This window comes from Streptococcus sp. Marseille-P7376 (genome assembly GCF_902460385.1).
Lineage (GTDB): Bacteria > Bacillota > Bacilli > Lactobacillales > Streptococcaceae > Streptococcus > Streptococcus sinensis.
Genome location: NZ_CABPTS010000001.1, coordinates 288358 through 342188, shown reverse-complemented (window position 1 = coordinate 342188; position 53831 = coordinate 288358). Strand labels below are relative to the sequence as shown.

Here is a 53831-nt window from a genome sequence, read left to right as displayed (position 1 = left end):
TAGCGCGTACTGAAAAATCCTCCTTGACTTTACGCAGGACTTTCTTGAGTTTACGACGTTGAGTTTTACGTTCATCCTTTCCTTTAACGGGTGTCTCCTCAATGTCTTGGCTCAGTTTTGCCAATTCTTCTTCAAGGACTTGAGCAAACTCGGTCAACTGTTCTGAGGTAATCGATTCTTTTTCATCCAGCGCAATCGCCTGATAGATAAGGGGAGTGATTTCTTCTTGGAAATAGACCTGTATCTGTTCTTGAAGTTTGACGGAAAATTTGTCTGTGGCCTTTTTCCATACGAAACTATACTTGTTGGCATTGGCTTCAATCTTAGTCCCGTCAATAAACAAACAATCTAAGGTCACTAACTCTTCCATTTTTAAACGAAGATTGAGGTCAATGAAAAGATCACGAATGAGCTCTTCCATTCCTTCAGCGACTCGAAAGCGATTGATGGTGCGGTAGCTGACAACCAACTGTCCTGTTAAGTACTGCATGGCGATATTTTCAATCATCATTTTTTCGATTTTTCGTCCAGAGAAAATCCCTTGTGAGTAGGCAAATAGTAGAGCGGCTAAAAGCATTTTAGGGTGATAAGACGGCCGACCAAAGTTATGATAGAAAGCGTGGAAGTGACGTTCCTCCAAGGTATTCACCACTTTTTCAATGGTAAAGACAATGTGGTCTTGTGGTAAAATGCAAGCAAGTTCTAGTGGTAAAGTCGTTTGATTTGTGTTATAGTGAATGTGCATGGGATAGCCTTTCTAAATGTTTTTTTGAGCAATTCTATTTTAGCAAGACTATCGCAACCATGCAAAAAGCAACGGCAAATCCGTTGCTTTTTTTGTAGCAAAGGGACTATTGTCCCAGACTCTTTTTGATTTTAAAAAATCTCGTTTTAATGGTATAATAATGATAATATCTTAAAGAAAAGAGTTCATCTATGACAAATTATGCCGTTATTTTGGCTGCGGGTAAAGGTACTCGCATGAAATCAGATTTACCAAAAGTATTGCACAAGGTGGCAGGAATTTCCATGCTGGAGCACGTTTTCCGCAGTGTCAGTGCGATTGAGCCAGAGAAAACTGTTACCGTTATCGGACACAAGGCAGAGCTGGTCGAGCAAGTCTTGGCAGGTCAGACAGAGTTTGTCCGTCAGACTGAGCAGCTGGGAACTGGCCATGCGGTCATGATGGCCGAGCCTGTTTTAGAAGGCCTTGCTGGACAAACGCTGGTCATTGCTGGTGATACGCCCCTGATTACGGGAGAAAGCCTGGAAAATCTGATTGATTTTCATATCAACCACAAGAATGTTGCGACCATCTTGACTGCAGAGGCTGACAATCCCTTTGGTTACGGTCGAATTATCCGCAATCAGCATGGAGAAGTTGTCAAAATCGTTGAGCAAAAAGACGCTTCTGACTTTGAGCAGCAAATCAAGGAAATCAATACTGGGACTTACGTCTTCGACAATGCCCGCCTCTTTGAAGCTCTCAAAAATATCAATACCAATAATGCCCAAGGTGAATACTATATCACAGATGTGATCGGTATTTTCCGTGAAAATGGCGAAAAGGTCGGCGCTTATACGCTGAAAGACTTTGATGAGAGTCTAGGGGTTAATGACCGAGTGGCTCTGGCTACAGCTGAAGGTGTGATGCGCCGCCGGATTAATCAGCAACACATGGTCAATGGGGTCAGCTTTGTCAATCCAGATGCGACCTACATCGATGTGGATGTAGAAATTGCGCCTGAGGTTCAGGTTGAAGCAAATGTGACCCTGAAAGGTCAGACCAAGATTGGAGCAGAGACTATCCTGACCAATGGCACTTATATTGTAGATTCAGAAATTGGTGAGCGAGCGGTCATTACAAACTCTATGATTGAAGAGTCTAGCGTGGCAGATGGGGTAACAGTCGGTCCTTACGCCCATATCCGTCCAGGCTCAAGTCTGGCTAAGGATGTTCATGTTGGCAACTTTGTCGAAGTCAAGGGCTCTAGTATTGGTGAAAATACCAAGGCTGGTCATTTGACTTATATCGGTAATTCTCAGGTCGGTGCCCATGTTAACTTTGGCGCAGGTACGATTACGGTTAATTACGATGGTCAGAAGAAGTACAAGACAATCATTGGAGATAATGTCTTTGTCGGTTCCAACTCGACCATTATTGCCCCAGTTGAGCTGGGTGACAATTCATTAGTCGGTGCGGGTTCTACCATAACGAAGGACGTACCAGCAGATGCCATCGCTCTGGGACGCGGTCGTCAGATAAACAAAGAAGACTATGCTAAGCGTCTCCCTCATCACCCTCAAAATAAGTAGGTTTAGTCATGGAATTTGAAGAAAAGACCGTCCAACGGACGGAAATTTATCAGGGACCGATTTTTAAAGTGGTTCAGGATCAGGTAGAGTTGCCAGAAGGCAAAGGCCAAGCTCAACGGGATTTGATTTTTCATAATGGTGCGGTGGCTGTGATTGCTATCACTCCGGAAGACAAGATGATTTTAGTCAAGCAGTACCGCAAGGCGATTGAAGCGACTTCTTATGAGATTCCGGCTGGAAAACTGGAAGTGGGAGAAAATGCAGATCCTCAGGCGGCCGCTCTGCGTGAGCTGGAGGAAGAAACAGGCTATACTGGTGACTTGGAATTGCTTTATGATTTTTATTCTGCTATTGGTTTTTGCAATGAAAAAATCAAGCTCTACAGCGCCAGCCATTTGACAAAAGTGGAAAATCCCCGTCCTCAGGATGAAGATGAAACCTTGGAAATCTTTGAAGTCAGTCTGGAAGAGGCTCAGCAGCTTCTTGCTAGTGGGGACATCTGTGATGCCAAGACTATCATGGCCCTTCAATATTGGCAGCAAGAAAAAAACTTGAAGAAATAGGAATGTAGAACAATGGGAAAACCCTTATTAACTGATGAAATGATTGAGCGTGCCAATCGAGGTGAAGACATTTCGGGGCAGCCTATGATGGATGATGAGGAAACAAAGGTGATTTCCACCGCTGGGAGAGGTGGTTTTGGTTACTCTGCCCCGCGCAGAAATGTAACTCAAGACACCCTGAAGATTGAGGTGGAACCGACAGTAACAAAAAGCCGCCGGATTGAAAATCAAAAGCGCAGCATTTTCCAAGCTAAATTAAATAGAATTCTCTTTTGGATTGTGATTCTTTTGGTTGTATTAATCGCAGCAATTATTTGGCTATAATAAAGCGAGAAGCTGGGCTTCTTCGCTTTTTAATGTGAATGGAGGAAATGAGTAATCATGAAAATTGGAATTATCGCAGCCATGCCCGAAGAGCTGAAGATTCTGCTGGAGCATTTGGAGAATCCAGAGAAACACCTGCGTTTGGGTCATGTCTATCATACGGGCTCCATCGGCCGTCATGAGGTGGTCCTGGTCGAAAGCGGAATTGGCAAGGTCATGTCCGCTATGAGTGTGGCAGTTTTGGTCAATGACTTCAAGGTCACAGCTGTGATTAATACAGGCTCAGCAGGAGCAGTGGCAGAAGGGCTGGCTATCGGCGACGTGGTAGTCGCAGATCGTCTGGTCTATCATGATGTGGACGTGACGGCCTTTGGCTATGACTACGGTCAGATGGCACGGCAGCCGCTCTATTTTGAAGCTAGCCGCTATCTAGTTTCTGAAATGAAAAAAATTTTGGGAAAGACCCATCAGACTGCAAGAGTAGGATTGATTGCGACAGGAGATAGTTTTGTTGCTGGTCAGGATAAGATTGACCGTATCAAGGAGCATTTCCCAGATGTCTTGGCTGTTGAGATGGAAGGCGCAGCCATTGCGCAAGCGACGCATTCAATTGGCCTGCCTTTTATGGTTATTCGCGCCATGAGCGATACAGCAAGTCATGATGCCAATGTCACTTTTGATGAATTCATTCTTGAAGCTGGTAAACGCTCTGCAGAAACCCTGATTCAGTTTCTGAAAGAGTTAGTTTAAGGGAGAGATAGTATGTACAAAGAGTCTTATTTTGATGGTGGTCTCTTTTCTTACATCGGTCATGTGATTTTAGCTACCTTGATTACCGTTTTTACACTAGGAATCTGTGCACCTTGGGGCATGTGTATCTTATATAGTTGGAAGATAAAACATACGGTCATTGATGGGCGCCGTCTCTATTTTGACGGTACCGCCATGCAGCTTTTTGGAAATTGGATCAAGTGGTGGCTTCTAACCATTGTTACCTTTGGTATTTATGGCTTTTGGCTTAAAATCAAACTGATTTGATGGTATAATCAAGGAACTGCAATCAATGATAGAGGAGAAAAAATGAGTATCTTAGAAGTAAAAAATCTCAGCCACGGTTTTGGGGACCGGGCTATTTTTGAGGATGTATCCTTCCGCCTGCTTAAGGGAGAGCATATCGGCCTGGTCGGTGCCAATGGTGAGGGGAAGTCAACCTTCATGAGCATTGTGACAGGCAAAATGCTGCCAGACGAAGGTAAGGTCGAGTGGTCCAAGTATGTGACAGCTGGCTATCTGGACCAGCATGCTGTGCTGGAGCAAGGTCAGTCTGTCCGTGATGTACTGCGGACGGCCTTTGACGAGCTTTTCAAGACAGAGGCTCGCATCAATGAAATCTATATGAGCATGGCTGAGGATGGAGCGGACGTTGATGTCCTGATGGAAGAAGTGGGCGAGCTGCAGGATCGCTTGGAGAGCCGGGATTTCTATACTTTAGATGCCAAAATTGACGAAGTCGCGCGTGCTCTGGGTGTTATGGACTACGGTATGGAGAGCGATGTGACAGAGCTATCTGGTGGACAGCGGACCAAGGTTCTCTTGGCTAAGTTGCTTCTGGAAAAACCAGATATCCTGCTCTTGGACGAGCCAACCAACTATCTGGATGCGGAGCATATTGACTGGCTCAAGCGTTACCTACAGAACTATGAAAATGCCTTTGTTCTAATCTCGCATGATATTCCTTTCTTAAATGACGTGATTAATATCGTCTACCATGTGGAAAATCAGCAGTTGACCCGCTATTCTGGGGATTATTATCAATTCTTAGAAGTCTACGAGATGAAAAAATCTCAGCTGGAAGCGGCCTATGAGCGCCAGCAGAAGGAAATTGCGGACCTCAAGGATTTTGTGGCCCGCAACAAAGCTCGTGTGGCGACCCGTAATATGGCCATGTCCCGCCAGAAAAAGCTGGATAAGATGGACATTATTGAGCTGCAAAGTGAGAAACCAAAGCCATCTTTTGATTTCAAACCTGCCCGCACACCAGGGCGCTTTATTTTCCAAGCCAAGGACTTGCAGATTGGGTATGACCGTCCACTGACCCAGCCTCTTAATCTGACCTTTGAGCGCAATCAGAAAGTGGCCATCATCGGGGCAAATGGGATTGGGAAAACAACTCTTTTGAAGAGTCTCTTGGGGATTATCCCACCAATCGCTGGGGAAGTTGAGCGTGGGGACTATCTGGAGCTGGGTTATTTCGAGCAGGAAGTCGAAGGTGGTAATCGTCAGACACCGCTAGAAGCAGTCTGGAATGCCTTTCCGGCCCTCAATCAGGCCGAAGTCCGAGCAGCTCTAGCTAGATGTGGTTTGACTTCCAAGCATATCGAAAGCCAGATTCAGGTTCTCTCAGGTGGGGAGCAGGCCAAGGTTCGCCTTTGTCTCCTCATGAACCGAGAAAATAATGTTCTGGTGCTGGACGAGCCGACCAACCACCTGGATGTAGATGCCAAGGAAGAGCTCAAGCGCGCTCTGAAAGAGTACAAGGGCAGCATTCTCATGGTCTGTCACGAGCCTGATTTCTATGAAGGCTGGATGGACCAAATCTGGGATTTCAATCAGCTGACTTGACGAATGAAGTAAAAAAGAAAAGAGACGATTCACTACGAATCATCTCTTTTTGTTGTTAATAATTCAAAAACTGTTGATTTCCTGCTTTTCGATTTGTTTACCATATTGGCAGACCGAGCAGGCGAGGTAGATTTTTTTGCCATAAGGAAAGATTGGAATCCAGTAAAGTGTAAACTTTCAGCTAGTTTCAACAATGTCGCAAGGTGCAGCATTGTTACAGTTTGTGCACTCAATTTTGCTTTGAGTCTAGCCCAAGTTTTTCTGATAGCCTTTACATCCCCAGATAATCATCTTGAGTTCCCTTCTTTATTCGTTGGGTAGCAAGCTTATTTGCTAAAGTCATAGTCCTTGATAATCTCGATTTTTTCAATCTTGATGTCGTCTTTGGGTTTGTCGTTGCTGTCAGTTTCTGCAGCAGCAATTTTATCTACCACATCCATGCCTTCAATCACTTGCCCAAAGACAGTATATCCACCATCAAGACTTGGATTTCCACCATTTTTGTAAGCTTCAATGATTTTAGCTGGGAAGGTATCGGTCGGTAATTGGCTGGATAAATCTTTCTTACTTTGGTTGATGAAAAATTGGCTGCCGTTCGTGTCTTTTCCAGCATTGGCCATGGCTAATGCACCACGCAAGTTGTAGAGATAAGGGGAGTATTCGTTTTTGAAGCCGTTTCCTGAGTCAATGGCAGTATCTTTTCCTTTCCAAATGGATTCGCCGCCTGTGCCATTTCCTTTTGGATCACCTGCCTGAATCATGAAATCATTGATAACGCGGTGAAAAATGATGCCATTATAATAACCTTCCTTAGCATGTGTCAGAAAATTTTCGACAGCTAAAGGAGCGTATGTTGGAAAAAGCTTGAGACGAATGTCTCCTTGAGTAGTAGTGATTTTGACCTCGGCTTCGTCTTCGGCAACTTCTGTAGATAGCTGTGGGAAGTTGGCATTTTCGTTGGTCATAGCATCCTTGTATTGCTCGCGGAGCTTCTGCGTCTCAGCATCTTCAGAGCTGGTATTGGTAGCAGAAGACTGATTAGTAGCGCTGGAAGACTGGGTATTGGATTCTTGTTTGGCAGAACAGCCTGCCAGAGCAAGAGCGGATAAAAGACTGAAAAGAATAATTTTTTTCATAAGAAACCTTTCTGATCATAAGTTTATAAACTATTGATATTTTACTATAAGTGGTTTAGTTTTTCAAACTTTCCTGTGTCAGAAATTCCAAGAGCAGGGATTTGAGACTTTCTGGACGCAGATTGTGGCTGTAAATATCTCGCAAACTGACCCATTCGGGCTGGTAAATGTTTTGACGACTACTACGCTGGACTTCCTCGCCCTGCATGAGAGGAGTCACAGCTGTGCTTAGGTCGGTATAAAAATAATGCTCCTCTTTACCCTGATTATTAAGGGAAAAAGCTGTGCGTAGTTGGCCAGCAGAAAAGGTAAGATTGACTTCTTCTTTTATTTCCCGCAGAGCGGCTTGTAATGGACTTTCTTCAAACTCGATAGTTCCCCCAGGAATCACGAAATACTCTTGTCCATCCTTCCAACGGTGAATCAGTAAAATCTTGTCCAACAAAGGATTGTAAATAATGACACCTGCTCGCATCCTTTTCTCCTTTTCAATGGTTTTCTTCTACTTAGTCTAGCAAAAATAGCCGAAGATTGCCAATCTGAACCTATGAAAACATTTTCTTGAAATTCTGCTTACGAGAAAAAAATATTTATGTTAGAATGATTTTTCTTAAACAAGAAATGGAGTGCTTATGCCTAGAGATTTTAAGGATACCATGTTTTTCACGCTGTTCATGTGTAGTCTGATGGTCCTGGGGATGTCTGTTTGGAACCTCTATTTGCTGGAACATTTCTTTTTGGGAAATTTAGCCGCTGCCTTTTTACCAGGTTTTATAACTGATTTTTTATTAGATGTTCTTTTAAGTAGGACCTTTGGTCAAAGGACTAGCATTTCGCTTTTTGAAAGATTATCACAAGCGCTGGCAAAAGATTGCGGTCATATCTGGGGGTATGGTGCTAGCAATGGTATCATTGATGTCTATTTATGGTCTGCTTTTTAATGGTGAAGTCTTGTCAATGGAAAGCTATTTGGGAGCTTGGGGAACAAATTTTGTAATGGCTTTTCCGCTCAACTTTCTGCTGGTTGGTCCCTTCTCTCGTTTTATAATAGGGCGTATCCAGAAACCTTTCCCATGCGAGGAAAAGCTCGAAGACTTTGAAGACGACGATGAACTTCCGACGATTATTTAAGGAAAAATTGTGGTAAAATAATGTGAGAATCATTCGTTTAGTTTGATAAAAATTTGTAGTCCGTCTGAAGGAGGCTTGATTATGGCAAGACGATTAACAAGAAATGCCAATGATAAAATCATTGCAGGGGTGTGCTCCGGCTTAGCTCGGTATTTTAATATAGATCCAGTTATCATCCGTGTTATCTGGGGAGTTTCTTTTTTCGCTTATGGGATTGGACTTCTTCCCTACCTCATTTTCTGGCTGATTCTGCCAGAAGAATAAGTCCAAAGCTAGTTGCAAAATGCAGCTGCTTTTCTTTTTAAATAAATATATTTCCAAAAATGAAATTAAGGGTACTTAACTGTTGACAGTCCTTCTAAATAGGAGTATAGTAAGAGTGTAAATCGGTAGGTGAGGCTACCATAAGGATACGGATGACTACCGCAAAGCAGTGGAGACACTACTCGTTGGTCAACAGTCCTGATCGCCAAGGTCAAGACTAAGTTCATTACATCGCCTTATGGAGTTAAAGCTTGAACGGTCAATGCTTGCTTTATGTGTGTTTAAAACAATGAAGCGAATAACCTGACATGCAAACACCCCTGCCGATATTGGCAGGGTCTTCTTTTTTGCTGAAAGTAGTTTAAGTAAGTAAATAGTTGATTCCCTACAAATCAAGAATAAAAGAAAGGAGAAGCACGATGCAAATTGACGATCATCCGGAACCGCACATACACAGCCAATCGCTGATTTGTGTCGTTCTGTCCTCATAAAGTGATTGGTCTCTGTGTATGAAAATGATTATTCATACATAAAGGAGAAACCAATGAAAACAGTAAAAGAAAGATTAGTTGCAGCTTTGCAGCTTCCTGTAAAAGAGACTTTAGCATTCTACAATAGTGCCTTTCGAGGCCTGACAGAAGAGCAGGTCGAAGAAAATCGGGACCTCTATGGGGAAAATGTCATCACGAAGGGGCAGGAAGACTCCATTTTCAAGAAGATTTACGAGTCTATTATTAACCCCTTTACGGTTATTTTGCTAGTGATTGCTCTGGTGTCCTTAGTGACAAATGTCTGGCTGGCCAAGCCTGGAGAGGAAGACCCAACGACTTCTATCATTATTGTTGTTCTGGTGCTGATTTCCGGAGGCATTCGTTTTGTTCAGGAATTGCGGAGCGACCGCGCTGCTAGCAATCTGTCTCGACTGATTGTCAACACAGCTACGGTTATCCGAGAAGGAGCAGAGCAGGAACTTCCGATTGATGAGCTTGTTGTAGGAGACATCATCAAGCTTAGTGCCGGAGATATGATTCCTGCGGATGTGCTGTTGCTGGACTCGCGTGATTTCTTTGTTCAGCAGTCCAGTCTGACAGGGGAAAGTGATGCAGTAGAAAAGCTCTGTTTGAACAAGGCGGATGGGCAAAACTTTGATAGCCTTTTAGAAACAGAGTCGCTGGCCTTTATGGGAACCAACGTTATTTCCGGGAGAGCTACAGCTCTGGTGCTGGTGGTTGGTGACGAGACTATGATGGGAGCCATTGAGCAGACGCTGAATACCTACGATGAGCCGACCTCTTTTGAGCGCGAGATGAATAGCATTTCTTGGCTCTTGATTCGTTTGATGCTGGTCATGGTGCCAGTTGTCTTCTTCATCAACGGTCTGACAGATGGCGACTGGTTGGAAGCAGGTGTCTTTGCCCTCAGCGTTGGAGTTGGACTGACGCCAGAAATGCTGCCGATGATTATCACGGCGAGCTTAGCTAAAGGATCCATTATCATGGCTCAGGAAAAGGTCGTGATAAAAAAACTGAATGCTATTCAAGACCTAGGAGCTATTGATATCCTCTGTACGGATAAGACGGGGACACTGACTCAAGACGAGATTGTCTTGGAATACCCACTAGATATTCATGGTGATTTAGACTTGGCAGTGCTCCGTCGTGCCTTTCTCAATTCCTATTATCAAACGGGCCTTAAAAATCTCATGGATCGGGCTATTATCAACCGAACGGAGAAAGAAGCGGAGAAGCATGAGCTTGTTCGTGATTTAGACCAAACCTTTAAGAAAATTGATGAACTGCCCTTTGACTTTGAGCGTCGTCGCATGAGTGTCATTGTCAAGGATGATGAAAATATCATCAGCATGGTGACCAAAGGCGCCTTGGAGGAAATGCTGGCCATCTCTAGCTATGTAGAATACAAGAATCGCATTACGGAACTGACTGAAGAGATTCGTCAGGAAATCCTTGCAGAAGTGGCTCAACTCAATGAGCAAGGCCTGCGCGTGCTTGGTGTTAGCTACAAGTCAGACTTAGAAGAAGATTACGCCTTTAAAGTTGAGGATGAGTCTGATATGATTTTGACGGGCTATCTGGCTTTTCTGGATCCGCCTAAGCCATCTGCAGCGCCAGCTATTGAAACCTTGGCTGAGTACGGCGTTGCCACTAAGATTTTGACGGGTGATAATGAGAAGGTTACCCAGGCGGTCTGTGAAAAGGTTGGCCTAGATGTAGAAAATATCTTGCTAGGTGTAGAGGTAGATGCTTTATCTGATGAGGAATTGAGCCAGGCAGTGGAGAACACGACAGTCTTTGCCAAGCTCTCTCCAGACCAAAAGGCTCGGATCATCCTCCAACTCAAGGCCAATGGCCACAAGGTTGGCTACATGGGCGATGGCATCAATGATGCGCCTTCTATGAAGGTAGCAGATGTTGGTATTTCTGTTGATACGGCTGTGGATATAGCCAAGGAAACGGCAGATGTCATTTTGCTGGACAAGGATCTCATGGTTCTGGAGAAGGGACTGGTAGAGGGACGCAAGGTCTATGCCAATATGACTAAGTATATCAAGATGACGGTCAGTTCCAACTTTGGGAATATCTTTTCCCTCCTCTTTGCCAGTATCTTTTTGCCATTTCTACCTATGGCACCAGTTCATTTGATTGTCCTCAATCTGGTTTATGATTTGTCTTGTATCGCTCTGCCATTTGATAATGTAGATAGTGAATTTCTCAAGAAACCTCATATTTGGTCAGCTAGCTCTATTACCCGTTTTATGGCTTGGATTGGGCCTATCTCATCTGTTTTTGATGTTATGACCTATCTGGTGCTTTACTTTATCATCGTGCCTATGATCACAGGAGGCAGCTATCAAGCTGGTACTGAACAGGCAGTGACCTTTATCACTCTTTTCCAAACAGGCTGGTTTATTGAGTCTATGTGGACCCAGACTATGGTCATCTACATGCTACGCTCGCCTAAACTGCCTTTTGTGCAAAGCCGTCCTGCTCTTTCCGTCATTGTGACGACCATGGCGGCTGCGCTCTTTGTTACTTCCTTGCCATATAGCCTCTTTGCGTCAGTTCTGAAGACAGCTCCGCTGAATGGCACCTATTTCCTTTGCCTTTTCTTGATTATCGTGCTTTATATGGTTAGCGTAACCCTTGTGAAAGGCCTTTATATCAAGCGTTATAAGGAATGGCTGTAAAGCAAATAAAATCTTTAAGAAGGTTTGCTTATGGCAAGCCTTTTCAATATTTTTTTGATATAATAAGACGAATAAATTGAAAGAAGGAAATCCAATCATGGGAAAACTTGAAGTTATCGCTCATCCACTTATTCAGCATAAATTGTCTATTTTGCGTCGTACAGATACCTCTACTAAAGCATTTCGTGAATTAGTAGATGAAATCGCAATGCTGATGGGATACGAAGTGTTGCGCGATTTACCACTTGAAGATGTAGAAATTGAAACACCAATTACGAAAACCGTTCAAAAGCAGATTGCAGGGAAAAAATTGGCCATCGTACCAATCTTGCGCGCAGGTATTGGCATGGTGGATGGCCTTCTGAGTTTGGTTCCAGCAGCTAAAGTTGGTCACATTGGAATGTACCGTGATGAAGAAACCTTGAAGCCGGTTGAATATCTGGTGAAGCTGCCAGAAGATATTGACCGACGTCAGATTTTCGTTGTAGATCCAATGCTAGCTACTGGTGGTTCTGCGATCTTGGCTGTGGACTCTCTGAAGAAACGTGGTGCTAGCAATATTACATTTGTTTGCTTGGTGTCTGCTCCAGAAGGTGTCAAAGCTTTGCAGGAAGCTCATCCAGATGTGGATATTTTCACGGCTGCCCTCGATGATCACCTCAATGAACACGGCTACATCGTTCCAGGTCTGGGAGATGCGGGAGATCGTCTTTTTGGTACAAAATAGAAATTCTAGTCTGTAATAGGAAAGTCCAGCCAATCCAGTGGATTTGTGCTTTCCAAACCAAAGATAATCACAGCTTTGTTCTCTGTCATCCGACAGATAAAGCAAATATTTGACCTTTTTTGACCAAAAAGCTATAATAATGAATATATCGAAATAAGGAGAAAATATTCATGATTCCTGTAGTTATTGAACAAACAAGCCGTGGTGAACGTTCTTATGATATTTACTCACGACTTTTAAAAGACCGTATTATTATGCTGACGGGTCCCGTTGAGGACAATATGGCTAATTCTATCATTGCTCAGTTGCTTTTTTTGGATGCTCAGGACAATACCAAAGACATTTACCTTTACGTTAATACGCCGGGTGGATCCGTTTCTGCCGGTTTAGCTATTGTCGATACGATGAACTTCATCAAATCAGACGTGCAAACTATTGTTATGGGAATGGCAGCTAGCATGGGAACCATTATTGCTTCTAGCGGTACCAAGGGGAAACGCTTCATGCTTCCGAATGCAGAATATATGATTCACCAGCCAATGGGTGGCACTGGCGGTGGTACCCAGCAAACAGATATGGCGATTGCAGCTGAGCATTTGCTTAAGACTCGGAAGACCTTAGAGCAAATCCTAGCTGACAACTCTGGAAAATCTGTTGAGCAAGTTCATAAAGATGCTGAGCGGGATTATTGGATGAGTGCCCAAGAAACTCTAGAATACGGTTTTATTGACGAAATTATGGCAAATAACAACTTAAGTTAGTCAATCTACTTAATCTGTTTTGAAAAAATGCTCCGTAAGGGCATTTTTTTTGATATAATCAATAGAGCAAGTAGAACGAAAAATAAAAGAGAGGAGTTTTATGTTTACAAAAGAGGAAAGAATAGGCTTAATTATCTACCTTTATTATAATCGCGATGTTAAAAAATTAGAAGATGTTGGCGATATTGTGTATCATTCTAAAAAGCACCGTTATCTTCAATTGTATGTTAATAAAGAGCATGCTGATGAACTAAAAAAACGTTTGTCAAAGGAAAGATATATTAAAAGAATCCGATTTTGTCATATTAAAGATCTAGATACCGATTTTGTTGGTAGCCTCCATAGGAGTCAAGAAAACGCTATTATTTAAAAAATAGTTTATTTGGGTTGACAATTGTCAGATAATTCGGTATATTCTTACTATATCATTTGCAAATAACAAAATAGAGGAGAATTATTATGAAGAAAAAATTTGCACTTTCTCTTGTAGCTTTTGCTAGTGCTGCACTTTTAGCAGCCTGTGGTGAGGTTTCGACAAACAACTCATCCGCTACTGGAACAGAAATCGGTAATACACTTAAGTTCGGTTTCAACTTTGAAGAAACTGGAGCTGTAGCAGCTTACGGTACTGCAGAACAACACGGTGCTCAGCTTGCTGTTGATGAAATCAACGCAGCTGGCGGTGTAGATGGCAAGAAGATCGAAGTCACTGATAAAGATAATAAATCAGAAACAGCAGAAGCAGCTACTATTTCTACAAGCTTGGCGACTCAAGATAAGGTGAATACAATCATCGGTCCTGCGACTTCAGGTGGGGTTGCGGCTGCAATTGCAAATGCTGGTAAAGCTGGTGTGCCTTTGGTAACACCAAGTGCTACACAGGATGATTTGACTAAAAACCAAGACTATCTGTTTCGTGCAACTTTTATAGATGGTTATCAAGGTAAAATCATTTCTAAGTATGTAACTGAAAACTTGAAAGCTAAGAAAGTTGTTCTCTATTATGACAACTCAAGCGACTACGCTAAAGGAATGGCTGAAGCCTTCAAGAAAGAATACAAGGGTGAAATCGTTGCGACAGAAACTTTCGCTTCTGGTGATTCAGATTTCCAAGCTGCTTTGACAAAAATCAAAGGCAAAGAATTTGATGCACTGGTTGTGCCAGGTTACTACACAGAAGCTGGTAAATTGGTGAACCAAGCGCGTGGTTTGGGTATCACTCAAACAATCGTTGGACCAGACGGATTTAGCGATGCTAAGTTTGTAGAGCAAGCAACTCCAGCAGCAGCAACCAATGTTTATTATGTATCTGGTTTCTCAACTTCAGGTGACATGACAGATAAAGCGAAGAAATTCGTTGAAGCCTACAAGGCTAAGTATAATGAAGAACCTTCTATGTTTGCAGCGCTCTCATATGACGCAGTTTACATGGCAGCAGAAGCATCTAAGGGTGCAAAAACATCTGTAGATATTAAAGATAACCTTGCTAAGTTAAAAGACTTTGAAGGAGTTACTGGATCCATTACCATTGATAAAGATCACAACCCTGTTAAGACAGCCTTGATGATCGGTTTGAAAGATGGTAAAGTAGATACTGTTGAGACAGTTAAACCTGAATAAAGGGTCTGAGGCTGGGAGCATTCCCAGTCTTTGGCTTGTTTATTACTTGCTTATGATGTTTGAGTAGGGACGGCAAGACAAGGCTTCGTCTGAGATTGTTGTTTCTGCTCTTATTTTATATTAGAAAGAGTGGTGTGGAATGCTCGAACAATTTCTTCAGCAGCTAGCCAATGGATTGATTTTGGGGAGTGTTTATGCGCTTCTAGCCTTGGGTTATACCATGGTTTACGGGATTATCAAATTGATCAATTTCGCGCATGGTGACATTTATATGATCGGTGCTTTCATGGGATATTACCTGATTAACACCCTTCACCTGAATTTCTTTGTGGCCCTTATTTTATCTATGGTTGGAACAGCTATCCTCGGTGTAGTGATTGAGTTTTTAGCCTATCGACCGCTACGCAATTCGACACGGATTGCAGCCTTGATTACGGCGATTGGGGTTTCTTTCCTTTTGGAATACGGCATGGTCTTCTTTGTAGGTGCCAATACTCGTTCGTTCCCTCAGGTAATTGAAACGGTACGTTATACGATTGGACCGGTTTCTATTTCCAATATCCAACTTATGATTTTGGGTATTTCGATTTTACTCATGGTTGGTTTGCAGTTTATCGTGCAAAAAACCAAAATGGGGAAAGCCATGCGGGCTGTTTCCGTGGATAGCGACGCTGCCCAACTGATGGGAATCAATGTCAATCGTACGATTAGCTTTACTTTTGCCTTAGGTTCAGCCTTGGCAGGAGCTGCTGGCGTCCTGATTGCCCTTTACTACAATTCACTTGAGCCACTAATGGGAATGACACCGGGTATCAAGTCCTTCGTTGCGGCAGTTTTGGGCGGAATCGGTATCATCCCAGGGGCAGCTTTAGGTGGTTTTGTAATCGGTCTGTTGGAAACTTTTGCAACAGCAGTTGGACTGTCAGATTTCCGGGATGCGATTGTGTATGCTATCTTGATTGTTATCCTATTGGTTCGTCCTGCTGGTATTCTAGGTAAAAACGTGAAAGAGAAGGTGTAATGTATGAAAAAGAATTTAAAAGTAAATGCGTTATGGCTTGCTCTAATCGTCGCTGGATACGGTTTGATGACAGTGCTTGCCAGTGCAGGTATCTTGAATCCTTTTTATCTTCAAATTTTTGAGCAGATTGGGATTAATATTATTTTGGCTGTCGGGCTCAATCTCATCGTTGGTTTCTCTGGGCAATTCTCGCTCGGTCATGCTGGTTTTATGGCGATTGGTGCCTATGCAGTAGCTATTATGGGTTCCAAATCACCGACCTACGGAGCTTTCTTTATTGCCATGCTGGTTGGAGCTGTGATTGCTGGAGCTGTGGCACTACTTGTCGGTGTTCCTACTCTTCGATTAAAGGGAGATTACTTGGCGATTGCGACGTTGGGTGTTTCTGAAATTATTCGGATTTTGATTGTCAATGGAGGCGAATTGACCAATGGTGCAGCAGGTATCCTGTCTATTCCTCCATTTACATCTTGGCAGATGGTTTATGTCTTTGTAGTGATTACGACTATTTTAACCCTCAACTTTCTCCGCAGTCCTATCGGGCGCAGCACCTTGTCTGTTCGTGAGGACGAGATTGCGGCAGAATCTGTCGGTGTCAATACAACAAAAATTAAAGTGCTTGCTTTTGTTTTCGGAGCTATCACAGCCTCCATTGCAGGCTCTCTGCAGGCAGGGTTCGTTGGTTCTGTTGTACCAAAAGATTATTCTTTCATCAATACGATTAACGTTTTGATTATCGTCGTTTTTGGTGGTCTTGGGTCAATGACTGGAGCAATCGTAGCTGCGGTGGTACTGGGTATCCTCAATATGCTTTTGCAAGATATTTCTAGCGTCCGGATGATTGTTTACTCACTGGCCTTGATTTTGGTCATGATTTTCCGTCCAGGAGGCTTGCTGGGTACTTGGGAACTGAGTCTGTCTAAGCTCTTTAAAAAGAATAAGGAGGTCAAAGAATAATGGCGCTTCTTGATGTACAAAAATTAACCAAAAATTTCGGAGGACTGACGGCTGTTAGCGATGTAAGTCTGGAATTGAACGAGGGAGAATTGGTCGGTCTTATCGGTCCTAACGGTGCTGGGAAAACAACTCTTTTCAACCTTTTGACAGGCGTCTACGAGCCGAGTGAGGGAACGGTCACTTTGGATGGTCACTTGCTGAATGGCAAGGCACCTTACAAAATTGCGACTCTGGGCCTCAGCCGAACCTTCCAAAATATTCGCCTTTTCAAAGACCTGACTGTTCTGGATAATGTGTTGATTGCTTTTGGTAATCACCATAAACCTCATGTGCTGGCTTCTTTCTTCCGCCTTCCGGCATTTTATAAAAATGAAGAAGAATTGAAAGCGAAAGCTTTGGAGTTGCTGGCCATCTTTGACTTGGATAAGGAAGCAGAAACCTTGGCTAAAAATTTGGCCTACGGTCAGCAACGTCGTCTGGAGATTGTTCGGGCGCTTGCCACAGAGCCTAAGATTCTCTTCTTGGATGAGCCAGCTGCTGGGATGAACCCTCAGGAAACAGCTGAGCTGACTGCCCTGATCCGTCGGATTAAAAATGAATTTAACATTACCATCATGCTAATTGAGCATGATATGAGTCTGGTTATGGAAGTGACCGAGCGCATTTATGTGCTGGAATACGGCCGCTTGATTGCCCACGGCACACCAGATGAGATTAAGAATGACAAGCGCGTTATTGAAGCTTATCTAGGAGGTGAAGCCTAATGTCCATGCTCAAAGTTGAAAATCTATCCGTCCACTACGGTATGATTCAGGCTGTCCGTGATGTCAGCTTTGAAGTCAACGAAGGAGAAGTCGTTTCGCTTATTGGTGCCAATGGTGCTGGGAAAACGACCATCCTCCGCACGATTTCTGGCTTGGTTCGCCCAAGTGCGGGAAAGATTGAATTTTTAGGCAATGAAATTCAAAAAGTGCCTGCTCAAAAGATTGTAGCTGCGGGGCTTTCACAGGTTCCAGAAGGGCGCCATGTTTTTCCAGGCCTGACCGTTTTGGAAAATCTTGAAATGGGAGCTTTTCTTAAGAAAAATCGTGAAGAAAATCAAGCCAATCTCAAAAAAGTCTTTTCTCGTTTTCCACGTTTGGAAGAGCGAAAAAATCAAGATGCAGCGACTCTTTCTGGTGGTGAGCAGCAAATGCTGGCTATGGGCCGAGCGCTCATGTCTACACCTAAGCTCTTGCTTCTAGATGAGCCGTCAATGGGGCTGGCTCCAATCTTCATTCAAGAAATCTTTGACATCATTCAAGATATCCAAAAGCAGGGAACAACTGTACTTTTGATCGAGCAAAATGCCAATAAAGCCTTATCTATTGCTGACAGAGGCTATGTCCTTGAAACTGGGGAAGTCGTTCTTTCAGGCACAGGACAAGAACTCCTGACTTCCGATGAAGTCCGCAAAGCATATTTAGGTGGCTGAAACAATCTGGGAGATTGTTTCAGGTTGCAGATAGGAACTCGTGATAGCGAGTTTTCGCTTATTAAGGTCCAGTGGACCTTTTTAAGTTGCGTATAAAGAAAACAAAGTTTTCGTCAAAATTTCCGGGTGATTGTTTCAGGTTACAGGTGGGAACTCGCGATAGCGAGTTTTCGTTAATTAAGATCCAGTGGACCTTTTTTAGTTGTCGTCAGAATGAATCTACTTATTTATATAATCTGAGAGACATTTTTAGGTTGCAGATAAGAAGTTTTGCTAACAACTTTACGTTTTTAAAGGCCAACTGGGCCTTTTTAAGTTGCAGATAGAAACTCGCAATAGCGAGTTTTCTTTGTTTGAAACTTCCATGAATTGTTAAAGTGTTGGTTAGGAAACAGATGCAGCAGTTCCTCATTAGTCTTTTCCTAAATCTATTTTTTCATTTTAAGTATTGGGTGAAAATATGATAAAATATGGGAGAAGGAAAACTACTCTGGTTTAAATGCAAACTCTAACTCTCTTCAGAAAGATTTGGAAAGAAAATTCAAGGAATACGATGCACTTCTTGGTGGTGATTGGCGAGATACAGAGCAATTTTAGTTTCTGAAATGAAAAAGGGTGATATTTTCAGGTTGGCTTGACGAATTTATCTTGCGGAATCCAAATTCAGATGCAGAAGTTATGAGTGGAAAAAGCCTCTTAGTATCCAGATTTAGGTACTTTATTATTGAACTATCTTGAAAACTGGGGACGGCAATATGGAATGGGGAGTCTTTTCGTGGCGACCGTATCTATATATGCACCGATTTTTTATGTTAAGAGGGATATGAGGAGATAGATTGAGTTTCTTTGACTGATATGATAGAGTAGGGAATATTTGTTTTCGAAAATATTTAAAATAAGTTGTAGAGGATTGAAAATGAAAATAGTCAGTGACAATCTTTTGAAAAAGGTTATTGTAAATCGGCCGCCAGAGAGCCATAAAGGAGACTATGGTCGCCTGCTCTTGATTGGCGGAACCTATCCCTATGGCGGAGCTATTATCATGGCAGCCTTAGCCGCAGTAAGCAGTGGGGCTGGTCTGGTGACAGTTGCGACTGAACGGGAGAATATTTCCGCCCTCCATGCTCATCTGCCAGAGGCCATGGCCTTTGATTTGCGGGAGCAAGAGCGGCTGATGGAGCAGATTCGTAAGGCGAGTGTTATTTTAATCGGTCCGGGTTTGGCTGAGACCCCTTTAGAGAAGTCAGTATTGCAGCTGGTTTTGAATCTTGTGGACAAACGACAAATATTGATTATGGATGGTGGTGCCATCTCGCTTTTTGCCAAGCAAGCTCTGCCCTTTCCAAGCTCCCAGATAATCTTTACTCCTCATCAAAAAGAGTGGGAAAGCTTGTCTGGCTTGCCTATCGAGTCACAAGATGAGACATCCAGTCAAAAAGCTGTTGACCAATTTCCTGAAGGTACTCTAGTCGTACAGAAGGGCAGTGGAACGCGAGTTTTTCAGAGTGGAGAGAAAGATGTTTATCAGCTGCAGGTTGGCGGACCCTATCAGGCGACTGGTGGTATGGGAGATACCTTGGCAGGGATGATCACCGGCTTTGCAGGACAATTTCAGCAGGTTTCACTTTTTGAACGGGTGACGGCTGCAACCTACTTGCATTCAGCTATTGCGGATGAATTAGCCGAGGAGGCCTATGTCGTTTTACCGACGGAGATTAGTCGAGCAATCCCAAGGTGGATGAAGAAAATTTGTCCCTAGTTTTCCTTATCAGTGACTTTTTCTCTTAGTTCTTGCTTAAGCTGGGTTCTATTTAGAAAGTCCCAGCTTTTTAGCTTTTTCAGGACATTTTTTTAGGTTTGAAATCGGTTTTTTATACAGTTTTTTGTTATAATAAAAGTTACGAAAACATGAGGAAATAGAAAGGAGGAGGCATGCCAGATTATTTATCGGTTTCGACTTTGACCCGTTATCTGAAGATGAAGTTTGACCGGGACCCTTATCTAGAACGGGTCTATCTGACTGGTCAGGTCTCCAATTTTCGTAAGCGCCCCACCCACCAGTATTTTTCGCTTAAGGATGAGAAGGCAGTCATTCAGGCGACTATCTGGTCTGGTGTGTATAAAAAGCTGGGCTTTGAGTTGGAAGAAGGGATGAAGGTCAATGTCATTGGCCGTGTTCAGCTCTATGAGCCCAGCGGTTCTTATTCGATTGTTATTGAAAAGGTTGAACCAGATGGCATTGGTGCCCTGGCTGTTCAGTTCGAGCAACTCAAAAAAAAGCTGGGAGAAGAAGGACTCTTTCAAGATAAATTTAAACAAGCTTTACCCCAGTTTCCTAAGAAAATTGGGGTGGTGACCAGTCCTAGCGGAGCTGTCATCCGAGACATCATCACTACGGTCAGCCGCCGTTTTCCTGGTGTGGACATCTTGCTTTATCCGACCAAGGTCCAGGGAGAGGGAGCTGCTGCTGAGGTGGTAGCCAATATTCGTCGAGCCAATGAACGAGAGGACTTGGATGTTTTGATTATTGGTCGGGGCGGCGGGTCCATCGAGGATCTTTGGGCTTTTAATGAGGAAATCGTCGTACGGGCTATATTTGAATCTCAGCTTCCCATTATTTCCAGCGTGGGGCATGAGACAGATACAACTCTGGCTGACTTTGTGGCAGACCGACGTGCGGCAACACCCACAGCAGCAGCTGAATTGGCGACACCAGTCACCAAGCTGGATCTTTTGGGGCATTTAAGCCAGCAGCAGAATCGCCTGTCCAATGCAGCTTCTAATCGTCTGGCCTACCAGCGGGAACGGTTGCACAAGCTGGCTTCGTCTGTTGTTTTTCGGCAGCCGGAGCGGCTTTATGATGGCTATCTGCAAAAGTTAGACCAACTTATTCTGCGTTTAAAGCAAAAAATTCGCGAATATTATAGTGAAGAAGTCCAGCATGTCAAGATTCTCTGGCACCGCTTAGAGTCTCTGTCACCTCTGCGGCAGGTGCAGCGCTATCAGGAGCAAGTTTACCAGCAGGAACGCTTGTTGCGTAGTAATATGGCGGTGATTTATGACCACAAGGTGGCTGAAGCCAAGCGGCTGTCAGATGCATTGCTCATGCTGGATACCAGTCGCATTGTAGCGCGGGGCTACGCTATTATCCAAAAAAATGAAACAGTAATCGAGTCCAGTCAGGATATCAAGGAGAAGGACCAGCTGACTCTGCTCATGCGAGATGGCCAGGTCAAAGTTGAGGTGAAAGATGTCAAAAGACAAAAAATTTGAAGAAAATTTAGCTGATTTGGAAACCATTGTACAGAAGTTGGAAAATGGAGATGTGGCCTTGGAAGAGGCAATCGCTGAATTCCAGAAGGGCATGCAGCTGTCTAAAGAGCTGCAAAAGACGCTAGATCAGGCAGAAAAGACCTTGGTCAAGGTCATGCAGGCTGATGGCACAGAAACGGATATGGAATGACAAGAGAGTTTAAAATCAGGCAAATTGGCCTGACGATTCAAGATTTTTATCAGAGCAAGGAAGTGTCATCGGATTTGACAGAGACCATTCTCTATTCTGTCGAGGCCGGTGGCAAGCGGATTCGTCCTCTCTTGCTTTTGGAATTGTTAGAGGGCTTTGGTCTGGAATTGACTCCCGCTCACTTTCAGGTGGCGGCAGCCTTAGAGATGATTCATACTGGTAGTTTGATTCATGATGATTTGCCAGCTATGGATAATGATGACTACCGCCGTGGCCGTCTAACCAGCCACAAGAAATTCGGGGAGGATATGGCCATTTTGGCGGGGGATTCTCTCTTTTTGGATCCTTATGGTTTGGTGGCAATGGCAGAGCTACCTAGTCAGGTCAAGGTGGATCTGATAACTGAGCTGTCTCTAGCGGCTGGATCCTTTGGTATGGTGGCCGGACAAGTCTTGGATATGCAGGGAGAAGGTCACAAGTTGACCATAGACCAGCTCCAGACCATCCATGACAATAAGACAGGCAAGCTCTTGGCTTATCCTTTTGTAGCGGCGGGCATTATTGCTCAGGCCAGTCAGTCTGTCCTAGGGAAGCTCCGTCAAGCGGGAGAACTCTTGGGTTTGGCTTTTCAGGTGCGGGATGATATTTTAGATGTGACAGCCAGTTTTGAGCAGATTGGTAAGACACCGCAGAAGGATTTGGCGGTTGAGAAATCGACCTATCCAGCCTTGCTGGGCTTAGATGGAGCCAGAGCCTTTTTCGATGAAACGCTGGAACAAGCAAAAAGCCTGCTGGAGCAATTAGAAAAAGAAAGTGATTTTTCAGCTGGGGAAATTCAAAAAATAATAGAAAGTTTGAGACTGGATGGCTAAGGAAAGAGTGGATGTACTGGCCTATCGGCAAGGCCTCTTTGAGACCCGAGAACAGGCCAAGCGCGGAGTGATGGCCGGCCTAGTCGTGGCGCTTGTGAATGGAGAACGCTTTGATAAACCAGGTGAAAAAATCGATGATGCAACAGAGCTCAAGCTCAAGGGAGAAAAACTCAAGTATGTCAGTCGTGGCGGCCTGAAATTAGAAAAGGCTTTGCAAGTGTTTGGCCTTTCGGTGGCAGACCGAGTGGCCTTGGATATTGGAGCTTCGACCGGCGGATTTACTGATGTCATGTTGCAGGCGGGAGCACGATTGGTCTACGCTGTTGATGTCGGCACCAACCAGTTAGCCTGGAAACTACGCCAAGATGAACGGGTCGTCAGCATGGAGCAGTTCAATTTTCGCTATGCGGAACCAGCTGATTTCGACTTTCAGCCCAGCTTTGCCAGCATTGACGTCAGCTTTATCTCGCTCAGCTTGATTCTGCCGGCCCTCTATCAGATTTTAGAAGAGGGAGGTCAGGTCGTGGCCTTGATTAAGCCTCAGTTCGAGGCTGGCCGCGAGCAGATTGGTAAGAAGGGGATTATCAAGGACAAGAAAGTTCATTTGGCGGTGCTGGAGACCGTGACAGTCTTTATGCTGGAAGCAGGTTTTTCAGTCAAAGGTTTGGACTTTTCTCCGATTCAGGGTGGGCATGGCAATGTTGAATTTTTAGCCTTTCTGGAGAAAAGCGAGCAGCCGAAAAATGACTTGGAGCAAGACTTAGTCGCTGTCGTAGAGGCAGCCCACAAGGAATTTAAAGATGAAGAAGAAAAATAGATTAGAGAAAATCAGACGATTTGTCAGCGAATTTGAGATTGGCACCCAAGAGGAAATTGTGGAACATCTCAGGGAGTCTGGTATTACAGCGACACAGGCAACGGTTTCACGAGACATCAAGGAGCTAGGGATTGTAAAAATCCCTTTTAAAGATAATACCTATATCTATGAGCTTCCCAAAACAGCGACCAATAGTCTGAAGTTGGCAGAAAATAATATTTTAGCCTGTCAAAATCTGGGAAATATGATTAATCTAACCTTGGTGCCAGGGAGTACTGCTGTAGTCAAACGCCATCTTAGTAAAGAATTTACTGAGGAAATTTTCAGCATCATTGCGGATAATGACAGTATTTTAGTCGTTGCAGTAAGTGAAAGTGCAGCCAAAAAAGTAACGGCTGAAATTGATAATTGGTAGGAAAGCCTATGTTACTAGAAACTTCGATTAAAAATTTTGCCATCATTGAAGAGATTTCTCTTAATTTTGAGCAGGGGATGACGGTTTTGACCGGGGAAACCGGAGCCGGCAAGTCTATTATTATTGACGCGATGAACATGATGCTGGGCAGCCGTGCGACGACGGATGTTATTCGTCATGGAGCGCCCAAGGCTGAGATAGAGGGGCTTTTTTCGCTGGAAAATAGCAGAGCTTTGCGAGAGATTTTTGAGGAGCAGGGCTGGGAGCTGACCGATGAGCTGATTATCCGTCGGGAAATTCTGCAAAACGGCCGCAGTGTCAGCCGTATCAATGGTCAGATGGTGAATCTGTCTGTTCTAAAGGCTGTCGGTCAACACTTGGTGGATATTCATGGTCAGCACGATCAGGAAGAGTTGATGCGACCTCAGCTTCATATTGCTATGTTAGACGAGTTTGGCTCGGCAGATTTTGTAAATCTTAAAGGGCGCTATCAGGAAACCTTTAACCGCTATCGAAGCCTGCGCAAGCAAGTCCTGACTTTGCAGAAAAATCAGCAGGAGCATAAGGCGAGAATTGAGATGCTGGAGTTTCAGATGGCGGAGATTGAAAGCGCAGCCCTCAAAAGTGGTGAAGACACTGCCCTGCATCAGGAGCGAGATCGTTTGCTCAACCACAAGCTCATTGCGGATACGCTGACGAACGCCTATACCATGCTGGATAATGAAGATTTTTCCAGTCTGACCAATGTCCGCTCAGCGATGAATGACCTTGAGTCTATCGAGGATTACGATCCAGCCTACAAGGAGCTTTCAGGCAGCTTGTCAGAGACTTATTATGTCTTAGAGGATGTCAGCAAGCGCCTAGAGGACATTTTAGATGGACTGGACTTTGACGGAGATCGGCTGCTGCAGGTGGAGAGTCGTCTGGATTTGATTAACAGCATCACCCGTAAATACGGTGGCCAAGTAGATGATGTGCTGGAATACTTTGCTCAGATTTCTAAAGAATACAGCCTTTTAACTGGAAGTAACTTGTCCTCAGAAGATATGGACCGAGAGCTGAAGGTATTGGAGAGAGAGCTGGTAGAGCTGGCCCAGGAGCTGAGTCAGGCTCGTCACGGCCTAGCAGCCCAGCTGGAAGCGGAAATCAAGCAAGAGCTGCAAGACCTCTACATGGAAAAGGCGCGCTTTAAAGTGCAGTTCAATAAGGGCAAGTTCAACCGTGAAGGCAATGAACAAGTAGAGTTTTACATCTCAGCCAATCCGGGCGAGGATTTCAAACCTTTGGTGAAGGTTGCGTCTGGCGGGGAACTCTCCCGTCTCATGTTGGCGATCAAGTCTGCCTTTTCTCGTAAGGAAGGCAAGACCAGTATTGTCTTTGACGAAGTCGATACGGGTGTTTCTGGACGAGTGGCCCAGGCTATTGCTCAGAAGATTCACAAGATTGGCTCCAACGGCCAAGTCTTGGCTATTTCCCATCTGCCGCAAGTCATTGCGATTGCCGATTATCAGTTCTTTATTGAGAAGATTTCGGATGAGAATTCGACCGTCTCAACGGTTCGCCTGCTAACGGCTGACGAGCGTGTTCAGGAAGTCGCTAAGATGCTGGCTGGCGAAGATGTGACGGAGGCTGCTTTGACTCAAGCCAGAGAATTATTGAAAAAATAAACAAGCGAGACTGAGACACTAGTGTTTCGGTCTCCTTTAGGAGGTGGCGCGTATGACAGAATATTTTGCAATAGGTGATGTCCATGGCAAGGCTGGTATGCTAGATGAGTTGCTCCAGCACTGGGACGGTCGCAGCCAACTAGTCTTTCTAGGGGACTTGATAGATCGTGGCGAGGACAGCCGAGCAGTTTTGGAGCGGGTCAAGGCTCTAGTGGACCAAGAAGGAGCTGTCTGTCTTTCTGGCAATCATGAGTATATGTTTCTGACTTGGCTGGACAATCCTGAAAAGTCTTATGACCACTACCGACGTAATGGTGGAGATACGACGATTAATTCGCTTTTAGGCCGACCTCTCAATGCTCCTGTAGATGGAGTAGCGGACGCGGAACGTGTCAAGACGGAGGCGGCAGATTTAGTAGATTTTATTCGTCAGATGCCTTTCCTATTGGAGACGGAGCATTACATTTTTGTCCATGCTGGTCTTGATTTGGAACTGAAAGACTGGCGAGAGACCAGTGATTATCAAAAAGTTTGGATTCGCGCGCCTTTTCATCAGAGCCATAATCATACTGGAAAGACAATTGTTTTTGGTCATACACCGACTTTTTATCTCTTTTCTCAAGCACCGGGAACGAAGCGTCTCTGGATGACGGGTGACGGAAAAATTGGTATGGATGGCGGTGCTGTTTATGGAGGTGTTCTTCATGGTGTTCTCTTTGGGGATAGCGGAATACTGAAGCACTATTTTGTTGAAAATGATGACTTGGCAGCAAGAAATTAAAAGAGAGTGTCTAGGGGAAGCTGCGAAGCTGTAAACATTTGATTTGCTGCAGATTGCCAAATCATCAAAACGACCAATTGAAATCTGTTCCCTATAGTTTTAGATTGAAGAAATTATCCATTGAGGTGAGTTTTCTTTAATCTTTTTTTATATTCCTAACTAGATACAGGATTTTAGCTTGTTTTTACTTTTTTAGAACTTGGATATACAATATAAGTGCATAATAAAAAAGCAAACTTTTAAGAAAGGATAATTGCCTTCTTAAAAGCTTGCAAGGTTAGTTATTTTTTTGATTGAAGAATGAGAAATAAAAGTCTTTTTCTTCAGTCGTTACTCATCTGAGCGGACAAAGATTTGAAATCATTGGGAATTGTCAAACAGTTTTTTATAGGTCTGCATTTTATCTTTTAAAGGAGATAATTGATTCAAATCCAAATAGTGAGGAAAGCCATTTAATTTTCCTTGGGAAGTATACTGGTGCAGATCGTATTCTTGCTCCGTATTAGGGGCGGCATTATAATAACCATCATCAGCCCCGTAGGTAGGAATCCAAACCGCAGAAAATTTATCCGTTGAGATGCTATGTTCTTCCATAAAGAAAGTTCCAACATAAATCCCAATATTTTTAGCACCTAGTTCTTCGAGTTTTGAGCGAAAAACTTCAACTCCCGCATTCATGTCAGGCATGGTCTTTTCTTCGACATCGAGCCAGTAATAGGTCGGTTCGTACTTTGAAGCAGCCTTATAAAAATGTTCTGCTTCTTTTGCCATTTCTTTTTCGCTGTCGGCGGCTATATATGCATACACTGCGACGGGGATATTTCGCTTTTGAAACTCAGTGATATGAGTCTTATAAGCTTTATCCAGTCCGTTTAAGTGGGTTGCAGCATTCTCTTTTTTAGCCTGATTGCCGCTATGAACTCGAACAATGACGCCGGATATATTTTTTGATAAAATATCATAGTCAATCTCACTTGGTAACTGCCAGCCAGATATATCAATGACAGGTTTATTGATGAATTCTTCAGCTAAAATCGAAGTTTGCTCTTCATCTGATGAATTGGCTGTTGTTTGTGCAGATTGTGAATTTGTTGCTTTTGCTTGCTTAGCTGCCGAATCAGAGATTTGTTTATTTATTAAAAGAAATACAATGAAACAAATAAAAAACAGGAAGAATGCAAGCGATTTAATTCTCTTTCTCATACATTTTTATTCTAACCCAAAGTGCAATAAAAAGCAAAAAATATCTCTAAATTTGCAAAATAATGAATAAAATGTCATACAATTGAAATATAAAGAGTTTTAGTTGTTCCATTGCTGTGCTAATTTGAAAAAGTTGGCTCTGAACTTTCCGTAATACTTTTTTTTCAATTGGAAAGGTGATATAATGAAGATTGAATTTTTAGAAATTTTATGGTGAAATATGAAAATTGATAAGAGACACCTGTTGAATTATTCAATTTTAATTCCTTACATGATTCTGTCTGTTATAGGATTGATTATTGTTTATTCAACGACAAGTCCATCCTTGATTCAAGCCGGCGCAAGCGGATTTAGTATGGCTATAAATCAAGGACTATTTTGGATTGCTAGCTTGGTCGCCATTACTATTTTGTATAGGATGAAAATGTCCTTCTTAAAAAATGGTAGTTTCATTACGCTGATTATTTTTGTGGAAATAATCCTTTTGCTTCTTTCGCGCTTTGTAAGTGAAACGGTCAACGGAGCTCACGGATGGCTGATTATTGGCCAATTCAGTGTTCAGCCGGCGGAATATTTGAAGATTATTCTGATTTGGTTTCTGGCCTATCGTTTTTCCAAAAAGCAGAAAGAAATCGAAATTTATGACTACCAAGCCCTGACTTTAAATCAATGGCTTCCAAAAGCTTTTAATGATTGGCGGATAATCGTAGCCCTGCTGATTGGGATTGTTGCAATGATGCCTGACTTAGGGAATGCGACCATTTTGTTTTTAACAGTCATCATTATGGTGGCGGTCAGCGGCATTGGCTATCGATGGTTTTCCACTATGCTGGGAGTCATTCTTGGAAGTTCAGGGCTGGTCTTGGCTAGCATTTGGCTTATTGGGGTTGAACGGGTTGCAAGGATGCCGCTCTTTGGCTATGTTGCGAAGCGGTTCAGCGCTTTCTTTAACCCTTTTAATGACTTGTCTGGTTCAGGCCACCAGTTAGCTAATTCATATTATGCTATGAGTAACGGTGGCTGGTTTGGTTTAGGTTTAGGCAATTCGATTGAAAAACGGGGGTATCTTCCCGAAGCTCATACCGACTTTGTGTTTTCTATTGTGATTGAGGAATTAGGTTTTTTTGGAGCTAGTCTGATTCTAGCATTGCTATTTTTCCTTATCCTAAGAATTATTCTAGTGGGTATCCGAGCTAAAGACCCTTTTAATTCGATGATGGCCTTAGGAATTGGCGGCATGTTTTTAACACAGACCTTCATAAACATTGGCGGAATTTCTGGTTTGATTCCATCAACCGGAGTGACCTTCCCTTTCTTGTCTCAAGGGGGGAATAGTCTGCTCGTCCTATCGGTAGCCATTGCCTTTGTGTTAAATATTGATGCCAATGAGCGCAGAGAAGATATCTATCAGCAAATGCAAACTTCTGGCCAATAGGAATTTGGCCATTTCTGAAGCATATTTCTAAAGTAGAAAAATCCTTGAAAAAATGAGAGGTATAGATTATGTCATTTAACAAATTGGAAAGCTATAGCAATAAAGAAGTCATTCGTGAAGAGGTTTCAATTCTAACAGATCTGCTTGCAGATATTACGCAAAATATCTTAGGTCCTGAGACTTTTGAAAAGATTTCTACTATGAAAGATTTGGCAATTGATTCGAGATATCAAGAATTGAAAGCAATCGTAGAAAAATTGACGACAGACGAGATGGTCTATATTTCTCGCTATTTCTCAATCTTGCCGCTATTAATCAATATTTCTGAAGATGTTGATTTGGCCTATGAAATCAACCATCAAAACAATGTCAATCGCGATTATTTAGGAAAGCTTTCTACAACAATAGACTTGATTTCAACTCGGGAAAATGCTCAGGAAATTCTGGAAAACCTGAATGTTGTGCCAGTACTGACAGCTCACCCTACTCAAGTTCAGCGCAAGACCATGTTGGATTTGACCAATCATATTCACACATTGTTGCGTCAGCACCGTGATGTAAAGGCTGGTTTGGTAAATGAGAAGAAATGGTTGGCGAATTTACGCCGCTATATTGAGCTCATGATGCAGACCGACATGATTCGCGAGAAAAAACTGAAGGTAACTAATGAAATTACCAATGTCATGGAATACTATAATAGTTCTTTTCTTCAGGCTATTACCAACTTTATGCTGGAATACAAGCGCTTAGCAGAAGAAAAAGGGATTCATTTAGAAAATTCAAAACCAATTACTATGGGAATGTGGATTGGTGGTGACCGTGATGGTAATCCATTTGTAACAGCAGAAACGCTAAAACTGTCAGCAACTGTTCAAAGTGAAGTTATTTTGAACTACTATATCGATAAGGTCTATACTCTTTATCGAAATTTTTCGCTTTCATCTAAGTTTTCGGAAACCAGTGAAGCAGTAATGAAAATGGCTGCTTTGTCCAGTGATAAATCAGTTTATCGTGAAAATGAACCTTACCGCCGAGCTTTTCACTATATTCAGTCCAAGCTGATTCAGACCTTGCTTTATTTAAAAGAAGGGAATTTTTCTAGTGAAGGACATCAGCTGGCAGATAAGGTTGGTGAGGTTTTGAATGCTAATGCTAGTGTGTCTGTTACCAACAACGGTAAAGAAATCATTCCGAATTATATCCAGTCCCGTATTACAGATACCATAGATGGCTTGAGCAAGGAGCAGGTGTTATCTTACAAGACTGCTCAGGAATTTAAAGAAGACTTGCTAGTTATCCGTGATTCTTTGCTAGAGCACAATGGACAAGCTTTAGTTACAGGTGAGTTGACTGAATTATTGCAGGCAGTCGATGTCTTTGGTTTCTTCTTAGCAAGTATTGATATGCGGCAGGATTCCAGTGTTCATGAAGCCTGTGTGGCTGAGCTCCTAGCATCAGCAAATATTGTAAAGGACTACAGCTCTCTCTCAGAGGATGAAAAATGTCAGGTTCTGCTTAAACAACTTTTGGAAGACCCGAGGATTTTGTCGGCTACTCATGTCCAAAAATCAGAGCTTTTACAAAAAGAACTGGCTATTTTCAAAACTGCTCGTGAGCTTAAAGATGTGCTGGGAGAAGAAGTTATTAAGCAAAATATCATTTCTCACTCAACTAGTGTATCGGACCTGCTTGAATTAGCCATTATGCTCAAAGAAGTAGGATTGATTGATGAGAATGGGACACGTGTTCAGATTGTTCCTCTCTTTGAGACCATTGAAGACTTGGATAATTCTTGCGATACTATGGAGAAATACCTGTCCCTGCCGATTGCTCAGAAGTGGATTGCTTCCAAGGATAACTATCAGGAAATCATGCTGGGCTACTCAGACAGTAATAAGGATGGTGGTTATCTTTCTTCTTGCTGGACCCTCTACAAGGCTCAGCAGCAGCTGACAGCCATCGGTGATAAATTTGGCGTAAAAATCACCTTTTTCCATGGTCGGGGAGGTACAGTAGGACGCGGTGGTGGTCCAACTTATGAAGCCATTACTTCTCAGCCACTACGCAGTATCAATGACCGAATCCGTCTGACCGAGCAGGGAGAAGTCATTGGCAGCAAATATGGAAATAAAGACGCAGCCTACTATAACTTAGAAATGCTAGTCTCAGCAGCTATCAACCGCATGGTAACCCGTAAGAAAAGTGATACTCATACTTCCAATGAGTATGAGCGGATTATGGATCAAGTGGTTGAGCGCAGCTATCAGATTTATCGTGATTTAGTCTTTGGCGATGAGCGCTTTTACGATTATTTCTTTGAGTCCAGTCCGATTAAGGCTATCTCCAGCTTTAATATCGGTTCTCGTCCAGCAGCCCGTAAAACGATTACCGAGATAGGTGGTCTCAGAGCGATTCCTTGGGTCTTCTCTTGGTCTCAAAGCCGGGTTATGTTCCCAGGCTGGTATGGTGTTGGGTCTAGCTTCAAGGAATTTATTGATGAAGATCCTGAAAAGAATCTGGCCTTCCTGCAATTTATGTATAAGAGATGGCCATTCTTCCAGTCTCTCTTGTCAAATGTAGATATGGTGCTGTCTAAGTCTAATATGAACATTGCCTTTGAGTATGCACAACTCTGCGAAGACAAGGATGTGCAGGATATTTTCAATATTATCTTGGACGAGTGGCAGCTGACTAAGAAGGTCATCTTGGCTATCGAAGGGCACGATGAGCTCTTGGCGGAAAATGCTTACCTCAAGGACAGTTTGGATTACCGTATGCCTTACTTTAATGTGTTGAACTATATTCAGTTGGAGTTGATTAAGCGTCAGCGACGCGGTGAACTTTCACCAGAGCAAGAACGCTTGATCCACATCACTATCAACGGAATTGCCACAGGACTTCGGAATTCTGGCTGATACATGAGAATAAAATGAACACTTTACCATTTACCATTATAAATAACGAAAAATCGGCTTTTTGTCCGATTTTTCTGTTTTTGTAACCAAAAGACTTTTCCATTCGTTATACTAGTGAAGGAGGGGGGTGAGCTTATCAAACTAGATGAATACGAAACAATCTTGATAGGCTTTGCTCGCGAGATTGTCTCCTATTTGCAGAAGTCAGGGGCTTCTAAAGTGGAAGCAGAAGATGTAGTGCAGGACGTTTTTGTCAAGATGTTGGAAACAGAAGTTATTATTCCGGCGGAAAAGATGCGAGCTTGGATGTATCGAGTTTCCATTCGGCGCTATATCGACAGATATAGGAGAGATAAACGTTATTTGGAGATTTTGCGAAAAGAATTTTTTGGAAAGGATCTGGTCAATCCTTTTGAAAATGAAGATTATGAGCTGCTAAGAAGTATGATAGAAGATCTGCCACTCAAGGAAGCCACGCTTTTAGAACTCTATTATTTTCAAGATTTCACGGTCAAGGAGATTGCCCAAATTATGTCTTACTCAGTGAGCAAGGTCAAGATTCAGCTGATGCGCAGTCGTGCTAAACTCCGAAAGGAGCTGGAAAAGAAAGGATATCGAAATGGAAACATTTGAAAATGTTGCAAAGAAAAGCAGAAGAAAAAGACTCTGGAAGACAGTCGTCATTAGTTCCTTTGTATCTTTAGTTCTCTTAGGTCTTCTAGGAAAGGGGCTGGTAGAATTAGCCTCTAGTAACGGACGAGACTTACAAAAACAGTACGAAGTTATGTCCGAAATCGCCTATCCTAATGTTGACTATGATAGTCTTTACCACACTCAAACTTCCTTTTTTTCAGGGACCTTACGTTCCGATCGTTTCAAGGATTTAGATGGAGTGAAGGTGGCTTATCCTTCCTATGAGGGAAACTATTCACTCATAGGTGCTTTTAGAGATCCGACTGCGGAAGGGACTTATTTGTCTCTCTCAGGAACCTATACGCGAACCCTGCGTCAAAAATATCCGGTCTTCTATAATATCAATGCCAAAGGGACAAAGGATAGTAATTCTATGCCTAAAGAGTTGGCTTCTGTCAAAGAAATGCCGAATCAATTGGTGGAAGTAGCTTTGACTTTTGATAAGCCTTATACCTATAAGGAAATCCAGCAGATGATACCGAACAATCTCAAAATCAACTGGTACTGGATTGGCAGTCAGTCAGAAGATAGTGAAAATGGTATTGAACTGTATTCTGATCCCAAGCTGACCTATGGAGCTAACGCTAGTCTTCTCTTTACTTATGATTCAGATGTTAGGAAGAAGACAAAAGAGGCTAAGAAAGAGCAGCAGACTTTCTTGGATTATCTGAAAAAGGCAGATAAAAATCTTTTCCCAAGTGTTAGTGGGTACAACATGTACAATGAGGTTGAGTCCTATCTCAAGAAATTTGGTCAGCTAGATATTCGTGAAGCAGAAAATCGGGATCAATTGACCTTTTCTGGTATTATTCTGACTGGGAAAGCTGAGAATTTCAGCCAATTAGAAGGGAAAGAATGGATTGCTGCTTCGAGTATTGGTGCTTCCGTTTCCAATCAGCCTTACTATCAGTTAGATAAGGAATAATTCACAAAAAAAGACTAAAAGGCTTGCATTTTCAGTGAAATTTGATAAAATAGTAAGGAAAGTTAGACTGTATTGCCTACTGTCTATCTATAAAATATATTTTATTGGAGGCTTTTACTCAAATGGCAAAAGAAAAATACGATCGTAGTAAACCACACGTTAACATTGGTACTATCGGACACGTTGACCACGGTAAAACTACCCTGACTGCAGCAATCACAACTGTTTTGGCACGTCGCTTGCCTTCAGCAGTTAACCAACCAAAAGACTATGCGTCTATCGATGCTGCTCCAGAAGAACGCGAACGCGGAATCACCATCAACACTGCGCACGTTGAGTATGAAACTGCTAAGCGCCACTACGCTCACATCGACGCTCCAGGACACGCGGACTACGTTAAAAACATGATCACTGGTGCTGCTCAAATGGACGGAGCTATCCTTGTAGTAGCTTCAACTGACGGACCAATGCCACAAACTCGTGAGCACATCTTGCTTTCACGTCAGGTTGGTGTTAAGCACTTGATCGTCTTCATGAATAAAGTTGACTTGGTTGACGACGAAGAGTTGCTTGAATTGGTTGAAATGGAAATCCGTGACCTCTTGTCAGAATATGACTTCCCAGGTGACGATCTTCCAGTTATCCAAGGTTCAGCTCTTAAGGCTCTTGAAGGTGATACTAAGTACGAAGACATCATCATGGAATTGATGGACACTGTAGATGAGTACATCCCAGAACCAGAACGTGATACTGACAAGCCACTCCTTCTTCCAGTCGAAGACGTATTCTCAATCACTGGACGTGGTACTGTTGCTTCAGGACGTATCGACCGTGGTACTGTTAAAGTCAACGATGAAGTTGAAATCGTTGGTATTAAGGAAGAAATCCGCAAAGCAGTTGTTACTGGTGTTGAAATGTTCCGTAAACAGCTTGACGAAGGTCTTGCAGGGGACAACGTTGGTGTGCTTCTTCGTGGTATCCAACGTGATGAAATCGAACGTGGACAAGTTCTTGCGAAACCAGGTTCAATCCACCCACACACTAAATTCAAAGGTGAAGTTTACATCCTTACTAAAGAAGAAGGTGGACGTCATACTCCATTCTTCAACAACTATCGTCCACAATTCTACTTCCGTACAACTGACGTAACTGGTTCTATCGAGCTTCCTGCTGGTACTGAAATGGTTATGCCTGGTGATAACGTGACTATCGACGTTGAGTTGATCCACCCAATCGCCGTTGAACAAGGTACTACTTTCTCTATCCGTGAAGGTGGACGTACTGTTGGTTCAGGTATGGTTACAGAAATCGAAGCTTAATTTGATTAAGTTCCCAGAATAATAATTATAAAGTCAGACACTAAAAGCCCCGCTGAGCGGGGCTTTTTTGTGAAGATGAAAGGAGAACATCACATTTTACAAATCGAATTTAAGATTGAAAATTCGCTGATGAATCTCTAAATTACTTGTTTTCCTATTTAATGTCAAAAGCTAGATGAGGGTATTTTATTTTTATGAAAATTTTTGGCTAACCTTTATTAATTGGTAAATTTATGGTACAATATAACGTGAAAATAAAAAAAGAAGAGGTATGTGAAATGTCACGTAAACCATTTATTGCCGGTAACTGGAAAATGAACAAAAATCCAGAAGAAGCAAAAGCTTTTGTGGAAGCAGTAGCTGCTAAACTTCCGTCTTCTGATCTTGTAGAAGCTGGGATTGCTGCCCCTGCACTTGACTTGACAACTGTTCTTGCTGCTGCAAAAGGTTCAAACCTTAAAGTTGCTGCTCAAAACTGCTACTTCGAAAATGCAGGTGCTTTCACTGGTGAAACTAGCCCACAAGTTTTGAAAGAAATCGGTACTGACTACGTTGTTATCGGTCACTCAGAACGTCGTGACTACTTCCATGAAACTGATGAAGATATCAACAAAAAAGCAAAAGCAATTTTTGCAAACGGTATGCTTCCTATTATCTGCTGTGGTGAATCACTTGAAACTTACGAAGCTGGTAAAGCTGCTGAATTTGTAGGTGCTCAAGTATCCGCTGCTCTTGCTGGATTGACAGCTGAACAAGTTGCTGTATCCGTTATCGCTTATGAGCCAATCTGGGCTATCGGTACTGGTAAATCAGCTTCACAAGACGATGCGCAAAAAATGTGTAAAGTTGTTCGTGATGTTGTAGCTGCTGACTTTGGTCAAGAAGTTGCTGACAAGGTTCGTGTTCAATACGGTGGTTCAGTTAAACCTGAAAACGTAGCATCATACATGGCTTGTCCAGATGTGGATGGAGCTCTTGTTGGTGGAGCATCACTTGAAGCTGAAAGCTTCCTTGCTCTTCTTGATTTTGTGAAATAAAAAAGATTTTAAGTTTTAAATAAAATTGCTTGTTGCCTTAAGGTGGCAAGCTTTTTAAAATTCGGAGAGAAAAGTTGAAATCAAAAGAAATAGTTTATTTAGCGAGTACAGCTGTCTTATTGGCTGCAACGGCTAATATTGCTCGTGCTGAAGAGAATACAAGTCCGGCAGGAGATTTAGAGGTTCCTAAAACGGAACTTCAGGTAAAGAATGCTAGCCAAACTCAAGAAGCTCCAGCAGCATTGAAAACGATTGCTGATGAGAATACAAAAGGGCAGGAAAATACAAATCCGACAGCAAATGGCTCTGTGATTGATCAAAGCCAAAATAGGGCTTCTGATTTGATAAAGGGTGAATTTTCTGGCAGTGAAAGTGAGACGGGGAGTGACACTCATGCTGAATCCACAGGAAATCAGATAGGGTCAGATCAATCTTCGCCGGCTGTGAGTAGTACAGAAGTAACTTCTGAGAAGAGAAAAGCAGTGTTTTATAGCGCTCCTCCGTCAGGACAAACAGCTCGCAGCAATCCTCAAGCGGACATTAAAGGTTCTTCCTTTGTGGATGTGAGTAGTCACAACGGCTATATCAGTGTGGAAGACTATCGTCAATTGGCAGCAAAAGGTGTCGGCGGTGTTGTTGTCAAACTGACAGAAGGAACGACTTATACAAATCCTTTTGCTGAATCACAAGTGAAAAATGCGCAAGAAGCCGGTCTGCAAGTCTCGACCTATGCCTTCTCGCATTACACTAGCGATTCAGAAGCGAGAGCGGAAGCCCGTTATTATGCTGCATTCGCCAATAGGCTGGGCTTGCCCAAAAATACGGTCATGGTCAATGACATGGAAGATCCGAAAATGCAAAACGGAATCAACCAGCATACTCAAGCTTGGGCTGATGAAATGCGCAAACACGGATATAAGAACTTAATGTACTATACTAGTGCTAGTTGGGTCGACCAAAACAACCTGCGCCAAAAAGGACCAGTAAATACAGCTTTGTTTGGCCTTGATAATTTTTGGATTGCCCAATATCCAGCACCAAAACTAAGTGCAAAAGATGCTAGAAGCCTGAAATACAATAGCAGATCAGGGGCTTGGCAATTCACCTCTCAGGCGGAGTTATTAGCAGGCAAGCATGTTTTCGACCAGAGTATTGACTATTCTGGTAGATTTACAGCCAAGTCTGCTTTAGCTAAGCAACCACTGACGGGTACGATTAGTATTCAAAATAATAACCCCAAAACCGGTACTTTTGATGTCATCGTTTCCAAAGTTTCAGCACCACATGGAATTCAGGAAATTAAGCTTCCAACTTGGTCTACTGAGAATGGTCAAGATGATATTGTTTGGTATACTGCAGCAAAACAAGCCAATGGAACCTATAAATTGACTGTCAATGCGGCGAATCATAAAGGTTCGACTGGTGAATACAACATTCATTTGTATTACATACAAGGGGACGGTCAGATGGTCGGTGTCGGCGGAACCACCACCAAGGTTTCGATCGGAAAGCCAGAGGGTAAGCTGACGATTGCCAATAACAATCCGAAGACGGGTACCTTTGATGTGATTGTTTCCCAGGTTTCCAGCCCGCAGGGGATTCGTGAGGTCTTGCTTCCGACTTGGTCGCATGAGCACGGTCAGGATGATCTGATTTGGCATAAGGCTCAGAAACAGTCTGACGGTACCTATAAGTTTCCCGTTCGTGCCAGCGAGCACAAGAATTCTGTCGGTGACTACAGTGTTCATCTGTACTATGTCCAAGATAATGGTCAGCTGGTCGGTGTCGGCGGAACCACCACCAAGGTTTCGATCGGAAAACCAGAGGGTAAGCTGACAATTGCCAATAACAATCCGAAGACGGGCACCTTCGATGTGATTGTTTCTCAGGTTTCCAGCCCGCAGGGGATTCGTGAAGTTTTGCTTCCGACTTGGTCGCATGAGCATGGTTCGGATGATCTGATTTGGCACAAGGCTCAGAAACAGTCTGACGGCACCTATAAGTTTACCGTTCGTGCCAGCGAGCACAAGAATTCTGTCGGTGACTACAGTGTTCATCTGTACTATGTCCAAGATAATGGTCAGCTGGTCGGTGTCGGCGGAACCACCACCAAGGTTTCGATCGGAAAACCAGAGGGTAAGCTGACAATTGCCAATAACAATCCGAAGACGGGCACCTTCGATGTGATTGTTTCTCAGGTTTCCAGCCCGCAGGGGATTCGTGAAGTTTTGCTTCCGACTTGGTCGCATGAGCATGGTTCGGATGATCTGATTTGGCACAAGGCTCAGAAACAGTCTGACGGCACCTATAAGTTTACCGTTCGTGCCAGCGAGCACAAGAATTCTGTCGGTGACTACAGTGTTCATCTGTACTATGTCCAAGATAATGGTCAGCTGGTCGGTGTCGGCGGAACCACCACCAAGGTTTCGATCGGAAAACCAGAGGGTAAGCTGACGATTGCCAATAACAATCCTAAGACGGGTACCTTTGATGTGATTGTTTCTCAGGTTTCCAGCCCGCAGGGGATTCGTGAGGTCTTGCTTCCGACTTGGTCGCATGAGCACGGTCAGGATGATCTGATTTGGCACAAGGCTCAGAAACAGTCTGACGGTACCTATAAGTTCACCGTTCGTGCCAGCGAGCACAAGAATTCTGACGGTGCCTACAGTGTGCACCTGTACTATGTCCAAGATGATGGTCAGCTGGTCGGTGTCGGCGGAACCACCACCAAGGTTTCGATCGGAAAACCAGAGGGTAAGCTGACGATTGCCAATAACAATCCTAAGACGGGTACCTTTGATGTGATTGTTTCTCAGGTTTCCAGCCCGCAGGGGATTCGTGAGGTCTTGCTTCCGACTTGGTCGCATGAGCACGGTCAGGATGATCTGATTTGGCACAAGGCTCAGAAACAGTCTGACGGTACCTATAAGTTCACCGTTCGTGCCAGCGAGCACAAGAATTCTGACGGTGCCTACAGTGTGCACCTGTACTATGTCCAAGATGATGGTCAGCTGGTCGGTGTCGGCGGAACCACCACCAAGGTTTCGATCGGAAAGCCAGAGGGTAAGCTGACGATTGCCAATAACAATCCTAAGACGGGTACCTTTGATGTGATTGTTTCTCAGGTTTCCAGCCCGCAGGGGATTCGTGAGGTCTTGCTTCCGACTTGGTCGCATGAACACGGTCAGGATGATCTGATTTGGCACAAGGCTCAGAAACAGTCTGACGGTACCTATAAGTTTACCGTTCGTGCCAGCGAGCACAAGAATTCTGTCGGTGACTACAGTGTGCACCTGTACTATGTCCAAGATGATGGTCAGATGGTCGGTGTCGGCGGAACAAAATTGACCGTTACTCGCACGGATTCTATTCCAAGTGTAAAAGTTGAAATAAAAGATGTAAGACAGACAGAGGGAGTTTACCGAGTTGTTGTAAATCGTCCTCCTGGTGCTAAAGAGATTAAAAATATACGGGTTGCTGCTTGGTCTGAAAAAAATCAAGGTAATCTTCATTGGTATAAGACAGCTCCGACTGGTGATAGTACAGAAGTTGTCGTTAATTCGGCTAACCATTATTTTCTTAAAGGAGATTACATCACTCATGCTTATATTGACTACACTGACGGAACTACCGATGGTTTCAATGTAGGAAATCATGAATTAGATCCTCAGATAAAGGGGCAGAGAGATCGAGTCGTACAGTCAGCAGCAGCACTTGTTGGTGTTCAGGGGGGCAGCGAGCAGCACCGTCTGTTAGTGGCGGATTATAATCGCATTCGTCCATTGCCAGTGGGATATGCTGTCAAGGAAACGGATGACTGGTGTGATATTTTTGTCACTGTGGTTTTCCAAAGACAGGGTTTGAGTGAACTTATCGGTCGCGAGTGCGGAGTAGAACGTCATATTCAAATTTTCAAACGCTTGGGTATTTGGAATGAAGATGGGAATTCAACACCTAAAGCAGGCGATATCATCACTTTTAACTGGGATCAAAACAGCCAGCAAAATGACGGCTGGGCGGATCATATTGGTATTGTAGAGAAAGTGGAGAATGGCATTATTCATACTATCGAAGGAAACAGTACCAATAATCAGGTGCAACGCAAAACCTATCGTATTGGTCACGGGAATATCCGCGGATTTGCTAGTCCTCTATATAAATAAAGAAAGAAATTCTTTGCACACAGGAAGCAAGTGCCGATAAATTTCAATTGTAATAAGCATCTCATTTGAGCACTGCAAACTTTTTCTAAACTCTTTAATTTCAATCTTGAGAGAAGACGGACTAAACCGTAGCGGAAGTAGGTAACTCATCAGAGGAATTTTAAAAAGGGAAATTTAGAAGAGATTACCAAAAACAACAGTACAAAATTAGTACTGTTGTTTTTGGTAATTCAAATGCATTTTTAAATATTAGTATATTTTGCAAAGATTCTAGGACTAACCTTTTTGAGTTGTGGAATGAAGACCAGACTGACTCCGATAACGAGAAGTCGGTCTGCATAGTCAGTCAGTGCTTGGACGATGATAGTACTGGTGACCAAATCTAAGCCTAAGCCATGCAAGCCCTGAACGATGAGGCTGGAACCGCTTGGAGTAATCCCTTTGAAGACAATGACGGTAATCAGAGAGGCCAAGGCAGTGGCTGGCAGGGAAACCATAAAAGATTTCCAGAAGAGGTTTAGTCTGGGTTTTGAATCAGAAGTGAAAAAGATTGAGACGAGCAGAGCCAAAAGAATGGCTACTGGAGAGAAATATATAGCAGAAATGTCCGTTGTAAAAGCACTAATCAGAGCACTGGCAACCGCAGTTCCTACTCCGAAAATAGGTCCTAAAACAAGGCTGGCTAATATCGTTCCAAACGTATCCAAATAAATAGGAAGTTTTAGAAAAAGGGCGATGTTGGCACCGACATAGTTTAGAGCGATGCAGATAGCTGTAAATGTGATGATAAAGGGTGATGTTTTTTTCATAATCTTATCCTAAGTTTAAAGTTTCTAGATCTTGGTAGATGATTCCCTTTGACGTGTTGAGTATCACGGAGAGAAAATCCTGAAAGAAGAGTTGGATGTCTACTTGGGTCAGCACCTTAGCATTGGCTTCCCTACTATAAAAATGATAGGCATCAACTAGCGTTTGTCCTATGGCAATACCTTCCGTTGCAAGATCGACGAAGGAGTCAAATCCTTGGCAAAGGTCTTCATGCAGGAAATGGGCAACGGCCAATGGGTCGTTGATGACACAGCCGATGATATGTTCATACTCCCAATGAAAATCCCAGTAAAAACGAGTGATTTTCCCGATGAAGTCAGCGACTTCAGGGTTGATAAAACGCATATACTCCAAGAGATTGGGAGTCAAAATAATTTTTCGAGTGACATCTAGACCGACCATTTCAATCTTTTTTCCAAGTTTTTCATAGGTTTCTTGCGCTGCATGCGGATCGCACCAGTAGTTGTATTCGGCCACAGGTGAACAGTTGCCGTGCGATTTGTAGCTGCCTCCCATGCTGACAAACCGGTCTAGTTGCTGACCAAGTTTAGGATTTTTCCTAAGAGCCAAGGCAATATTGGTCAAAGGCCCCAGCGCGATGATAGAAGTATCATTATTGGTCTGAAAATAGTCTGCCAGAAAGTCATAGGCTGTTTGTGGTTGGGCTTTGATAGAGCTACTTCTCGCTATCCCGCTTTCCCCCAACCCATCCATGCCGTGGGTATCCTGAGCGGAGACGAATTTACGAACCAAGGGCTTGTCGGCTCCTGCATAAACTGGAATATCTAGTCGATTCAGTTTCTCCAATATTTTGAAAGCATTTTCTAAGCCCAGTTCCACTGGGACATTTCCAGCGACTATGGTCAAAGCTACGACCTCTAAGTCAGGGTGTTGCAGGGCATAGAGCAAAGCTAGGCTGTCGTCTATGCCAGGATCGCAGTCAATAATAACTTTTCTTTTCATAGGTCCCCCATTTGAGAAATAAAATAAGGCTGAAACCTCCGTCTCAACCTCTCAGTTAGTTCTGCCAAAGCGGCAGGACACCAGAAAAAACTATGTGCAATTACATTACTTTAGAATATAAGGGTACTTAGTTTTTTATACTGGGAAGTTTGCGAACCAGTCCAAAACAAGTGTTTTGAATTATGCATTTACTATCATAATGAAAAATTGCCTAAAAGTCAATGGGAAGGAGGACAAGAATAGTCAGTCTTTTGACTTTATGATATAATAAGATGAAAGAAATGAGGAGATTATGATGGCAAAAATAGTACAAACAGATAAAGCACCAGCGGCAATCGGGCCTTATGTCCAAGGAAAAATCGTCGGTAACCTTTTATTTGCCAGCGGTCAGATTCCTTTGTCACCAGAGACAGGAGAAATTGTAGGAACAACGATTGAGGAGCAGACCCAGCAGGTTCTGAAAAATGTAGGAGCCATTTTAGAAGCAGCTGGAACAGATTTTGACCATGTGGTCAAGGCGACCTGTTTCTTGAGTGACATCAATGATTTTGTGCCATTTAATGAAGTCTACAAGACAGCCTTTAAGAGCGAGTTTCCAGCTCGTTCGGCAGTAGAGGTTGCTCGCTTGCCTCGTGATGTTAAAATCGAAATCGAAGTCATTGCTGAAATTGTGGAATAAATGATTGGGGCTGGGAAAAGTTTTCTGTCCCTTTTTAGACATGATAGGTTAGAGAAAGGAGAAAGAATGACTGAACACAAGATTCAATTAGTGATTGTGACAGGAATGAGCGGTGCTGGAAAGACCGTTGCTATCCAGTCTTTTGAGGATTTGGGCTATTTTACGATTGATAATATGCCGCCGACTCTAGTGCCAAAGTTTTTGCAGTTGGTCGAAGGAACCACAGATAATGACAAGTTGGCTCTGGTTGTTGATATGCGGAGCCGGTCCTTCTTTTTGGAGATTCAGGATATTTTGGATGAGCTGGAAAGAAGTACGGAAATTGATTTTAAAATTTTATTTTTGGATGCGGCTGACAAGGAGTTGGTGGCCCGTTATAAGGAAACCCGCCGTAGCCATCCGCTGGCAGCAGACAGTCGGATTTTAGATGGGATTAAGCTGGAGCGCGAGCTTTTAGCCCCTCTGAAGAATCTCAGTCAAAATGTCGTGGATACGACAGACCTGACGCCGCGGGAGCTCAGAAAGACTATCTCTGAGCAGTTTTCAAATCAGAACGAGATGCACAGTTTCCGCATTGAGGTCATGAGTTTTGGTTTCAAATACGGTCTGCCTTTGGATGCAGATTTGGTCTTTGATGTACGTTTCCTGCCCAATCCCTACTATAAGCCCGAACTGCGCAATCAGACAGGCTTAGACAAGGATGTCTTCGACTATGTCATGAACCATGCTGAGTCAGAAGAATTTTATCAGCATCTACTGGGCTTGATTGAGCCGATTTTGCCGGGTTATCGGAAGGAAGGAAAATCTGTGCTGACCATCGCAGTCGGCTGTACGGGCGGACAGCACCGTAGCGTAGCTTTCGCTCAGCGTTTAGCGGATGATTTGGCAAAAAGCTGGCCAGTTAATGCCAGCCATCGCGATAAAAATCGTCGGAAGGAAACGGTGAACCGCTCATGAGAAAACCAAGAATCACAGTCATCGGCGGTGGAACAGGAATTTCGGTTATTTTAGACAGTCTGCGGAAAAAAGAAGTGGAAATCACAGCTATTGTCACAGTAGCAGATGACGGCGGCAGTTCTGGCGAGCTACGGAAAAACATTCAGCAGCTGACTCCTCCGGGCGACCTGCGTAATGTTCTTGTAGCCATGTCTGACATGCCAAAGTTCTATGAGAAGGTCTTCCAGTATCGCTTTGCTGAAGGAGACGGAGTTCTGGCAGGTCATCCTCTGGGGAATCTGATTATTGCCGGCATTTCCGAAATGCAGGGCTCAACCTATAACGCCATGCAGCTTCTGACCAAGTTTTTCCATACGACAGGTAAAATCTATCCTTCTAGTGACAATCCCCTGACTCTACATGCTGTTTTTACCGATGGAACGGAAGTTGTCGGTGAGAGTAATCTGGCTAGTAAGAGCGGGATGATTGAGCGAGTTTATGTGACCAATACTTATGATGATAAGAAGCCTGCGGCTAGTAAAAAGGTGGTCGAGAGCATTTTGGAAAGCGATATGGTGGTTCTGGGACCAGGTTCCCTCTTTACTTCCATTTTACCTAATCTCGTTATTGAGGAAATTGGTCAAGCCCTTCTAGACACAAAGGCAGAAGTAGCCTATGTCTGCAACATTATGACTCAACGCGGCGAAACCGAGCACTTTTCAGATAGCGATCATGTTGAAGTTTTACATCGTCATCTGGGCAAAAAGTTCATTGATACTGTCTTGGTCAATATCGAGTCGGTCCCGCGTGAGTATATGAACAGCAATAAATTTGATGAATATCTGGTGCAGGTTGACCACGATTTTCGAGGGTTGCAGGAGCAAGTTCCGCGCGTTATTTCTTCGAATTTTCTTCGTTTGGAAAATGGCGGAGCTTTTCACGATGGCGAGTTAGTCGTTGATGAGTTGATGCAGATTATACAGGTGCGCAAATGAGTTTTACAGTTAAAGTCAAAGAAGAGCTTTTAAGTTTAGCTGTAAAAGACAAAAACGAGTTGGCTGCTATCATCAAGATGGCTGGTAGTTTGGGAATTTCTTCGTCTGGCCTTACCTTATCCATTTCAACAGAAAATGCCAAAATTGCCCGACATATCTACGAGCTGCTGATAGACATCTATCAGGTCAAGTCAGAAATCCGCCACCATCAGAAGACCAATCTGCGCAAGAATCGTGTTTATACAGTATTTCTGGATCAGAAAGTGGAAGAAATCCTATCTGACCTACACTTGGCTGACTCCTTTTTTGGTATCGAGGTAGGGATTGACCAGGCTATTCTGTCAGATGACGAAGCCAGTCGCTCCTATCTGAGGGGAGCATTTTTGGCTAGTGGTAGTATGCGGGAGCCAGACTCAGGCAAGTACCAACTGGAAATTCTGTCCGTTTATCTGGATCATGCTGAGGATCTGGCTGCTTTGATGCGCCGTTTTCTTCTGGATGCCAAGACGATTGAGCGTAAGAAGGGGGCAGTGACCTATCTGCAGCGAGCTGAGGATATTATGGATTTTCTCATTGTCATTGGAGCTATGGAAGCCATGGCTGAGTTTGAGTCTATCAAGCTCCTGCGGGAAGCGCGCAATGATCTTAATCGAGCAAACAATGCGGAGACGGCCAATATTGCCCGCACAGTGACGGCCAGTATGAAGACGATTAATAATATTATCAAAATTATTGATAGCATAGGTATTGAACAGTTGCCAGTGGACCTGCAGGAAGTAGCCCAGCTGCGTATCCAGCATCCGGATTACTCCATTCAACAGCTGGCTGATAGTCTGAACCAGCCACTGACTAAGAGCGGTGTCAATCATCGATTAAGAAAAATAAATAAAATCGCAGATGAATTATAACAGCTGCTGAGCATGAGCTCGGCAGCTGTTTTTTATAAGCTTGTAGAATGTTTGGGTTGGACCTTTTGGTCGGGATAGATATGATTAATGGCATTGTTGACAGCGGTAGGAGCTTCGCCCAGACCCGTTGCAATTAAATCAATCTTTCCTTCATAGGAACAGCAATCACCAGCTGCATAGATACCTGATATAGAAGTTTCCTGCTTGCTGTTGACCAAAATCTTGTGACGATTGAGTTCCAAGCCCCAATTTTTGAGATTGCCGACAGAAGATTTAAAACCGTAGTTAACAAAGAGATGATCCAGTGGTAGGAGCTGACTTTCGTCTCCCTTGACTTGACTGATTTCCAAGTGGGTAATCTTGCCATTTTCACCGACCAATCGACTAGGAACAAACGGGGTTCTAATCTCAACACTGGAAGCTTTGAGCTCTTCCACACTATGCTCTAAAGCTCGGAAGTTGTCCCTGCGATGCACCAAGCTAGTTTCAGCGATTTTTTCAAATGCCAGAGCCCAGTCAACAGCCGAGTCGCCGCCCCCCAGAACAACAACCTTTTGGCCGGCATACTGGCTGATGTTTGAGACATGATAGTGGAGATTGCTGTAAGCTTCGGCATCGCCTAACTCTAGTGGCCGTGGCTTAAAGGCTCCGCCGCCCATAGCGATAATAATGGTTCTAGTTTCATGCTGGCCCTTGGACGTTTCAATTGTAAAGCCAGAATCCTTTTTTATAATATCCAGCACCGTTTCATTGAGGTAAATATCAGTCTGGAAAGTCTCCAGTTGTTCAATCAGACGCTGTGTCAGCTCTTCGCCAGTCAGATTGGTAAAGCCTGGCACATCCAGAATCCTCTTTTCTGGATAGAGAATAGCGGGTTGTCCGCCCAGCTGAGGCAGAGAATCAATGATTTTGACGCTGGCTTTTCGCATGTGAGCATAAAAGGCGGCAAAGAGGCCGACTGGCCCGCCGCCAACAATGGTGATATCGTAGATTTCAGTCATAGTTTTCCTCTATTAATTCTTTCAAAAATAAACTCTTTTTATTGTACCATAAAATGTTTTAAAAAGGTCATGAAGTTTATTCTAAGATGCTCAGTATAATAATGAAGCAAAAAAGGAAGGTTTTCAGAAATCTCCGTTGCTACGATAAAGGGAGAGACTATATAGCTAAAAAGACTTCTTATTGTGATATGAAGCAGGAGAGTGACAGCTGGACGATAGAATCGAGACTATTAGTTTTGATTGCACTCTTCAAGAATGTAGCTATAATAGCGGTTTTCACTATCTTTTCCATGATAATTTCCCCGCAAAGCTAAAAAATTTGGTATAATGTTTTATAAATAGTAAGATAAAGTAAAGATTAGAGTAGGAATTATGGCAAAAATCAAAATTGTAACTGATTCATCGATTACGATTGAACCAGAGCTTGTGAAAGAATTGGATATTACAGTTGTTCCGTTGACCGTGATGGTCGATGGCGTGGTTTATTCAGATACAAACCTGAAAGAAGGGGAGTTTCTGCGTCTCATGCAAACCAGTAAAAATCTACCAAAGACCAGCCAACCTCCCGTTGGAGTTTTTGCAGAAGTTTTTGAGGCTCTTGCTGAAGAAGATGCTCGGATTATTTCTATCCACATGTCCCATGCCCTTTCAGGAACGGTTGAAGCTGCACGGCAAGGTGCGACATTGGCCAATGCTGATGTCACTGTTATTGATAGTTCTTTTACTGACCAAGCTATGAAGTTCCAGGTCGTTGCAGCTGCTAAAATGGCTCAAGCTGGTGCAAGCTTAGAGGAAATTTTACAAAAAATAGCAGAAATTAAGGACAAAACGGAACTCTACATAGGTGTTTCTACCTTAGAAAACCTTGTCAAGGGAGGACGAATTGGCCGCGTTACAGGTTTAATTAGTTCTCTCCTTAATATTCGTGTCGTAATGCAGATGAAAAATCATGGCTTGCAACCAATGGTAAAGGGACGAGGAGCTAAAACTTTTAAAAAATGGCTGGATGATTTAATTGATGTTTTGAGGACTAAGGAGGTAGCTGAAATTGGTATTTCTTACTCAGGGAGCCCTGAATTAGCCAATGAAATGAAAGCAAGTTTACAGCCTTATGTGAAGAAAACGATTTCTGTTTTGGAAACAGGCTCGATCATTCAGACGCATACGGGGGAAAATGCTTGGGCAATATTGGTTCGCTACGAATAAATCAACATTAATTTGGAAAAAAACTGTTTAAGACTTGACCTAAGGGCATTTTTTAGATATGATAATACTTGTTAGGGTGATAAGCCCATAAAAAATTTGGAGGATTTGTTAAATGGCTAACAAACAAGATTTGATTGCAAAAGTAGCAGAAGCTACAGAATTGACAAAGAAAGATTCAGCAGCAGCAGTTGACGCTGTATTTGCAGCAGTTACTGAATTCCTTGCAGCTGGTGAAAAAGTTCAATTGATTGGCTTTGGTAACTTTGAAGTTCGCGAACGTGCAGAACGCAAAGGTCGCAACCCACAAACCAAAGAAGAAATCATCATCCCAGCTTCTAAAGTTCCAGCTTTCAAAGCAGGTAAAGCACTTAAGGATTCTGTAAAATAATCTTAACGATTAATCAAGTCCATCATTTAATTGATGGGCTTTTTTCTTTTTTCAAAGTTCTGTCTATCTAGCTCGTATTGCTTTAAAACCCAAAGGAAATCATTTTTTCAAATGCAGTTTCTAGGCTGATGCTGGACGTTAGCTAGGATTATTCTAGGTTTAAAAAATAAGTAGGGAGACATCAAAATAAGCCGAGAGATTGTTTGAGCCCATAGTACAGTGAAAATATCGTCAATAGCTGATCTGATAGTTAAGTCAATCATTAACTGTATTTGGGGCAATAGAAAAAGACGACTTTCTATTTTGAAAATCGTCTCAGCTTTAGATTAATGACTTTGATTACAAAATTTCTGTGTAGATCTGATATTTATTCTTAACTTTCGGGGAAATTTTATCATCTGTGACAATCGCATTGATATGATCTAAACGATAAAATGTATAAAAAGAATAACTATCAAATTTACTATTGTCGGCTACAATGTATCTTTCAATCGCATTGTTTAAAATAATCGCATCTGCGCTTCCTTCTTCCTCATTAGCAGTAGTAACGTTATGTCCATCAATGCCATTGACCCCAACAAAAGCTTTGGAAACCTTAATTTCTTTTAAAAGTTCAACTGCAAATTGGCCGACGAAAGTTTGAGTCTTCATACGATAACGCCCGCCAATTAAAATAATATCAAAATGTGGATTATCTTTTAATTTATCAAAAATTGGTAGAGAATTCGTAACGATATTAACATTTTTCCCATCAAGATAGTCCCCGATAAGAGCCGTTGTCGTTCCGGAGCCAATAAAAACCGTATCTCCATCGGCGATTAAATCGGCACACTTCTGGGCGATTATCTGCTTTTCCTCAATGTTCAGCATGATTTTATCCGTGTGGGGAACTTCATTGAACCCGTCTTTAACTTTTTTATGAGCACCTCCATGGACCCGAGTCAGTAACCCTTGTTTCTCCAAATCAATCAGATCGCGTCGAATCGTCATATCTGTGACATTCAGCAATTCTTTAAGACTCTTGACAGAAACAACTCCTGTTTGATCAAGTTCCTGCAGAATAATTCTATGTCGACTTTCCTTCATAGACCTGCTCCTTTCCTTCTCATGTTTTCTGTTAATCTTTATTTTATTATACTATACTTTTAAAATATAAACAAAATAATATGAAAGTTTTTTAATAAAAAAGAGTATTTATGTTTTAGTTTGTTTATTTCGAACATGGATTCGGTTTTGTTAAGACTATTCTTCTATAGTATTTCCTAAGTTTTGAGAAGCGAAAACCCCTGCCTGTAAAGGAAGGGGGTGTTTAGCTATAATAGCGGAAGTTTATATAAATATCTATGTCGTTATACACTTGTTTATACTATTCTAAAGTGTAGTTAGCAAGTTACAAAAATGTTGTTTAAAATACTACATATTGTAATTGTTGTAGACAGAGATAACATTCTAAATAATTATTTATGCTTTCCTTGTTTGTTAATAATATAAGCTAATTTTTTTTGTCGAGTTTTCTGTTTGAAGAGGGCTTCAGCTGACATGGCTGCTGATTTGTCGGGATGTTCTTCCTGATAAAGTAGAGTAACAGGCAATCGGGAGCGGGTGTACTTGGCTCCCTTGCCGGACTGATGTTTTTTGAGCCGTGCGTCTACATCGGTGGTATATCCTGTGTAGAGGGATCCGTCTCCGCACTCTAGGACATACATATAGGCTTTATTTTCCATAGTAAATCTCGTGAATTTCTGGTGTATAGCTGCCATCCTGCTCATGAATAAAGAGGGGAGGTAGGACTTTCAATCCGTCCTGCGATCCGTCCTTGATAGCCTCAATTAAGAGCATATTGGCTTCCCTGCCCTGCTTTGGATAGACAAACTGAATGCGCTTTGGCGCTAAATTGTGAGCTGTCATGGTTGCTAAAATATCTAAAAAGCGATCTGGCCGATGAACCATAGCTAGACGGCCGTTAGACTTGAGCACCCGCTGGGCCATAGCACAGATCTCTTCTAAGTTGGTAGCGACTTCGTGACGAGCTAGAAGATAATGCTCGCTGCCATTGAGATTAGAGCGCTCATCTACCTTGAAATAGGGAGGATTGCAGAGAATGATGTCAACCTTGCTGCCAGATATGTGGGTTCCTAGATTTTTCAAGTCGTCATGGATAACCTGCATCTGTTGAGCAAGATCATTTAGTTCAATGGAACGCTGGGCCATATCGGCCAAACGTTCCTGAATCTCTACAGCTATAATTTGAGCCTTAGTGCGAGTACTGGCAAAAAGGCCGACTGCCCCATTTCCAGCACAGAGATCGACGATTAATCCCCGATTGGGAAGTTTGGGAAAGCGAGAAAGCAGAACGCTGTCAACCGAGTAGCTGAAGACCTCACTATTTTGAATGATTTTAATATCAGTGGAAAAGAGCTGATTAACTCTTTCTCCGTCTTTTAATTTTGCTTCTGTCATACCAACATTATAGCATGATTTAGCAAGGATTCCAAAGGAATATGGGAAGTTTTTGAACAATCAAATAAAAAAACATGCGATGGTTCTCGCATGTTTACATGATCTTAAATGATAGTTCTTTTGTAGCTAGCCCCTAATCAAATCTGTATTTCTGCTTGATAGTGCAGACGATGAAGACAATTCCAAAAATGACCATGAGAATCAGATAGACTGGCAAAGTTGTGGCTGTCAGTGTTGCAATTTCCAAAAGGTGCTGCAGGACAAAGGCTGATAGATAGAAGCCAAAGACAGAGAAGATAATCAGCAGGCTGCGCCAGAGGTTAAGTGGCAAGCAGGCCCGGATGACTGACAGGAAGCTGATGCTACCTAGCAAGTAGTAGGTCAGTGTTGCCATTTCTATGTCGCTCCAGCCATGGCTGCTGCCCCAGATACGGACAAATAGTACACTGAAGATAATCATGAGGGAGCTTGGCAGAGCTAGCTGCAGGGAGCGTTTGAGGAAGTGTTTTTCAACCGGCTTGATATTGCGCTCAAAGGTGAGGACAAAGGGTGGGAAGCCTTCGACAAACTGGTCAATCAAGGTAATTTGAATCGGGATGAATGGGAAAATCAAGAGATATTCCGCCTTGCCTAGCAGGATACTGGCGATACAGATGATAGCTAGGATGAAGGAATAAATGGTCTTGATGAAGAAAATCGGAGCAATTCGGCCGATATTGTTAACGACCCGGCGGCCTTCAAAAAGAATCTCAGGAACATCGTTAAAGTCGGAGTTAAGAAGGACCAGGTTGGCAATCTGCCGGGTTGCTGGGTCGCCCTCAGCCATGACGATGGAGCAGTCCGCTTCACGCAAGGCCAAGATATCATTAACCCCATCTCCCGTCATGGCTGTTGTCCGACCGGCGGCCTTAAGAGTCTGGATGAGCAGTTTTTTCTGATGGGGAGAAACACGGCCGAAGATGGCTGTTTCTTCTGCTTGCTCAACCAGTTCTTGATCGCTGATTTTAGAGCAGTCGATGTAGCTGGCGTAGTTGGCAAATCCAGCCTGACTAGCGATATGGGAAACGGTCACTGGATTGTCACCAGAGATGATTTTCAAGTCAACATCTTGAGAGCGCAGGTAGTCTAAGGTCTCAGCCGCTCCCTCACGAATAGGGTCAGTGATTTCCAGAACAGCCAGAGCAGTCATGTCTTCAGGCAGTTGGATGCTATGTTTGTCTAGCACTTGGTCGCTGTGAGCCAGTACCAAAACCCGTGATCCGCGTTTTTGAGCCTCTCCAACCGCTGCAGGATTGCTGTCCAGCAGCATTTCGGGCGCTCCCAGAAAGATGGTTCCGACACTTGATAAATGCATAGCGCCCCATTTTCGGTCACTAGAAAATGGGATGACATTGCTGCTAGTGTAGGTGTGCTCCAGGTGGCTGTAGCCCTTGCGGATTGCTTGAGCTGTTGGGTTATTATCCTCGCTGGTTTGGATGTAGGCTGCTAAGATTTGACCGACTGTCTCATCAGAAAACTTATCTGACAGACTATGCAAAGCTTCAACAGTCATCTTACCTTGGGTAATTGTCCCAGTCTTGTCTAGACAGAGAGTATCCACCCGAGCCAGAGTTTCGACAGAATACATTTCCTGAACAAGAACCTTACGCATACCTAGCTTGATGACAGCTGTCAGAAGTGACGTGACTGTCAGCAGGGCGATTCCCTTAGGCAGCATACCCAAAAGAGCTGTTGAGCTGGTAATGACAGAGTTTTTGACAGGCAGTCCCTTTATCATCAGGGCTTCAAAGAAGAGAGCCAGTCCGAAAGGAATGATAATTTTTCCAGTAAAGCGGGAAATTTTCCCAAGATTATAAAGAATTCGGGAGTTGATAGGTTTGAGGGTTTTAGCCTCGGTCATGAGCTTGTTGGCATAGTTGTCAGCACCGACATGGTGCACTTCAGCATAGATCTGTCCACTGGCCAGAAAGCTACCAGACAGCAGCTCGGCACCTTCTTCCTTGAGAACCAAGTCACTCTCACCTGTCAGCATGGCTTCATTGGCTTCGGCAACACCGTCTACCACACGGGCATCACTGGGAATCTGCTCGCCAGCTGACAGCTTGATCAGGTCGCCCAGCACAATTTCTTCTGGTTGAATCTTGGCTTCCTGACCATCGCGGATGACTGTGACCAGCTCTCGGCTGACTAGATTGAGCTTGTCAATCATGTGTTTGGCACGCAGCTCCGTGATAATACCAGTGACGGCGTTAAAGCTGATGACGGCGAAAAAGACCAGATTGCTCCAAGCTTGGACAGAGACCAAGGCTAGAGCGATCACAAAGTTAAGGGCATTAAAAAGGGTGAAAACATTCCGCTTAACGATTTGCCAGTTACTAGTACTGGTGTCACTTGTAAAATCGTTAGTCAAGCCCTGCGAAATCTTTTCATCTACTTGGGTTTGGTTTAAACCAATTAATTCTTTCTTGTTCATGAGATTAATGATACCATTTTTTTATAGAAATAGCTATCAGAATCAGCTGCTACAAGCAAAGTTTGGAAAAATATTGCAGACTCTGGAGCGATAAGGTATAATGGGAAAGAGAACCTAATTGATTTCAAGTACCATCACAGTTTGTAAGAAGGAGAGTTTATGTTTTATACTTATTTGCGAGGCTTGGTGATTTTTATCCTCTGGGCTTTAAATGGCAATGCCCATTACCATAATAAAGAGAAGATTCCTTCGCAAGATGAAAATTATATCTTGGTGGCCCCTCACCGGACATGGTGGGATCCAGTTTACATGGCTTTTGCGACCAAGCCCAAGCAGTTTGTTTTTATGGCTAAGAAAGAACTCTTTGAAAATCGGGTGTTCGGCTGGTGGATCCGTATGTGTGGCGCCTTTCCCATCGACCGAGAAAATCCTGGCCCGTCAGCTATCAAATACCCTGTTAATATGCTGAAAAAGAGCAATCGCTCTCTGATTATGTTCCCAAGCGGCAGCCGCCATTCTACGGATGTCAAGGGAGGAGTGGCAGTGATTGCTAAGATGGCTAAGGTCCGTATCATGCCAGTAGTCTACGCTGGTCCCATGAGCCTCAAAGGCTTGGCAGCTGGAGAGCGCGTGGACATGAACTTCGGCAATCCAATTGATATTTCTGACATCAAAAAGATGAACGATGAAGGAGTGGAAGAAGTGGCTCGTCGGATTCAGGCGGAGTTTGACCGCTTGGATGCAGAAGTGGCGCCTTACCAGACAGGCAAAAAACCAAATATCTTTTGGCGGATTTTACGAGCACTGGCCTTTATTCCAGCCGCTTTGATTGGTATTCTGACCTTCATTTTTAGTTTCCTTGCAAGCTTTGTCTGGGATCCAGATAAGCATAGAAAATAAGATACTAATCAGCTTGCTGAGCAATCTTGCTTGGGAGCTGATTTTTGTATGCAAGTGAGCTATAATGTTGGTATGTTTTATAAGGAGGATGCCATGTCTCTTACTTTCTTATCTTTTGTAACCTTATCACTGTTTATGCTGCACGAGTTTGATGAGATTATCCTGGTTCGGCCTTGGATTTCTCAGAATCAAGACCATCAAGGCTATCAAAAGGAGATGTTCATTGCCAGAAGAGGAAGTTATCTTTCTGCTGAAAGCATTGCTCTGA

At 43.2% G+C, this 53831-nt stretch carries 52 protein-coding genes, 2 pseudogenes and 2 riboswitches (1 of these 56 running past the window's edge); of the genes and pseudogenes, 42 read left to right on the top strand and 12 right to left on the bottom strand.

What is annotated here, in order from left to right:
* A partial coding sequence (locus FZ952_RS01555) for a transposase (RefSeq protein WP_148880355.1) occupies nt 1–745 on the bottom strand: 745 nt, incomplete at its 3' end.
* Here FZ952_RS01555 and FZ952_RS11705 point away from each other — a divergent pair.
* From FZ952_RS11705 to FZ952_RS01520, 7 genes and pseudogenes are all read left to right on the top strand, one after another.
* Nucleotides 706–920 (top strand): annotated as a pseudogene (locus tag FZ952_RS11705) (hypothetical protein). The gene FZ952_RS01555 and the pseudogene FZ952_RS11705 overlap by 40 nt on opposite strands.
* 16 nt (nt 921–936) lie before the next feature.
* Nucleotides 937–2316: a bifunctional UDP-N-acetylglucosamine diphosphorylase/glucosamine-1-phosphate N-acetyltransferase GlmU gene (glmU, locus tag FZ952_RS01545; RefSeq protein WP_148880354.1), complete on the top strand. Its 1380-nt coding sequence runs from the start codon at nt 937–939 to the stop codon at nt 2314–2316.
* 8 nt (nt 2317–2324) lie between these two features.
* Entirely contained in the window at nt 2325–2879 is a 555-nt protein-coding gene (locus tag FZ952_RS01540; RefSeq protein ID WP_148880353.1) for an NUDIX hydrolase, read from the top strand.
* 12 nt (nt 2880–2891) lie between these two features.
* On the top strand, nt 2892–3203 hold the full coding sequence (gene macP / locus FZ952_RS01535; protein WP_148880352.1) for a cell wall synthase accessory phosphoprotein MacP: 312 nt from the start codon (nt 2892–2894) through the stop codon (nt 3201–3203).
* Nucleotides 3204–3260: 57 nt separating this feature from the next.
* The gene (locus FZ952_RS01530; RefSeq protein WP_062198871.1) at nt 3261–3953 is read left to right on the top strand and encodes a 5'-methylthioadenosine/adenosylhomocysteine nucleosidase; all 693 of its coding nucleotides are present in this window, start codon (nt 3261–3263) and stop codon (nt 3951–3953) included.
* A gap of 12 nt (nt 3954–3965) precedes the next feature.
* The gene (locus FZ952_RS01525; RefSeq protein WP_148880351.1) at nt 3966–4241 is read left to right on the top strand and encodes a DUF898 family protein; all 276 of its coding nucleotides are present in this window, start codon (nt 3966–3968) and stop codon (nt 4239–4241) included.
* Between the two features lie 42 nt (nt 4242–4283).
* Nucleotides 4284–5825 carry an ABC-F family ATP-binding cassette domain-containing protein gene (locus FZ952_RS01520; protein ID WP_148880350.1) on the top strand — a complete coding sequence of 514 codons (1542 nt, stop codon included), beginning with the start codon at nt 4284–4286 and terminating at the stop codon, nt 5823–5825.
* A gap of 55 nt (nt 5826–5880) precedes the next feature.
* On the opposite strand, the pseudogene FZ952_RS11700 reads toward FZ952_RS01520, so the two are convergent.
* The 3 genes and pseudogenes from FZ952_RS11700 to FZ952_RS01505 form a co-directional block, all read right to left on the bottom strand.
* Nucleotides 5881–6059, bottom strand: a pseudogene (locus FZ952_RS11700) (zinc-ribbon domain-containing protein).
* A 92-nt stretch (nt 6060–6151) separates the two neighbouring features.
* Nucleotides 6152–6961, bottom strand: a complete 810-nt coding sequence (locus FZ952_RS01510; RefSeq protein WP_148880349.1) for a peptidylprolyl isomerase — start codon at nt 6959–6961, stop codon at nt 6152–6154.
* Between the two features lie 55 nt (nt 6962–7016).
* On the bottom strand, nt 7017–7436 hold the full coding sequence (locus FZ952_RS01505; protein WP_148880348.1) for an NUDIX hydrolase: 420 nt from the start codon (nt 7434–7436) through the stop codon (nt 7017–7019).
* A 157-nt stretch (nt 7437–7593) separates the two neighbouring features.
* On the opposite strand from FZ952_RS01505, the gene FZ952_RS11535 reads away from it, so the two are divergent.
* The 20 genes from FZ952_RS11535 to FZ952_RS01400 all read left to right on the top strand — a co-directional run bounded on the left by FZ952_RS11535 (nt 7594) and on the right by FZ952_RS01400 (nt 26136).
* The gene (locus tag FZ952_RS11535; protein ID WP_187423843.1) at nt 7594–7902 is read left to right on the top strand and encodes a hypothetical protein; all 309 of its coding nucleotides are present in this window, start codon (nt 7594–7596) and stop codon (nt 7900–7902) included.
* Nucleotides 7877–8092 carry a hypothetical protein gene (locus tag FZ952_RS11530; RefSeq protein WP_187423842.1) on the top strand — a complete coding sequence of 72 codons (216 nt, stop codon included), beginning with the start codon at nt 7877–7879 and terminating at the stop codon, nt 8090–8092. Before FZ952_RS11535 ends, FZ952_RS11530 begins: the two co-directional genes overlap by 26 nt.
* 81 nt (nt 8093–8173) lie before the next feature.
* A complete protein-coding gene (locus FZ952_RS01495) occupies nt 8174–8356 on the top strand; it encodes a PspC domain-containing protein (protein WP_062198856.1) in 183 nt (60 codons plus the stop codon).
* A 114-nt stretch (nt 8357–8470) separates the two neighbouring features.
* Nucleotides 8471–8623: riboswitch (M-box (ykoK) riboswitch) on the top strand.
* Nucleotides 8624–8900: 277 nt separating this feature from the next.
* Nucleotides 8901–11561, top strand: coding sequence for a magnesium-translocating P-type ATPase (gene mgtA / locus FZ952_RS01490; RefSeq protein WP_148880347.1), 2661 nt, complete (start codon nt 8901–8903; stop codon nt 11559–11561).
* A gap of 97 nt (nt 11562–11658) precedes the next feature.
* Nucleotides 11659–12288, top strand: a complete 630-nt coding sequence (gene upp, locus FZ952_RS01480) for a uracil phosphoribosyltransferase (protein ID WP_062198853.1) — start codon at nt 11659–11661, stop codon at nt 12286–12288.
* Between the two features lie 170 nt (nt 12289–12458).
* Entirely contained in the window at nt 12459–13049 is a 591-nt protein-coding gene (locus FZ952_RS01475; RefSeq protein ID WP_062198851.1) for an ATP-dependent Clp protease proteolytic subunit, read from the top strand.
* A 100-nt stretch (nt 13050–13149) separates the two neighbouring features.
* Nucleotides 13150–13419 (top strand): DUF2129 domain-containing protein, encoded by a 270-nt coding sequence (locus FZ952_RS01470; protein ID WP_148880346.1) that lies wholly within the window; start codon nt 13150–13152, stop codon nt 13417–13419.
* Between the two features lie 89 nt (nt 13420–13508).
* Nucleotides 13509–14669, top strand: a complete 1161-nt coding sequence (locus FZ952_RS01465; RefSeq protein ID WP_037614421.1) for an ABC transporter substrate-binding protein — start codon at nt 13509–13511, stop codon at nt 14667–14669.
* 139 nt (nt 14670–14808) lie between these two features.
* Nucleotides 14809–15690 (top strand): branched-chain amino acid ABC transporter permease, encoded by an 882-nt coding sequence (locus tag FZ952_RS01460; protein WP_148880345.1) that lies wholly within the window; start codon nt 14809–14811, stop codon nt 15688–15690.
* Nucleotides 15691–15693: 3 nt separating this feature from the next.
* Entirely contained in the window at nt 15694–16647 is a 954-nt protein-coding gene (locus FZ952_RS01455; RefSeq protein WP_148880344.1) for a branched-chain amino acid ABC transporter permease, read from the top strand.
* On the top strand, nt 16647–17411 hold the full coding sequence (locus FZ952_RS01450) for an ABC transporter ATP-binding protein (protein ID WP_148880343.1): 765 nt from the start codon (nt 16647–16649) through the stop codon (nt 17409–17411). Before FZ952_RS01455 ends, FZ952_RS01450 begins: the two co-directional genes overlap by 1 nt.
* The gene (locus FZ952_RS01445; RefSeq protein WP_062198842.1) at nt 17411–18121 is read left to right on the top strand and encodes an ABC transporter ATP-binding protein; all 711 of its coding nucleotides are present in this window, start codon (nt 17411–17413) and stop codon (nt 18119–18121) included. Before FZ952_RS01450 ends, FZ952_RS01445 begins: the two co-directional genes overlap by 1 nt.
* Nucleotides 18122–19037: 916 nt before the next feature.
* Nucleotides 19038–19880: an NAD(P)H-hydrate dehydratase gene (locus FZ952_RS01440; RefSeq protein WP_148880342.1), complete on the top strand. Its 843-nt coding sequence runs from the start codon at nt 19038–19040 to the stop codon at nt 19878–19880.
* Between the two features lie 173 nt (nt 19881–20053).
* On the top strand, nt 20054–21394 hold the full coding sequence (gene xseA, locus FZ952_RS01430; protein ID WP_148880341.1) for an exodeoxyribonuclease VII large subunit: 1341 nt from the start codon (nt 20054–20056) through the stop codon (nt 21392–21394).
* Nucleotides 21372–21584, top strand: a complete 213-nt coding sequence (locus tag FZ952_RS01425; protein WP_148880340.1) for an exodeoxyribonuclease VII small subunit — start codon at nt 21372–21374, stop codon at nt 21582–21584. The genes xseA and FZ952_RS01425 overlap by 23 nt, the downstream gene beginning before the upstream one ends.
* Nucleotides 21581–22456, top strand: a complete 876-nt coding sequence (locus FZ952_RS01420; RefSeq protein WP_148880339.1) for a polyprenyl synthetase family protein — start codon at nt 21581–21583, stop codon at nt 22454–22456. The genes FZ952_RS01425 and FZ952_RS01420 overlap by 4 nt, the downstream gene beginning before the upstream one ends.
* On the top strand, nt 22449–23273 hold the full coding sequence (locus FZ952_RS01415) for a TlyA family RNA methyltransferase (protein ID WP_148880338.1): 825 nt from the start codon (nt 22449–22451) through the stop codon (nt 23271–23273). Before FZ952_RS01420 ends, FZ952_RS01415 begins: the two co-directional genes overlap by 8 nt.
* Nucleotides 23257–23688 carry an arginine repressor gene (locus FZ952_RS01410; protein WP_148880337.1) on the top strand — a complete coding sequence of 144 codons (432 nt, stop codon included), beginning with the start codon at nt 23257–23259 and terminating at the stop codon, nt 23686–23688. The genes FZ952_RS01415 and FZ952_RS01410 overlap by 17 nt, the downstream gene beginning before the upstream one ends.
* 8 nt (nt 23689–23696) lie before the next feature.
* A complete protein-coding gene (gene recN / locus FZ952_RS01405; RefSeq protein ID WP_148880336.1) occupies nt 23697–25355 on the top strand; it encodes a DNA repair protein RecN in 1659 nt (552 codons plus the stop codon).
* Nucleotides 25356–25407: 52 nt separating this feature from the next.
* The gene (locus tag FZ952_RS01400; RefSeq protein WP_148880335.1) at nt 25408–26136 is read left to right on the top strand and encodes a metallophosphoesterase family protein; all 729 of its coding nucleotides are present in this window, start codon (nt 25408–25410) and stop codon (nt 26134–26136) included.
* Nucleotides 26137–26496: 360 nt separating this feature from the next.
* On the opposite strand, the gene FZ952_RS01395 is transcribed toward FZ952_RS01400, so the two are convergent.
* Nucleotides 26497–27339: a glycoside hydrolase family 25 protein gene (locus FZ952_RS01395; protein ID WP_148880334.1), complete on the bottom strand. Its 843-nt coding sequence runs from the start codon at nt 27337–27339 to the stop codon at nt 26497–26499.
* Nucleotides 27340–27559: 220 nt separating this feature from the next.
* Between FZ952_RS01395 and ftsW the strand changes: the two genes are divergently transcribed.
* From ftsW to FZ952_RS01360, 7 genes are all read left to right on the top strand, one after another.
* Nucleotides 27560–28774 (top strand): cell division peptidoglycan polymerase FtsW, encoded by a 1215-nt coding sequence (gene ftsW / locus FZ952_RS01390; RefSeq protein ID WP_148880333.1) that lies wholly within the window; start codon nt 27560–27562, stop codon nt 28772–28774.
* Nucleotides 28775–28842: 68 nt separating this feature from the next.
* Nucleotides 28843–31689, top strand: coding sequence for a phosphoenolpyruvate carboxylase (ppc, locus tag FZ952_RS01385; protein WP_148880332.1), 2847 nt, complete (start codon nt 28843–28845; stop codon nt 31687–31689).
* A 162-nt stretch (nt 31690–31851) separates the two neighbouring features.
* The gene (locus tag FZ952_RS01380; RefSeq protein ID WP_062199191.1) at nt 31852–32322 is read left to right on the top strand and encodes an RNA polymerase sigma factor; all 471 of its coding nucleotides are present in this window, start codon (nt 31852–31854) and stop codon (nt 32320–32322) included.
* A complete protein-coding gene (locus tag FZ952_RS01375) occupies nt 32309–33307 on the top strand; it encodes an anti sigma factor C-terminal domain-containing protein (RefSeq protein ID WP_148880331.1) in 999 nt (332 codons plus the stop codon). Before FZ952_RS01380 ends, FZ952_RS01375 begins: the two co-directional genes overlap by 14 nt.
* A 122-nt stretch (nt 33308–33429) precedes the next feature.
* The gene (tuf, locus tag FZ952_RS01370; protein ID WP_062198819.1) at nt 33430–34626 is read left to right on the top strand and encodes an elongation factor Tu; all 1197 of its coding nucleotides are present in this window, start codon (nt 33430–33432) and stop codon (nt 34624–34626) included.
* 278 nt (nt 34627–34904) lie between these two features.
* Nucleotides 34905–35663 (top strand): triose-phosphate isomerase, encoded by a 759-nt coding sequence (gene tpiA / locus FZ952_RS01365; RefSeq protein WP_148880330.1) that lies wholly within the window; start codon nt 34905–34907, stop codon nt 35661–35663.
* 74 nt (nt 35664–35737) lie between these two features.
* Entirely contained in the window at nt 35738–39826 is a 4089-nt protein-coding gene (locus FZ952_RS01360) for a GBS Bsp-like repeat-containing protein (protein WP_187423841.1), read from the top strand.
* 242 nt (nt 39827–40068) lie between these two features.
* Here the strand turns inward: FZ952_RS01360 and FZ952_RS01355 are convergent, their stop codons facing one another.
* Entirely contained in the window at nt 40069–40635 is a 567-nt protein-coding gene (locus tag FZ952_RS01355) for a LytS/YhcK type 5TM receptor domain-containing protein (RefSeq protein ID WP_148880329.1), read from the bottom strand.
* Nucleotides 40636–40639: 4 nt separating this feature from the next.
* Nucleotides 40640–41617, bottom strand: a complete 978-nt coding sequence (locus FZ952_RS01350; RefSeq protein WP_148880328.1) for a nucleoside hydrolase — start codon at nt 41615–41617, stop codon at nt 40640–40642.
* Nucleotides 41618–41738: 121 nt separating this feature from the next.
* Nucleotides 41739–41783: riboswitch (PreQ1 riboswitch) on the bottom strand.
* Between the two features lie 129 nt (nt 41784–41912).
* Here FZ952_RS01350 and FZ952_RS01345 point away from each other — a divergent pair.
* The 4 genes from FZ952_RS01345 to whiA all read left to right on the top strand — a co-directional run bounded on the left by FZ952_RS01345 (nt 41913) and on the right by whiA (nt 45135).
* Nucleotides 41913–42296 (top strand): RidA family protein, encoded by a 384-nt coding sequence (locus tag FZ952_RS01345; protein ID WP_148880327.1) that lies wholly within the window; start codon nt 41913–41915, stop codon nt 42294–42296.
* A gap of 66 nt (nt 42297–42362) precedes the next feature.
* Nucleotides 42363–43253 (top strand): RNase adapter RapZ, encoded by an 891-nt coding sequence (gene rapZ / locus FZ952_RS01340; protein ID WP_148880326.1) that lies wholly within the window; start codon nt 42363–42365, stop codon nt 43251–43253.
* On the top strand, nt 43250–44227 hold the full coding sequence (locus tag FZ952_RS01335; RefSeq protein WP_148880325.1) for a YvcK family protein: 978 nt from the start codon (nt 43250–43252) through the stop codon (nt 44225–44227). The genes rapZ and FZ952_RS01335 overlap by 4 nt, the downstream gene beginning before the upstream one ends.
* Entirely contained in the window at nt 44224–45135 is a 912-nt protein-coding gene (gene whiA / locus FZ952_RS01330; protein ID WP_148880324.1) for a DNA-binding protein WhiA, read from the top strand. The genes FZ952_RS01335 and whiA overlap by 4 nt, the downstream gene beginning before the upstream one ends.
* Nucleotides 45136–45167: 32 nt before the next feature.
* Here the strand turns inward: whiA and FZ952_RS01325 are convergent, their stop codons facing one another.
* A complete protein-coding gene (locus FZ952_RS01325; RefSeq protein WP_148880323.1) occupies nt 45168–46136 on the bottom strand; it encodes an NAD(P)/FAD-dependent oxidoreductase in 969 nt (322 codons plus the stop codon).
* A gap of 372 nt (nt 46137–46508) precedes the next feature.
* Between FZ952_RS01325 and FZ952_RS01320 the strand changes: the two genes are divergently transcribed.
* Together FZ952_RS01320 and FZ952_RS01315 are read left to right on the top strand one after the other, a co-directional pair.
* Complete coding sequence (locus FZ952_RS01320) at nt 46509–47342, top strand: DegV family protein (RefSeq protein ID WP_062198800.1); 834 nt, start codon at nt 46509–46511, stop codon at nt 47340–47342.
* Nucleotides 47343–47454: 112 nt separating this feature from the next.
* Nucleotides 47455–47730, top strand: coding sequence for an HU family DNA-binding protein (locus tag FZ952_RS01315; protein WP_148880322.1), 276 nt, complete (start codon nt 47455–47457; stop codon nt 47728–47730).
* A gap of 339 nt (nt 47731–48069) precedes the next feature.
* Here FZ952_RS01315 and FZ952_RS01310 read toward each other — a convergent pair whose 3' ends face one another.
* From FZ952_RS01310 to FZ952_RS01295, 4 genes are all read right to left on the bottom strand, one after another.
* Entirely contained in the window at nt 48070–48816 is a 747-nt protein-coding gene (locus FZ952_RS01310; protein ID WP_148880321.1) for a DeoR/GlpR family DNA-binding transcription regulator, read from the bottom strand.
* A gap of 371 nt (nt 48817–49187) precedes the next feature.
* Nucleotides 49188–49454, bottom strand: coding sequence for a GIY-YIG nuclease family protein (locus FZ952_RS01305; protein ID WP_148880320.1), 267 nt, complete (start codon nt 49452–49454; stop codon nt 49188–49190).
* Nucleotides 49444–50190, bottom strand: coding sequence for a tRNA1(Val) (adenine(37)-N6)-methyltransferase (locus FZ952_RS01300; RefSeq protein WP_148880319.1), 747 nt, complete (start codon nt 50188–50190; stop codon nt 49444–49446). The genes FZ952_RS01305 and FZ952_RS01300 overlap by 11 nt, the downstream gene beginning before the upstream one ends.
* Before the next feature lie 133 nt (nt 50191–50323).
* Nucleotides 50324–52663 carry a cation-translocating P-type ATPase gene (locus tag FZ952_RS01295; RefSeq protein ID WP_148880318.1) on the bottom strand — a complete coding sequence of 780 codons (2340 nt, stop codon included), beginning with the start codon at nt 52661–52663 and terminating at the stop codon, nt 50324–50326.
* Nucleotides 52664–52822: 159 nt separating this feature from the next.
* Between FZ952_RS01295 and FZ952_RS01290 the strand changes: the two genes are divergently transcribed.
* Both FZ952_RS01290 and FZ952_RS01285 read left to right on the top strand, forming a co-directional pair.
* Nucleotides 52823–53563 (top strand): lysophospholipid acyltransferase family protein, encoded by a 741-nt coding sequence (locus tag FZ952_RS01290; RefSeq protein ID WP_148880317.1) that lies wholly within the window; start codon nt 52823–52825, stop codon nt 53561–53563.
* Nucleotides 53564–53635: 72 nt separating this feature from the next.
* Nucleotides 53636–53831, top strand: the beginning of a protein-coding gene (locus FZ952_RS01285) for an HXXEE domain-containing protein (protein ID WP_187423840.1). It continues 353 nt past the right edge of the window; the window shows 196 of its 549 coding nt (coding positions 1–196); it begins with the start codon at nt 53636–53638; the stop codon falls past the right edge of the window.

Bases quoted from the DNA above. Each gene is read 5' to 3' on its own strand.
- FZ952_RS11530 (WP_187423842.1), top strand. From the start codon at position 7,877: ATGTCTATTTATGGTCTGCTTTTTAATGGTGAAGTCTTGTCAATGGAA.
- upp (WP_062198853.1), top strand. From the start codon at position 11,659: ATGGGAAAACTTGAAGTTATCGCTCATCCACTTATTCAGCATAAATTG.
- FZ952_RS01310 (WP_148880321.1), bottom strand. From the start codon at position 48,816: ATGAAGGAAAGTCGACATAGAATTATTCTGCAGGAACTTGATCAAACA.
- ftsW (WP_148880333.1), top strand. From the start codon at position 27,560: ATGAAAATTGATAAGAGACACCTGTTGAATTATTCAATTTTAATTCCT.
- glmU (WP_148880354.1), top strand. From the start codon at position 937: ATGACAAATTATGCCGTTATTTTGGCTGCGGGTAAAGGTACTCGCATG.
- FZ952_RS01290 (WP_148880317.1), top strand. From the start codon at position 52,823: ATGTTTTATACTTATTTGCGAGGCTTGGTGATTTTTATCCTCTGGGCT.
- FZ952_RS01530 (WP_062198871.1), top strand. From the start codon at position 3,261: ATGAAAATTGGAATTATCGCAGCCATGCCCGAAGAGCTGAAGATTCTG.
- FZ952_RS01335 (WP_148880325.1), top strand. From the start codon at position 43,250: ATGAGAAAACCAAGAATCACAGTCATCGGCGGTGGAACAGGAATTTCG.
- rapZ (WP_148880326.1), top strand. From the start codon at position 42,363: ATGACTGAACACAAGATTCAATTAGTGATTGTGACAGGAATGAGCGGT.
- FZ952_RS01305 (WP_148880320.1), bottom strand. From the start codon at position 49,454: ATGGAAAATAAAGCCTATATGTATGTCCTAGAGTGCGGAGACGGATCC.
- FZ952_RS01410 (WP_148880337.1), top strand. From the start codon at position 23,257: ATGAAGAAGAAAAATAGATTAGAGAAAATCAGACGATTTGTCAGCGAA.
- FZ952_RS01520 (WP_148880350.1), top strand. From the start codon at position 4,284: ATGAGTATCTTAGAAGTAAAAAATCTCAGCCACGGTTTTGGGGACCGG.
- whiA (WP_148880324.1), top strand. From the start codon at position 44,224: ATGAGTTTTACAGTTAAAGTCAAAGAAGAGCTTTTAAGTTTAGCTGTA.
- FZ952_RS01505 (WP_148880348.1), bottom strand. From the start codon at position 7,436: ATGCGAGCAGGTGTCATTATTTACAATCCTTTGTTGGACAAGATTTTA.
- macP (WP_148880352.1), top strand. From the start codon at position 2,892: ATGGGAAAACCCTTATTAACTGATGAAATGATTGAGCGTGCCAATCGA.
- FZ952_RS01525 (WP_148880351.1), top strand. From the start codon at position 3,966: ATGTACAAAGAGTCTTATTTTGATGGTGGTCTCTTTTCTTACATCGGT.
- FZ952_RS01540 (WP_148880353.1), top strand. From the start codon at position 2,325: ATGGAATTTGAAGAAAAGACCGTCCAACGGACGGAAATTTATCAGGGA.
- FZ952_RS01440 (WP_148880342.1), top strand. From the start codon at position 19,038: ATGAAAATAGTCAGTGACAATCTTTTGAAAAAGGTTATTGTAAATCGG.
- FZ952_RS01355 (WP_148880329.1), bottom strand. From the start codon at position 40,635: ATGAAAAAAACATCACCCTTTATCATCACATTTACAGCTATCTGCATC.
- FZ952_RS01475 (WP_062198851.1), top strand. From the start codon at position 12,459: ATGATTCCTGTAGTTATTGAACAAACAAGCCGTGGTGAACGTTCTTAT.
- FZ952_RS01295 (WP_148880318.1), bottom strand. From the start codon at position 52,663: ATGAACAAGAAAGAATTAATTGGTTTAAACCAAACCCAAGTAGATGAA.
- tpiA (WP_148880330.1), top strand. From the start codon at position 34,905: ATGTCACGTAAACCATTTATTGCCGGTAACTGGAAAATGAACAAAAAT.
- FZ952_RS01375 (WP_148880331.1), top strand. From the start codon at position 32,309: ATGGAAACATTTGAAAATGTTGCAAAGAAAAGCAGAAGAAAAAGACTC.
- tuf (WP_062198819.1), top strand. From the start codon at position 33,430: ATGGCAAAAGAAAAATACGATCGTAGTAAACCACACGTTAACATTGGT.
- FZ952_RS01465 (WP_037614421.1), top strand. From the start codon at position 13,509: ATGAAGAAAAAATTTGCACTTTCTCTTGTAGCTTTTGCTAGTGCTGCA.
- FZ952_RS01300 (WP_148880319.1), bottom strand. From the start codon at position 50,190: ATGACAGAAGCAAAATTAAAAGACGGAGAAAGAGTTAATCAGCTCTTT.
- FZ952_RS01425 (WP_148880340.1), top strand. From the start codon at position 21,372: ATGTCAAAAGACAAAAAATTTGAAGAAAATTTAGCTGATTTGGAAACC.
- FZ952_RS01345 (WP_148880327.1), top strand. From the start codon at position 41,913: ATGGCAAAAATAGTACAAACAGATAAAGCACCAGCGGCAATCGGGCCT.
- FZ952_RS01395 (WP_148880334.1), bottom strand. From the start codon at position 27,339: ATGAGAAAGAGAATTAAATCGCTTGCATTCTTCCTGTTTTTTATTTGT.
- FZ952_RS01415 (WP_148880338.1), top strand. From the start codon at position 22,449: ATGGCTAAGGAAAGAGTGGATGTACTGGCCTATCGGCAAGGCCTCTTT.
- FZ952_RS01320 (WP_062198800.1), top strand. From the start codon at position 46,509: ATGGCAAAAATCAAAATTGTAACTGATTCATCGATTACGATTGAACCA.
- recN (WP_148880336.1), top strand. From the start codon at position 23,697: ATGTTACTAGAAACTTCGATTAAAAATTTTGCCATCATTGAAGAGATT.
- FZ952_RS01445 (WP_062198842.1), top strand. From the start codon at position 17,411: ATGTCCATGCTCAAAGTTGAAAATCTATCCGTCCACTACGGTATGATT.
- FZ952_RS01510 (WP_148880349.1), bottom strand. From the start codon at position 6,961: ATGAAAAAAATTATTCTTTTCAGTCTTTTATCCGCTCTTGCTCTGGCA.
- FZ952_RS01350 (WP_148880328.1), bottom strand. From the start codon at position 41,617: ATGAAAAGAAAAGTTATTATTGACTGCGATCCTGGCATAGACGACAGC.
- FZ952_RS01450 (WP_148880343.1), top strand. From the start codon at position 16,647: ATGGCGCTTCTTGATGTACAAAAATTAACCAAAAATTTCGGAGGACTG.
- FZ952_RS01495 (WP_062198856.1), top strand. From the start codon at position 8,174: ATGGCAAGACGATTAACAAGAAATGCCAATGATAAAATCATTGCAGGG.
- ppc (WP_148880332.1), top strand. From the start codon at position 28,843: ATGTCATTTAACAAATTGGAAAGCTATAGCAATAAAGAAGTCATTCGT.
- FZ952_RS11535 (WP_187423843.1), top strand. From the start codon at position 7,594: ATGCCTAGAGATTTTAAGGATACCATGTTTTTCACGCTGTTCATGTGT.
- FZ952_RS01400 (WP_148880335.1), top strand. From the start codon at position 25,408: ATGACAGAATATTTTGCAATAGGTGATGTCCATGGCAAGGCTGGTATG.
- FZ952_RS01325 (WP_148880323.1), bottom strand. From the start codon at position 46,136: ATGACTGAAATCTACGATATCACCATTGTTGGCGGCGGGCCAGTCGGC.
- FZ952_RS01470 (WP_148880346.1), top strand. From the start codon at position 13,150: ATGTTTACAAAAGAGGAAAGAATAGGCTTAATTATCTACCTTTATTAT.
- mgtA (WP_148880347.1), top strand. From the start codon at position 8,901: ATGAAAACAGTAAAAGAAAGATTAGTTGCAGCTTTGCAGCTTCCTGTA.
- FZ952_RS01315 (WP_148880322.1), top strand. From the start codon at position 47,455: ATGGCTAACAAACAAGATTTGATTGCAAAAGTAGCAGAAGCTACAGAA.
- FZ952_RS01460 (WP_148880345.1), top strand. From the start codon at position 14,809: ATGCTCGAACAATTTCTTCAGCAGCTAGCCAATGGATTGATTTTGGGG.
- FZ952_RS01420 (WP_148880339.1), top strand. From the start codon at position 21,581: ATGACAAGAGAGTTTAAAATCAGGCAAATTGGCCTGACGATTCAAGAT.
- xseA (WP_148880341.1), top strand. From the start codon at position 20,054: ATGCCAGATTATTTATCGGTTTCGACTTTGACCCGTTATCTGAAGATG.
- FZ952_RS01455 (WP_148880344.1), top strand. From the start codon at position 15,694: ATGAAAAAGAATTTAAAAGTAAATGCGTTATGGCTTGCTCTAATCGTC.